Source organism: Mesorhizobium sp. B2-1-3 (genome assembly GCF_006442495.1).
Lineage (GTDB): Bacteria > Pseudomonadota > Alphaproteobacteria > Rhizobiales > Rhizobiaceae > Mesorhizobium.
On sequence record NZ_VFWL01000024.1, the window covers coordinates 1 to 55,853 of the forward strand.

The 55,853-nt window shown below is 63.7% G+C and carries 57 protein-coding genes (1 of these 57 running past the window's edge); 19 read left to right on the top strand and 38 right to left on the bottom strand.

Annotated features, from left to right (window positions below):
• On the top strand, positions 1–252 hold a 252-nt coding region (locus FJ973_RS31505; protein WP_348642405.1), incomplete at its 5' end, for a TOBE-like domain-containing protein.
• 270 nt (positions 253–522) lie between these two features.
• Here the strand turns inward: FJ973_RS31505 and FJ973_RS27975 are convergent.
• The 10 genes from FJ973_RS27975 to FJ973_RS28020 form a co-directional block, all read right to left on the bottom strand.
• Complete coding sequence (locus FJ973_RS27975) at positions 523–1,758, bottom strand: UxaA family hydrolase (protein ID WP_140498422.1); 1,236 nt, start codon at positions 1,756–1,758, stop codon at positions 523–525.
• Positions 1,755–2,051: a UxaA family hydrolase gene (locus FJ973_RS27980; RefSeq protein WP_140498421.1), complete on the bottom strand. Its 297-nt coding sequence runs from the start codon at positions 2,049–2,051 to the stop codon at positions 1,755–1,757. Before FJ973_RS27980 ends, FJ973_RS27975 begins: the two co-directional genes overlap by 4 nt.
• A 7-nt stretch (positions 2,052–2,058) precedes the next feature.
• Positions 2,059–2,748, bottom strand: coding sequence for an RraA family protein (locus FJ973_RS27985; protein WP_140498420.1), 690 nt, complete (start codon positions 2,746–2,748; stop codon positions 2,059–2,061).
• A 28-nt stretch (positions 2,749–2,776) separates the two neighbouring features.
• Positions 2,777–3,538, bottom strand: a complete 762-nt coding sequence (locus FJ973_RS27990; RefSeq protein WP_140498419.1) for an SDR family oxidoreductase — start codon at positions 3,536–3,538, stop codon at positions 2,777–2,779.
• The gene (locus tag FJ973_RS27995; RefSeq protein ID WP_140498418.1) at positions 3,535–4,569 is read right to left on the bottom strand and encodes a zinc-binding alcohol dehydrogenase family protein; all 1,035 of its coding nucleotides are present in this window, start codon (positions 4,567–4,569) and stop codon (positions 3,535–3,537) included. Before FJ973_RS27995 ends, FJ973_RS27990 begins: the two co-directional genes overlap by 4 nt.
• A 5-nt stretch (positions 4,570–4,574) precedes the next feature.
• Positions 4,575–5,684, bottom strand: a complete 1,110-nt coding sequence (locus FJ973_RS28000) for an enolase C-terminal domain-like protein (RefSeq protein WP_140558634.1) — start codon at positions 5,682–5,684, stop codon at positions 4,575–4,577.
• Positions 5,685–5,753: 69 nt separating this feature from the next.
• The gene (locus FJ973_RS28005) at positions 5,754–6,530 is read right to left on the bottom strand and encodes a transporter substrate-binding domain-containing protein (RefSeq protein WP_181170970.1); all 777 of its coding nucleotides are present in this window, start codon (positions 6,528–6,530) and stop codon (positions 5,754–5,756) included.
• 34 nt (positions 6,531–6,564) lie between these two features.
• A complete protein-coding gene (locus tag FJ973_RS28010; RefSeq protein WP_140558637.1) occupies positions 6,565–7,218 on the bottom strand; it encodes an amino acid ABC transporter permease in 654 nt (217 codons plus the stop codon).
• Positions 7,219–7,220: 2 nt separating this feature from the next.
• Positions 7,221–7,892, bottom strand: a complete 672-nt coding sequence (locus FJ973_RS28015) for an amino acid ABC transporter permease (protein ID WP_140558639.1) — start codon at positions 7,890–7,892, stop codon at positions 7,221–7,223.
• Between the two features lie 15 nt (positions 7,893–7,907).
• Positions 7,908–8,591, bottom strand: a complete 684-nt coding sequence (locus FJ973_RS28020) for a GntR family transcriptional regulator (RefSeq protein ID WP_140514984.1) — start codon at positions 8,589–8,591, stop codon at positions 7,908–7,910.
• A gap of 119 nt (positions 8,592–8,710) precedes the next feature.
• On the opposite strand from FJ973_RS28020, the gene FJ973_RS28025 reads away from it, so the two are divergent.
• Together FJ973_RS28025 and FJ973_RS28030 are read left to right on the top strand one after the other, a co-directional pair.
• Entirely contained in the window at positions 8,711–9,457 is a 747-nt protein-coding gene (locus FJ973_RS28025) for an amino acid ABC transporter ATP-binding protein (RefSeq protein WP_140498412.1), read from the top strand.
• Between the two features lie 27 nt (positions 9,458–9,484).
• The gene (locus FJ973_RS28030) at positions 9,485–10,603 is read left to right on the top strand and encodes a mandelate racemase/muconate lactonizing enzyme family protein (protein WP_140498411.1); all 1,119 of its coding nucleotides are present in this window, start codon (positions 9,485–9,487) and stop codon (positions 10,601–10,603) included.
• A 38-nt stretch (positions 10,604–10,641) separates the two neighbouring features.
• Here FJ973_RS28030 and FJ973_RS28035 read toward each other — a convergent pair whose 3' ends face one another.
• From FJ973_RS28035 to FJ973_RS28095, 13 genes are all read right to left on the bottom strand, one after another.
• Positions 10,642–11,535, bottom strand: coding sequence for a carbohydrate ABC transporter permease (locus FJ973_RS28035; RefSeq protein ID WP_140498410.1), 894 nt, complete (start codon positions 11,533–11,535; stop codon positions 10,642–10,644).
• Position 11,536: 1 nt separating this feature from the next.
• Positions 11,537–12,475, bottom strand: coding sequence for a sugar ABC transporter permease (locus FJ973_RS28040; RefSeq protein ID WP_140498409.1), 939 nt, complete (start codon positions 12,473–12,475; stop codon positions 11,537–11,539).
• Positions 12,476–12,581: 106 nt separating this feature from the next.
• The gene (locus FJ973_RS28045) at positions 12,582–13,907 is read right to left on the bottom strand and encodes an ABC transporter substrate-binding protein (RefSeq protein ID WP_140498408.1); all 1,326 of its coding nucleotides are present in this window, start codon (positions 13,905–13,907) and stop codon (positions 12,582–12,584) included.
• 38 nt (positions 13,908–13,945) lie between these two features.
• On the bottom strand, positions 13,946–15,028 hold the full coding sequence (gene ugpC / locus FJ973_RS28050; protein WP_140514990.1) for a sn-glycerol-3-phosphate ABC transporter ATP-binding protein UgpC: 1,083 nt from the start codon (positions 15,026–15,028) through the stop codon (positions 13,946–13,948).
• A 230-nt stretch (positions 15,029–15,258) separates the two neighbouring features.
• On the bottom strand, positions 15,259–16,236 hold the full coding sequence (locus FJ973_RS28055) for a branched-chain amino acid ABC transporter permease (protein ID WP_140558641.1): 978 nt from the start codon (positions 16,234–16,236) through the stop codon (positions 15,259–15,261).
• Position 16,237: 1 nt separating this feature from the next.
• Entirely contained in the window at positions 16,238–17,125 is an 888-nt protein-coding gene (locus FJ973_RS28060; RefSeq protein WP_140498405.1) for a branched-chain amino acid ABC transporter permease, read from the bottom strand.
• A 7-nt stretch (positions 17,126–17,132) separates the two neighbouring features.
• Positions 17,133–17,837 carry an ABC transporter ATP-binding protein gene (locus FJ973_RS28065; protein ID WP_140552372.1) on the bottom strand — a complete coding sequence of 235 codons (705 nt, stop codon included), beginning with the start codon at positions 17,835–17,837 and terminating at the stop codon, positions 17,133–17,135.
• Positions 17,830–18,630, bottom strand: coding sequence for an ABC transporter ATP-binding protein (locus tag FJ973_RS28070; protein WP_181170971.1), 801 nt, complete (start codon positions 18,628–18,630; stop codon positions 17,830–17,832). The genes FJ973_RS28065 and FJ973_RS28070 overlap by 8 nt, the downstream gene beginning before the upstream one ends.
• Complete coding sequence (locus tag FJ973_RS28075) at positions 18,627–19,835, bottom strand: ABC transporter substrate-binding protein (protein ID WP_140514995.1); 1,209 nt, start codon at positions 19,833–19,835, stop codon at positions 18,627–18,629. The genes FJ973_RS28070 and FJ973_RS28075 overlap by 4 nt, the downstream gene beginning before the upstream one ends.
• A gap of 238 nt (positions 19,836–20,073) precedes the next feature.
• A complete protein-coding gene (locus FJ973_RS28080) occupies positions 20,074–21,183 on the bottom strand; it encodes an ABC transporter ATP-binding protein (protein ID WP_140558642.1) in 1,110 nt (369 codons plus the stop codon).
• A 13-nt stretch (positions 21,184–21,196) separates the two neighbouring features.
• Positions 21,197–23,407, bottom strand: coding sequence for an iron ABC transporter permease (locus FJ973_RS28085; protein ID WP_224646887.1), 2,211 nt, complete (start codon positions 23,405–23,407; stop codon positions 21,197–21,199).
• A gap of 78 nt (positions 23,408–23,485) precedes the next feature.
• Entirely contained in the window at positions 23,486–24,532 is a 1,047-nt protein-coding gene (locus FJ973_RS28090) for an ABC transporter substrate-binding protein (protein WP_140498400.1), read from the bottom strand.
• A 34-nt stretch (positions 24,533–24,566) separates the two neighbouring features.
• A complete protein-coding gene (locus tag FJ973_RS28095) occupies positions 24,567–25,403 on the bottom strand; it encodes an inositol monophosphatase family protein (RefSeq protein WP_140558682.1) in 837 nt (278 codons plus the stop codon).
• 199 nt (positions 25,404–25,602) lie between these two features.
• Here FJ973_RS28095 and FJ973_RS28100 point away from each other — a divergent pair, with 199 nt between their 5' ends.
• On the top strand, positions 25,603–26,628 hold the full coding sequence (locus FJ973_RS28100; RefSeq protein WP_140558644.1) for a substrate-binding domain-containing protein: 1,026 nt from the start codon (positions 25,603–25,605) through the stop codon (positions 26,626–26,628).
• Positions 26,629–26,670: 42 nt separating this feature from the next.
• Here the strand turns inward: FJ973_RS28100 and FJ973_RS28105 are convergent, their stop codons facing one another.
• Together FJ973_RS28105 and FJ973_RS28110 are read right to left on the bottom strand one after the other, a co-directional pair.
• Entirely contained in the window at positions 26,671–28,002 is a 1,332-nt protein-coding gene (locus FJ973_RS28105) for an aspartate aminotransferase family protein (RefSeq protein ID WP_140558646.1), read from the bottom strand.
• A complete protein-coding gene (locus FJ973_RS28110; RefSeq protein ID WP_140558647.1) occupies positions 27,999–28,883 on the bottom strand; it encodes a MurR/RpiR family transcriptional regulator in 885 nt (294 codons plus the stop codon). Before FJ973_RS28110 ends, FJ973_RS28105 begins: the two co-directional genes overlap by 4 nt.
• 107 nt (positions 28,884–28,990) lie before the next feature.
• Between FJ973_RS28110 and FJ973_RS28115 the strand changes: the two genes are divergently transcribed.
• The 5 genes from FJ973_RS28115 to FJ973_RS31510 all read left to right on the top strand — a co-directional run bounded on the left by FJ973_RS28115 (position 28,991) and on the right by FJ973_RS31510 (position 33,691).
• On the top strand, positions 28,991–30,220 hold the full coding sequence (locus tag FJ973_RS28115) for an ABC transporter substrate-binding protein (RefSeq protein WP_140524814.1): 1,230 nt from the start codon (positions 28,991–28,993) through the stop codon (positions 30,218–30,220).
• A 77-nt stretch (positions 30,221–30,297) separates the two neighbouring features.
• A complete protein-coding gene (locus FJ973_RS28120; RefSeq protein ID WP_140524813.1) occupies positions 30,298–31,197 on the top strand; it encodes a branched-chain amino acid ABC transporter permease in 900 nt (299 codons plus the stop codon).
• Between the two features lie 10 nt (positions 31,198–31,207).
• Positions 31,208–32,188 carry a branched-chain amino acid ABC transporter permease gene (locus tag FJ973_RS28125; protein WP_140558649.1) on the top strand — a complete coding sequence of 327 codons (981 nt, stop codon included), beginning with the start codon at positions 31,208–31,210 and terminating at the stop codon, positions 32,186–32,188.
• A complete protein-coding gene (locus FJ973_RS28130) occupies positions 32,178–32,933 on the top strand; it encodes an ATP-binding cassette domain-containing protein (protein WP_140515007.1) in 756 nt (251 codons plus the stop codon). The genes FJ973_RS28125 and FJ973_RS28130 overlap by 11 nt, the downstream gene beginning before the upstream one ends.
• Positions 32,933–33,691 (top strand): ABC transporter ATP-binding protein, encoded by a 759-nt coding sequence (locus FJ973_RS31510; RefSeq protein WP_246675961.1) that lies wholly within the window; start codon positions 32,933–32,935, stop codon positions 33,689–33,691. Before FJ973_RS28130 ends, FJ973_RS31510 begins: the two co-directional genes overlap by 1 nt.
• A 9-nt stretch (positions 33,692–33,700) precedes the next feature.
• Here FJ973_RS31510 and FJ973_RS28140 read toward each other — a convergent pair whose 3' ends face one another.
• Positions 33,701–35,116: an amidase gene (locus tag FJ973_RS28140; RefSeq protein WP_140558651.1), complete on the bottom strand. Its 1,416-nt coding sequence runs from the start codon at positions 35,114–35,116 to the stop codon at positions 33,701–33,703.
• 80 nt (positions 35,117–35,196) lie between these two features.
• Here FJ973_RS28140 and FJ973_RS28145 point away from each other — a divergent pair, with 80 nt between their 5' ends.
• From FJ973_RS28145 to FJ973_RS28160, 4 genes are all read left to right on the top strand, one after another.
• On the top strand, positions 35,197–36,030 hold the full coding sequence (locus FJ973_RS28145; RefSeq protein WP_210240118.1) for a 3-keto-5-aminohexanoate cleavage protein: 834 nt from the start codon (positions 35,197–35,199) through the stop codon (positions 36,028–36,030).
• A 212-nt stretch (positions 36,031–36,242) separates the two neighbouring features.
• Entirely contained in the window at positions 36,243–36,863 is a 621-nt protein-coding gene (locus FJ973_RS28150; protein WP_140558654.1) for a (2Fe-2S)-binding protein, read from the top strand.
• 1 nt (position 36,864) lies between these two features.
• The gene (locus FJ973_RS28155) at positions 36,865–37,884 is read left to right on the top strand and encodes a xanthine dehydrogenase family protein subunit M (RefSeq protein ID WP_140498388.1); all 1,020 of its coding nucleotides are present in this window, start codon (positions 36,865–36,867) and stop codon (positions 37,882–37,884) included.
• A gap of 2 nt (positions 37,885–37,886) precedes the next feature.
• Complete coding sequence (locus tag FJ973_RS28160; RefSeq protein ID WP_140558655.1) at positions 37,887–40,166, top strand: xanthine dehydrogenase family protein molybdopterin-binding subunit; 2,280 nt, start codon at positions 37,887–37,889, stop codon at positions 40,164–40,166.
• A gap of 214 nt (positions 40,167–40,380) precedes the next feature.
• Here FJ973_RS28160 and FJ973_RS28165 read toward each other — a convergent pair whose 3' ends face one another.
• Both FJ973_RS28165 and FJ973_RS28170 read right to left on the bottom strand, forming a co-directional pair.
• A complete protein-coding gene (locus tag FJ973_RS28165; RefSeq protein ID WP_224619155.1) occupies positions 40,381–40,662 on the bottom strand; it encodes a hypothetical protein in 282 nt (93 codons plus the stop codon).
• Positions 40,663–40,755: 93 nt separating this feature from the next.
• Positions 40,756–40,971 (bottom strand): hypothetical protein, encoded by a 216-nt coding sequence (locus FJ973_RS28170; RefSeq protein ID WP_140498386.1) that lies wholly within the window; start codon positions 40,969–40,971, stop codon positions 40,756–40,758.
• A gap of 63 nt (positions 40,972–41,034) precedes the next feature.
• Between FJ973_RS28170 and FJ973_RS28175 the strand changes: the two genes are divergently transcribed.
• From FJ973_RS28175 to FJ973_RS28185, 3 genes are all read left to right on the top strand, one after another.
• Complete coding sequence (locus tag FJ973_RS28175; RefSeq protein WP_140558657.1) at positions 41,035–42,054, top strand: isopenicillin N synthase family oxygenase; 1,020 nt, start codon at positions 41,035–41,037, stop codon at positions 42,052–42,054.
• 326 nt (positions 42,055–42,380) lie between these two features.
• Positions 42,381–43,070, top strand: a complete 690-nt coding sequence (locus tag FJ973_RS28180) for an SDR family NAD(P)-dependent oxidoreductase (RefSeq protein WP_140498384.1) — start codon at positions 42,381–42,383, stop codon at positions 43,068–43,070.
• 409 nt (positions 43,071–43,479) lie between these two features.
• The gene (locus FJ973_RS28185; RefSeq protein WP_140498383.1) at positions 43,480–43,731 is read left to right on the top strand and encodes a DUF768 domain-containing protein; all 252 of its coding nucleotides are present in this window, start codon (positions 43,480–43,482) and stop codon (positions 43,729–43,731) included.
• Positions 43,732–43,783: 52 nt separating this feature from the next.
• On the opposite strand, the gene FJ973_RS28190 is transcribed toward FJ973_RS28185, so the two are convergent.
• The 3 genes from FJ973_RS28190 to FJ973_RS28200 form a co-directional block, all read right to left on the bottom strand.
• Positions 43,784–44,902 carry a P1 family peptidase gene (locus tag FJ973_RS28190; RefSeq protein WP_140558658.1) on the bottom strand — a complete coding sequence of 373 codons (1,119 nt, stop codon included), beginning with the start codon at positions 44,900–44,902 and terminating at the stop codon, positions 43,784–43,786.
• An 8-nt stretch (positions 44,903–44,910) separates the two neighbouring features.
• Entirely contained in the window at positions 44,911–46,542 is a 1,632-nt protein-coding gene (xseA, locus tag FJ973_RS28195) for an exodeoxyribonuclease VII large subunit (protein ID WP_140558660.1), read from the bottom strand.
• A gap of 76 nt (positions 46,543–46,618) precedes the next feature.
• Positions 46,619–47,575 (bottom strand): LysR substrate-binding domain-containing protein, encoded by a 957-nt coding sequence (locus FJ973_RS28200; RefSeq protein ID WP_140558662.1) that lies wholly within the window; start codon positions 47,573–47,575, stop codon positions 46,619–46,621.
• 177 nt (positions 47,576–47,752) lie between these two features.
• Here FJ973_RS28200 and FJ973_RS28205 point away from each other — a divergent pair, with 177 nt between their 5' ends.
• Positions 47,753–48,043 (top strand): DUF1127 domain-containing protein, encoded by a 291-nt coding sequence (locus tag FJ973_RS28205; protein WP_140498379.1) that lies wholly within the window; start codon positions 47,753–47,755, stop codon positions 48,041–48,043.
• Positions 48,044–48,212: 169 nt separating this feature from the next.
• Here FJ973_RS28205 and FJ973_RS28210 read toward each other — a convergent pair whose 3' ends face one another.
• From FJ973_RS28210 to FJ973_RS28225, 4 genes are all read right to left on the bottom strand, one after another.
• Positions 48,213–49,259, bottom strand: a complete 1,047-nt coding sequence (locus FJ973_RS28210; RefSeq protein WP_140558664.1) for a DUF937 domain-containing protein — start codon at positions 49,257–49,259, stop codon at positions 48,213–48,215.
• Positions 49,260–49,358: 99 nt separating this feature from the next.
• A complete protein-coding gene (locus FJ973_RS28215) occupies positions 49,359–50,732 on the bottom strand; it encodes a glutamate--cysteine ligase (protein ID WP_140558666.1) in 1,374 nt (457 codons plus the stop codon).
• 243 nt (positions 50,733–50,975) lie between these two features.
• Positions 50,976–51,710, bottom strand: coding sequence for a 16S rRNA (uracil(1498)-N(3))-methyltransferase (locus FJ973_RS28220; protein ID WP_140558668.1), 735 nt, complete (start codon positions 51,708–51,710; stop codon positions 50,976–50,978).
• A gap of 31 nt (positions 51,711–51,741) precedes the next feature.
• Positions 51,742–52,404 (bottom strand): hypothetical protein, encoded by a 663-nt coding sequence (locus FJ973_RS28225; RefSeq protein WP_140515026.1) that lies wholly within the window; start codon positions 52,402–52,404, stop codon positions 51,742–51,744.
• Positions 52,405–52,492: 88 nt separating this feature from the next.
• Here FJ973_RS28225 and FJ973_RS28230 point away from each other — a divergent pair, with 88 nt between their 5' ends.
• Both FJ973_RS28230 and FJ973_RS28235 read left to right on the top strand, forming a co-directional pair.
• The gene (locus tag FJ973_RS28230) at positions 52,493–53,191 is read left to right on the top strand and encodes a type 1 glutamine amidotransferase (protein WP_140515250.1); all 699 of its coding nucleotides are present in this window, start codon (positions 52,493–52,495) and stop codon (positions 53,189–53,191) included.
• A 281-nt stretch (positions 53,192–53,472) separates the two neighbouring features.
• The gene (locus FJ973_RS28235) at positions 53,473–53,613 is read left to right on the top strand and encodes a hypothetical protein (protein ID WP_181165325.1); all 141 of its coding nucleotides are present in this window, start codon (positions 53,473–53,475) and stop codon (positions 53,611–53,613) included.
• A gap of 40 nt (positions 53,614–53,653) precedes the next feature.
• Here FJ973_RS28235 and FJ973_RS28240 read toward each other — a convergent pair whose 3' ends face one another.
• The 3 genes in view from FJ973_RS28240 to FJ973_RS28250 are tightly spaced (at most 39 nt apart) and all read right to left on the bottom strand, a layout consistent with a single transcriptional unit that may run on beyond the window.
• Positions 53,654–54,421, bottom strand: coding sequence for a metallophosphoesterase family protein (locus FJ973_RS28240; protein WP_140498373.1), 768 nt, complete (start codon positions 54,419–54,421; stop codon positions 53,654–53,656).
• 39 nt (positions 54,422–54,460) lie between these two features.
• The gene (locus FJ973_RS28245) at positions 54,461–55,597 is read right to left on the bottom strand and encodes an alpha-hydroxy acid oxidase (RefSeq protein ID WP_140515028.1); all 1,137 of its coding nucleotides are present in this window, start codon (positions 55,595–55,597) and stop codon (positions 54,461–54,463) included.
• A 25-nt stretch (positions 55,598–55,622) separates the two neighbouring features.
• Positions 55,623–55,853: the 3' portion of an FCD domain-containing protein gene (locus FJ973_RS28250; RefSeq protein WP_140515030.1), read on the bottom strand. The gene runs 573 nt beyond the window's last position; the window shows 231 of its 804 coding nt (coding positions 574–804); its start codon lies off the right edge, out of view — the gene reads right to left on this strand; its stop codon occupies positions 55,623–55,625.

Here is a 55,853-nt window from a genome sequence, read left to right on the forward strand (position 1 = left end):
GTCGCCGGCACCCGCCGGGTGGAACTCGAGATCGGCGGCGAACGCCAGCGCGTCGAGATCGAGCTGCCCGTCGACCATCCCGCGGCCCAGAAGAGCCGGGTAGCGTTCCGCCCGGGCCGCTGGAAGCTGTTTTTTTCCGACCAGGCAGGCAGCTCATTCGCGCCGGCGGAACAGAACCCTCGCCAAAACGAGAAGACGCTTCCCCCAGATATCAGGAAGCGGCGTATGGCTGACGCAGGCCCGCTGATTTGAATTGTCCGTATGGAGGTGAGGCGGTTGCGAGCCGCCAGCCCAATGCTGGTTTGCCCAAGCAACCTCGGTTCGATCTAGCGACATGCAAAACAAGACCTAAGCGGCTCGCATGAATCCGTTTCGGCGTGCCGCGCTTCAAACAAAACGAGTGAGCTTGTCGCCAGATTGTTCGGCCCGCCACGCATTGCTCTTACTCAGGGTCAAGGGGATCGCGCAGCTTCAGCACAGACGCAAGCTACGCTCGCAAGCATGCGGCAAACGCCGGCAGCTTCAGCTTCGGTGACCAGCCTTTGGCTGTGCGCCCGGCAGACATGCGGGACCGATCGGTTCGAAAGTCTTGTAGGTCAGGATGAATTCGCGGTGCCCGAGTTGTTCGGATTTCGTCGCATGGCCATTGGCGACAGCAAGAACCAGATTGAAGATTTCGTCGCCGACATCCGACAAGGTGGCGGCCCCTTCGAGGATACGTCCGGCATCGACGTCCATGTCGCCCGACAGGCGACGGTATGTTTCGGGATTGGCGCAGATCTTTATGACCGGTGCGACCGCCGACCCCGAGACCGAACCGCGGCCGGTGACGAAGAGCGTGAGGTGACAACCGGAAGCGATGAGCTCCACGATCTCGGCATTGTCCGAGATGTTGGGGAAGCCAAAACGCACGTCCCCGTCCGGCACGACATCCATCAGGTAGAGTCCGCCGCCAGGGGGAATGTCGCCCGGCTTGATGAGGCCCGAAATCGGCGACGAGCCCGATTTGGCATAGGCACCCATCGATTTCTCCTCGATGGTGGATAGGCCGCCATCGGCATTGCCCGGAGCGAAACTGCCATAGCCTAGCGTCGCGTAGTATTGCGCTGCCTTTGCCACGGAGGCGCGCAGCTCGACGCCGAGTTCAGGCGTCACGGCACGGCTCGCCATGATCTCTTCGCAGCCGATCAGCTCGCCGGTCTCCTCGAAAATACAGGCTGCTCCCGCACGGACCAGCCGATCGAAGGCAAGGCCGGCGGCGGGGTTGCCGGTCATGCCGCTGGTGCCGTCCGACCCGCCGCAGATCGTGCCGACAATAAGTTCACTCGCATCCATTGGCACTCTCGCGACCGCGCCCAGCTCTTGCAGGCGTTGCCCGACCCATTCGATGCCGTCGGAAATCGTCGACAAAGTACCGCCGTTTTCCTGGATCGTCAGCGTGGCCACCGGCCGTCCGCTTGCCTCGACGGTGCGGGCGAGCGAGAATTTGTTGAAGCTTTCGCATCCCAGTGACAGCAGCAGTACCGCGGCGACATTGGGATGCGTACACAGACGCTCCATCATCCGCTGCGCATAGGGATTGGGAAAGCAGCCTGGAAAGCCGATCAGATGCACGTCCCTGCCGCGGAAATGGGAGACAATTTCGCGACCGACATGATGCGCGCACTCTACCAGATAGGCCACGATCACAATGTTGCGGATGCCCTTGCGACCGTCCGGCCTGAGATAGCCGAGGATGGTGGACTGTTCGCCGGTCATGATCCGGTCTCCGCTATTACGTGCGTTTTGGTGTAGTCGCTCTTCAGATTGTGAATATGGACGTGCTCGCCGGGTCCGATCGACCGCGTCGCCGAGCCGATCGGGACGCCGTATTTGATGACCTTCATCCCCGGGGCGATCGGCAGCCGCGCCAGCTTGTGGCCGAGCTCCACGGCCTTGATCAGAATGCGCGACTCGCCGCCAACGATGATGGTCTCACCGGCTTCGATGCGCCGGCAGGCGACCAGCACATTGTCGTGATCGCAGAGCAGGAGCAGACGAGGATCGTCCATCGTCGGCTCACATGACGCCGAAGGTACGGAAGGCTTCGCAGGCGCTCATGCCGTCGCGGATCGCGGTTGCGACCTTGTTCTCTGTGCTGACCTTCTCGATCGCGCGCTCGATCGCTTCCTTTTCCGCCTCGCGCGGGATCACAAGCACGCCCTCGCGGTCGCCGAAGATCAGGTCGCCGGGCGTTACCAGGATGCCTTCGATCTCGATTGGGCAGCCATAGTCGATCACCTTGCCTCGCGGGCCCTGGTCCTGGGCATAGATGCCGCGCGAGAAGACCGAAAAGCCGAGCTTTTCGATTTCCCAGGAGTCGCGGATATAGCCGTTGAGGACGGCGCCGGCAGCCTTCAGCTTCTGGGCCCTGGTGGACATCAGCCCGCCCCACAGCGCGTAGCGGAAGGAGGAGCCGCTGGCGATGTAGACATCGTTCTCCGTCAGGCTGTCCAGCGCTTCCATCATGAGGCCGAACGGTTTGTTCGCGAGCGGACCGTGCGCATCCGGCGAACCGCCGGAAAACACGTCCGCCTCCAGCACCGGCATCGCGCGGCCGATGACTTTCATCTCCGGCTGCAACGGCACGATCCCGGCCGGCAGGAACTGCCGGCGGTGGCCCATTACATCGAGCACGTCGCCGACGACGGCCGTGAAGAGTTCCTTGCGGATGACTTCGAAGATCGCCTTGTCAGTATCGGTCGTCATCTGTTTTCTCCCTCGAAAAACTATGGTGTCAGAAGCCGTGCAGCGCGCCGCCGTCGACCACCAGTATATGGCCGGTCACATAGGCTGAGGCGCGTGAGGCGAGATAGGTCATGGCCCAGCCGATATCGGCGCCCTCGCCGAAACGACCCATGGGAATGCGGCTGTTGATCTTGCGCGCCCTTTCCGGATCGGCTGCGGTGGCCTGGCGTAGAAGCGCGGTGTCGATCCAGCCTGGTGCCACACCGTTGACGCGTATCCCGCTGGGCGCAAGTTCGGCCGCGAGCGCCCTCACCATGCCGACATAGGCGGCTTTCGCCGCCGAATAGCCGATCACGTTGGGAATGCCGAGGAAAGAGCTCATCGAGGCGGTGAAAAGAATGCTGCCCCTTGCTTCCGTCACCTGCGGCAGGAAGGCGCGCGAGAGGGCGAAGGCGCCGCCGACATGGACGTTCAGCACCGAATTGAAAGCCTCGACGCTCATCTCGCCGAGCGGCTTCTTGACCGTGTTGCCGGCATTGTTGACGAGGATCGAGACGCGTCCGGATTTTTTTGCCACCTCGCTGGCGAAACCCGTGGCACCGGCAGTGTCGGTCACGTCGAAGACATGGCTCGTGGCGGAAGGCCCCAGCGTCTCGCAGGCGGCAGCGAGCTTCGCGGCGTTGGTGCCGACGATCGTCACCTTGGCGCCGGCTTCGACGAAACAGGTGGCGATCGCAAGGCCGAGACCGCTTCCGCCGCCGGTCACCAGCGCATGCTGCCCCTCCAGCCCGAAGATATCCTTGATGCTCATGCGTCTTCCTTCGCTTCGATCCGGACGACGATCTTGGTGAAGCCTCCGGGGTTCTTGTCCCAGGCTTGCATGGCCGCACCGGCTTCCTCGATTGGCACGACGCGTGAGACGATGCGGTCGCCGGCGTCCCGATGTTGCTTCAGATAGCCGATAACATCGTGGAAATCGGCGATCTCGGAGCCGCGCGACCCGCGGATATCCATCTCCTTGAGCAGGAAGAACTTGGTGTCGTAAGCGATCTTGTTCTTGGCGTAGCCGACATAGACGACCCGGCCGCAGGACGCCACGAGATCGATCGCCTGCCGAAAGGTCGCATCCGCGCCGACCGCCTCGATGACGACCTGCGGACCGTCCCCACTGGTCAGTTCCAGGACATGCGCCAGGACATCTTCGCGCGACGCATCGATGGTGTCAGTGGCGCCGAGCACCTTGGCAACGGCGAGTTTGTCGGCGCTAAGGTCCACTGCGATCACGCGTGAGCCCCGCCTGACAGCGCCGAGCAAGGCGCCGAGCCCAATGACGCCGCAGCCAAGGATGACGACGGTTTCTCCAGCCGAAAGCTCGGAGCGGCGGACGGCATGGAAGCCGACGGCAAGCGGCTCGATCAGCGCGAGGTCCCGCTGGCGCATGCCCTCGACCGGAATGATCTTGCCCGCGGGAACGACGATGATCGAGGCCATCGCGCCCTCGCGCTGGACGCCCATCGTCCGGTTGTCCTTGCAGGCGTTCGGCCTGCCAAGGCGGCACGCATGGCACCTGCCGCAATTGAAATAGGGAAGAATAGTCACGGACTGGCCGACCGCAAGCGCGCTGACGCCGTCGCCGAGCGCCGAGATGGTGCCGGAGATTTCATGGCCCAGGACGCGCGGGTAGGAGATCAGCGGATTGAGGCCGCGAAACGACGTCAGGTCGGAACCGCAATACCCCACATACTCCATCCGCACCGCGACTTCGCCCGGGCCCGGTTTTGGTTCGGGCAATTCGACCAGCGAGATCTTGCCGGGTTCCTCGAGGCAGACAGCTTTCATCATGGCGCTCAGGCCTCACAGATCGTGCTGTTGTCGATGGCATCCCAGTCGATCTCGACCCCGAGGCCGGGGGCTGACGGCGGCGCGGCGTAGCCGTCCTTGATCGGCAGCGGCTGCTTGAGGCCGAAGGCGAAGTTCTCCATTGGATAGAGCACTTCGAAGAAGTCGCAGTTCTTGATCGCCGCGGCGCAATGCAGGTTGACGATCTCCATCGGGTGGAAGATGGCGGTATGGATCTCGCAATTGACGCCGAAGGCTTCGGCGAGGCGGGCCGTCTTCATGACGCCCGTGACGCCGCCCGTCCAGGAAACGTCTGCCCGGACGCGATCGACGACACGCGTCGAGATGCATTCGGCGATGCTGTAAGGGTGCTTCGCAAGGACTTCTGTCCCGACGAGCGGGATTTCGAGCGTGCGTGCGAGCTCCCGCAGCGAATGAACGTCCTCGTCGTATAAAGGCTCTTCCAGCCAGTAGAAGTCGAGCCTTTCCAGCTCGCGGCCGAAGCGGATCGACTGCTCGAGATTGAACATCGAGACCGGATCCGACATCAGCGTGAAATCCGGCCCGACGGCGGCGCGGACCTGGCGATGGACGTCGATATCGTAGTCGAGATCGAGACCGGGTGTATGGAGCTTGTAGGCCCGCAACCCTTCGGCCCTGGCGCGCAGCGCCTCTTTCACATAGTCCTGCGGCCCCGACAGGATCATCGAGCTGCCATAGACCGGCACGCGTTCGCGGAAGGCGCCGAGATATTTGTAGAGAGGCTGCCCGGCGGCGGTGGCCGACAGCAGCCAGAGGCAGGTGTCGAATGGTCCGTAGGCATAGATCGGCAAGTGGCCCCACCAGCGGTCGGCCACCCGGAAATCGTGCCATGCCTTTTCCCGGTCGAGCGGGTCACGGCCGATGAAGAACGGACGCAGCGTGTCGGCAATCAGCCTGCCGGCGCCCGCCGCCGAACGACCGGCGAACCCGAAGGCGGTTGCCTCGAGCCCGGTATCCGTCGCCATGGTGACGGTGAGAAATTCGAACTTCGCGAAATCCCCGGTTCGAAACGCGCTGGCGGCAAAATCGCCTGGTTTGCGCTGGCAGCAGCGCACCTTCACATCCGTGATTTTCATGGAAAAACCTTCGATAAACCGATCGCAGCGGCATGTGTGGATCCGGGGGAGTCCCGGATCCAGTCATTCTCAGAAGCGGGGCAGGTCGACTTGGACACCCATCCATTTTTTCTGCAGGGCCTGCAGCTCACCTGTAGACTGGAGCATGAAGAGCTCCGTGTTCAGCCAGTGCAGGAAGTCCGGGTCGTTGCGGCGCAGGCCTATGCCCATCGGCGCCTGCGCCACGACGAACTGCTTCTTGAGGTTGGGATCGTGCTCCTCGACGGCGCGGGCAAGCGCGCCGCTGGTCACGATGCCTTCGACTTGGCCTGCGAACAGCGCCTGGGATGTCGACGCGTCATCGTCATAGCGCTGGATCTGTGCGCCTTCGACGGCCTTTTTGGTCATGACGATGTCGTTCGTGCTGGCCCGCGTCACGCCGATCTTCCTGCCGGCCAGATCCTCGATCTTGGTGATCGGCTGGTCGGCGGGACCGACATAGACCTGCTGGTCGACATAGTACGTGTTGGTGAACGCGATGGCCTTGGCGCGCTCGGCCGTGATCGAGAACGAATAGATCACGATGTCGAGCTTGCCCGAAGTCAGGTTCGGGATGCGGTTGGCTGCCGTCGTGTCGACGATGTTGACCTTGACGCCGAGATCGCGGGCGATTGCCTTTGCTACGGACACGTCATAGCCGGCGGGCTGCATGCTGCTGTCCATCAGGCCATAAGGCGGCGTTCCAAGGCCCACGCCGACATTGATGGTGCCGCGCTGTACGATGGCGTCCAGCGTGCTCTCGGCCTTCGCGGGCAATATCATCGCCAGCATGGCGGCGAGCCCGACAGCAAGTCTCTTCAATAGCATGATACTTTCCTCCCTGGTGTGATGAACCGGATCTTCAGTTGGCTGCCTGGTGCAGGCGGCACTCCAGGCGGCGGCTGGCATGGGACAGTATGGAGCAGATGCCGAAGTAGATGGCCGCGACCGTCAGATAGACGGGCAGCGGCTGGAACGTGGCGCTGGAGACGATCTGTCCTGCTCTCGTCAGTTCGATGAAGCCGACGACCGAAGCAAGCGCGGTGTTCTTGACGACCTGAACGGAGAAGCCGACCGTCGGAGGAATGGCGACGCGAAGCGCCTGCGGGATGATGACGTCGGTCATCGTGTGCCGCCAGCCAAGCGCCAGCACGAACGACGCTTCCCATTGCCCCTTGTTGATCGACTGGATCGACCCGCGCCAGATCTCGCCGAGGAACGCGCTGCTGTAGAGCGTAAATCCAAGGCCGGCCGCGTAGATCGCCGGAAGGTCATAGCCGAGATTGGCGACGCCGAAATAGGCGATGAAGAGAATGACGAGCAGGGGCGTTCCCTGGATGACATAGATGTAGGCCTGTGCGATCCAGCGCAGCCAGGCGAAACGGGAGAGGCGCATGAGGGCGATAATCGATCCGCCGATGGCGCCGCCTGCAAGCGCAATTCCCGAGAGGGCGATCGTCCACGTCCCACATTGCAGCAGAAACCCGACATGATGGAGGTTGAATGTCTGGAACATCGTCATCGCCCTGCAAAGCGGAAGGAGAAGAGGGCGCGGTCAATCAGCGCGAAGACGCCTTTGAATGCAGCCGTCAGGACAAGGTAGATGGCCGCGACCACGAGATAGGCTTCCAGGCTTCTGAAGGTCAGGCCCTGCACGTCATTGGCGACGCCGGTCAGTTCCGGGACGGAGATGACGGAAACGACGCTGGAGGCCAGCATGATCAGGATGAACTGGCTGGTCAGTGCCGGGAAGATCGCTGAAATCGCCGGCAGCAGAACGACATAGCGGAAGGTGAGATACGGTGACATGCCAAGCGTGTGCGCCGCCTCCCGCTGTCCCTTGCCGATCGTCTGGATACCGGCACGGACGATCTCGGTGATATAGGCGCCCGCGTAGAGCGTCAGGGAGAGGATGGCCGCCGTCACTTCGGAAATGCGGATGCCGATCGAGGGCAGGCCGAAATAGACGATATAGATCTGCACCAGAAACGGCGTGTTGCGGATGATCTCCACATAGGCGGCCGCGATTGAGGAGAGGACTTTCGAGCTCGAAAGTCTCATCAGGGCGCCGACGATGCCGACGCACATGCCCAGAACCAGCGCGGCGGCCGACAGGCCGACGGTCAGCATGGCGGCGTGCACGAACAGGTCGCCGCGCGCGAATGTCCCGGAAAAATCTAGGTACTCCACACTCGTCCCCGGTCTTTAAACAAGGTTCGGTTCGATCGCTCGCGCAAGGACTTTCACCTGGCGCAAGGTGTTCTGCCGGCTTCTCTCGAGATGTCGCTGCAGCGCCGCGAGGATCTGGCTCTTCTTGCCGGCGATGATGGCATCGAGAATATTTTGGTGCTCCTCGACCGAGCGGCTGTAATCGCCTGGAATCGAGACGAAGACCGTATGCGTCTGGCCGACAATGCGGGAGTGGACCTCGGAGATCATCGGTATCCCCGCGGCGCCGACGAGCGAACTGTGGAAGGCCCGGTCATGGGAGAGCGCCTTCGCCAGATCGTCGAGCGACGACCCTTTGGCGAAGCGCCTGTGGTTTCCGAGGCTGTCCTGGAGCTTCGCCCGCAGCGCCTCATCGAGCCGTCCTGCGTCGAAGGCTGCTTCCACGGCCCCTTTCTCGAGCAGTGTTCTGGCCGCGTATAATTCCTCGACGGCTTCCTCGTTGAAGCTGCGGACCACCATGCCGCGCCGCGAGGAATTGACGAGAAGCCCGTCCGCCTCCAGCCGCAGGCAGGCTTCCTTGACAGGCGTGGGACTGATGCCCAGTTCCGCCGCCAATTCGTTTGGCAACAGGCGTTGCCCGCCTGCCAGCCTGCCGCCGACGATCCGCGACCGCAGCTCCTGGTAAGCCTGCTCGGCCAATGTTGTCTTGATCATGCTCATGGCCCAAGCATCGGTCAGGTTCCGGTTCGGTGCAACAGAAAAATTAAAAATAGAAAATTTTTTATTTTCTGATTTCGATCTTTCGGGTTACAAGTCAACCTCGCAACAAGGAGGAATTCATGGACGCCAACGGCAGCGCCTTTGTGAAACTGCGCGACGCGGTGAAGATGTTCGGCGGGTTTCAGGCGCTCGATCACGTCAGCCTTGAGGTGGCGAAGGGCGAAAAGATTGTCGTCTGCGGGCCGTCGGGCTCAGGCAAGTCGACCTTGATCCGCTGCATCAACGGCTTGGAAGACCTGCAGCAAGGCTCGGTGGAAATCGACGGCAAACCGCTGGTCGAGAAGTCCCACGGACGTATGGTTCCGCGCCGGGACATCGGCATGGTGTTCCAGCAGTTCAACCTCTTCCCGCATCTCAAGGTGATCGAGAACTGTACGCTGGCGCCCGTCCGCGTGCTCGGAAAATCCCGCAAGGACGCTTCGGAGAGAGCGCTGGAGATGTTGCACAAGGTACGGATCGCAGATCAGGCGGACAAGTATCCGTCCCAGCTTTCCGGCGGCCAGCAGCAGCGCGTCGCGATCGCCCGCGCGCTCTGCATGCAGCCCAAGATCATGCTCTTCGATGAACCGACCTCGGCTCTCGATCCGGAAATGGTCAAGGAAGTGCTAGACACCATGGTCTCGCTGGCATCCGAAGGCATGACGATGATCTGCGTGACGCACGAAATGGGTTTCGCCAGCCAGGTGGCCGATCGGGTCGTCTTCATGGACAAGGGCCGGATACTCGAGGAGGCCACGCCGAAGGAGTTCTTCGCAGCCCCGAAGCATCAGCGTGCACGCGAATTCCTCTCGCAGCTCCTTCATTGACAAATTCATATCCGCCAAGGGTCATAGATGAAAATCGCCTCCGTCCGCCCGTTTATTCTCCATCTTCCACTCACCTCGGACTCCATTTCGGACTCGACCCACAGCATCACCCATTGGGGTGTCGTGGGTACGAAGATCGTCACCACGGACGGGCTGGAAGGTTATGGCTTCACCGGCACGCATGCCCATCTGGCCGCCGACCGGCTGATAACGTCCTGCATCGGCGAGTGTTACGCGCCGCTTCTGGTAGGCGAAGACGCCTCGGATCATCAGCGTCTATGGACCAGGCTTGCGCGCCATCCTTCGCTTCAATGGGTCGGTCGGGCCGGCATCACGCATCTGGCGCTGGCCGCAATCGATATCGCGTTGTGGGATATGAAGGCGAAACGGGCGGGCCTGCCGCTGTGGAGTTATCTCGGCGGCGCGCGCACCGATGCCCTGGAGGCCTACAATACCGATATCGGCTGGATTTCGTTCGATCTGGACACGTTGCTGCGCGGCTCCGCGAAAGCCGTCGAGGAGGATGGATTCACACGCATCAAGATCAAGGTCGGCCATGACGACCCAAATGTCGACGTCGAGCGCCTGGCGGCTGTGCGCAAACGTGTCGGACCAAGGATCCGGATCGCAATCGACGGCAACGGCAAGTGGGATCTTCCGACCTGCCAGCGGTTCTGCGCGCTGGCGCGCGACCTCGATATCTACTGGTTCGAGGAGCCGCTCTGGTATGACGATGTCGCCAGCCACGCCACGCTCGCGCGCAATACATCGATCCCGATCGCGCTCGGCGAGCAGCTCTACACGATCGACGCGTTCCGCTCCTTTGTCGATGCAGGAGCCGTCGCCTACGTCCAGCCGGACGTCACGCGGCTCGGAGGAATAACCGAATACATCCAGGTCGCGGACCTGGCACTGGCGCATCGGCTTCCCGTCGTTCCGCATGCAGGGGAGATGAGCCAGGTGCATGTGCATCTGAGCTACTGGCATCCTGCATCGACGATCCTCGAATACATCCCCTGGATCAAGGATCACTTCGAGGAGCCGATCCGCGTCGAAGGCGGCATCTACAAACGGCCCGAACGGGCCGGTGCGAGCACGACCGTCCTGGCCGAAAGCTTTGCCCGCTACGGCAAAAGCCTGGGCTAGGGCATTCCAGGAAAAGCGCCCGCGGCATCGGGGCGGCGCTATTCCTTCACCGCGCCGGTCATCGAGGAGACATAGTGCTCGACGAAGAACGAATAAAGCACGACGACCGGCAGGGATCCGATCAGCGCGCCCGCCATCAGGGCACCCCACTCATAGACGTCGGAGCGGACGAGTTCGGTGAGCACCCCGACCGGCACGGTCTTGTTTTCGGACGACTGGATGAACGTCAAGGCATAGATGAACTCGTTCCATGACAGGGTGAATGCGAATATGCCCGCCGAGATCAGGCCTGGCACCGACAGGGGCAGCACGATCTTGCTCAGGATCTGCCAGCGGCTTGCCCCGTCTATGAGCGCGCATTCTTCCAGTTCAAAGGGGATGGAGCGGAAGTAACCCATCAGCAGCCAGGTGCAGAAGGGGATCAGGAAGGTCGGGTAGGTGAGGATGAGCGCGAAGGGTGTGTCGTAAAGCCCGAGGTTGAACACCATCACCGACAAGGGGATGAACAGTATCGAGGGCGGCACGAGATAGGCGAGGAACACCGCGAGGCCGACCTGCCGTGCCCCGGAGAACCGCAGCCGCTCGATCGCATAGGCCGCGAAAACCGACGCCACCAGCGACAGGAAAGTGGCGGCGGTCGAAATGATGATCGTGTTGAGCAGCCAGCCCGGATAGGACGTCTCGAAGAGAAGATAGCGGATGTGCTCCAATGTCGGATGCACGACCCAGAGCGGGTTGAAATTGGCATAGTCGGTCATTTCGACATTGGGCTTAACCGCTGTGATCGTCATCCAGTAGAACGGGAATAAGAGCACGATGACGAACACGAGCAGGGGGAGATAGACCGTCACCACACGGCGCGGCACGCTCTGCAAATAGCCCATGCCGCCTTCATCGAGCTGCGGCTGTTTTGTCTTCCTGGTCGCAGCCATGTCAGTCTCCGCCCCCCTGCTGCCATTTACGGCGTTGCAAGCCGAAATAACTGAACAGGATTGCGGCAAGGAGGAATGGGATCATGGCGACCGCGATCGCAGCGCCCTCGCCGAGCTGGCCGCCCGAAATGCCGCGCTGGAACGACAGCGTCGCCATCAGATGGGTGGCATTTACCGGTCCGCCGCGGGTCAGCACATAGATCAGCTGGAAATCCGTGAAGGTGAACAGCACCGAGAACGTCATCGTGATCGCGATGATAGGGGTGAGCAGCGGCAGCGTCACATGGCGAAACAATTGCCAGCGGCTGGCGCCGTCGAGCGTGGCGGCCTCGTAAAGCGATTGGGGGATTGTCTGCAAGCCGGCAAGCAGCGTGATGGCTACGAAAGGGATGCCGCGCCAGACATTGGCCGCGATCACCGAAGCACGCGCGTTCTCCGGATCGCCGAGGAAATTGATGCGATGGTCGATCAGGCCCATCTGCTGGAGCGCCCAGGACAGGATCGAGAACTGCGAATCGTAAATCCACCAGAAGGCGATTGCCGAGAGCACCGTCGGCACCACCCACGGCAGCAGGACAATCGCGCGGAAGAACGATTTGAAGGGAAGGTTCTGATTGAGGATAAGCGCCAGCCAAAGGCCGAGCGCGAATTTCAGGATCGAGGCGCTGACGGTGTAGAGCAGGGTATTGAAGACGGAGAGCCAGAAAACGGCGTCGCTCCACAGATATTCATAGTTCTCGATGCCGATGAAGATGCCGGGACGGCCGATGCGGGCATCGGTGAAGCCGAGCCAGACGCCGAGCCCAAGCGGATAGGTCAGGAAGACAAGCAGCAATGCCGCCGCCGGCAGCATGAAGCCGAAGCCAAGCGCGTTCCTGCTCTCGGCCAGGCGCGACAGCATCGAGGAACGCGGCTGAGCGGCGACGGACGGCACGGCCATGGGGCGGGCTCCCTGCAAGGGTCTCGTTGATCGGCCTGGCGGCCGCCCTGCGCTTCCGGAGGGTCGGATAGCGCGGGGCAGAGCCGCCAGGCTCAGCTGGCATGGATCAAACGCGATAATACCGGTTTGCGCGCTTTTCCGCCTCTTCCATTGCCTCCTGGGGCGTGGCCTGTCCCGTGACGGCCTTGGCGAACATGTCGACCAGGACATAGTCGGCCATGGTCGCCGCCGAGGCATAGCCGAGCGGCCCGGCATAGCCGTTGGGCCGCAGCGTCGCCGAAGCCTTGGCGTAAGCGGCATTGTTCGGATCGGCTGTCCACACCGGATTGTTGTCGAACGCCTTGAGCGTCTGGCAGCAGTAGCCCGCCGAGGAGGTGATCCAGTCCGGCATTTGCGGGTCCTCGAACATGAATTGCAGATAGGCTTTGGCCGCGTTGGGGTAGGGCGTGTAGTCGAAGATGACGGCTGTGGTCACCTGGAATAGTTCGACGGATTTGCCGACAGGACCGATCGGCAGGTTGGTGGTGCGTATGTCTTTGGCCATTTCCGCCAGCTTCGGATCATTGTCCTTGTTGATCTTGGCCGTGTTGTAGGCGGAAATGCCATTGGCGATCACACTGAGTTCGCCGGCCAGGAAGGCGCGATTGTTGTTGACGTCGAGCCAGCTTTCGGTGCCTGGAATAAAAGTCTTGTAGAGTTCCTGCGCGTATTCGATCGCCTTGAGGGTCTCGGGGCTGTTGATCGTCACCTTGCCGCTCTCGTCGACCATCTGGCCGCCATGGCTCCACAGCAGCCAGTGCGCGTAGTTGTTGCCGTCGCCGACACCATGGCCGTGCGTGAAGCCGGCCGGATGCCCCTTCGCCTGCAGGGCCTTGCAAAGTTCGAGGAAGCCTTTCGTGTCCTTGGGGAACTCCGAAAAGCCGGCCTCTTTCACCCAGCTTTCCCGATAGACGATGGCATTTCCGATGGTGGCGAGCGGCAGGCCGATGAATTTGCCTTCCCGGGTCGCATATTGCTTTGGTCCGTCGTGCCAGCCGCCATATTTCGAGCCCAGATACTCGCCCAGTTCCGTCACGTCGTGCAGCTTGTCGGGATACTGATGCGGGTCGTCGAACCAGACGAACATCAGATCCGGACCTGAACCGACATTGGCGGCGACCGCTGCCTTGGGGCGAATGTCTTCCCAGCTTTCCTTGTCGACACGTACCTCCACGCCCGTCGCTTCGGTGAACCGCTTGGTGTTTTTCAGCCACTGGTCCTCGTCGCCCTGCACGAAAGGCGACCAGCGCAGCAGCCTGAGCTTCGCACCGTCCTCCGGCTTGTACTTCAGCCCCTCCTGGGCGAATGCCGGGGAGCCGGCGAAGCGGCTTCCCAAAACGCCGGCAGCAGCGCCGGCCGTCGTGCGGATCACGTCACGTCTGGTGAATTTCATGCTCGTTCCTCCTGTTTGTTTCTCTTGCCCTTTGGTCTCTACAGCTTGCTGCGCGTTTGAAGCCGCTGCCCGGTTTCGCCGTGGAAGAGATGAATGAGCCCGGGTTCGGCGGTGAGCCGGATGGTTTCGCCCGGCGTGAAGGAATGACGTTCCCGAAAGTTGGCCACGATCTCTTCACCGCCGGCTGTCCGGCCGATGAGCTGTACCTCCGACCCGGTCGGCTCGATCACCGCGATGGTGACCGCAATGCCCTGATCGGACAGCCGCAAATGCTCGGGCCGTATGCCCAGCACCACCGGCTCGCCGCCTTTGACGGACGATGCTGCGTCCAACGGCACGGAAATTCCGCCCGCGCCCCGAAAGGACGGCGACCCGTTCGTCGCGATTTCGCCCCGCAGCAAATTCATGGCGGGCGAGCCGATGAAACTGGCGACGAAGAGATTGTCCGGCCTGTCGTAGAGTTCCAGCGGCGGCCCGATCTGCTCGACGATGCCGTCATGCATGACCACGATCTTGTCCGCCATGGTCATGGCTTCGATCTGGTCGTGGGTAACATAGACCGTCGTGGTTTTCAGGCGCTGGTGCAGTTCCTTGATCTCGGCGCGCATCTGCACCCTGAGCTTGGCGTCAAGATTGGACAGCGGCTCGTCGAACAAGAAAACCGCCGGATCGCGCACGATCGCCCGCCCCATGGCAACTCGCTGGCGCTGTCCGCCGGAAAGCTGGCGGGGATAGCGCGCCAACAGCGGCACGAGCCCCAGAATCTCCGCAGCGCGCTGGACGCCGGCGCCGCTCTCAGCCTTCGAAACGCCCTTCAGCATGAGCGAAAACGCCATGTTCTCGGCGACGGTCATATGCGGGTACAGCGCATAGTTCTGGAAGACCATGGCGACGTCGCGTTCCTTCGGCGCAACGTTGTTGACGACACGCTCGCCAATCGCGATCTGGCCCCGCGAAATCTTTTCCAGGCCCGCGATCATCCTGAGCAGGGTTGATTTTCCGCAACCCGACGGCCCGACCAGCGTGACGAATTCGCCGTCGTCGATGTTCACGCTGACGCCGTGCAGAACCTCGACGGTCCCGAATGATTTGTAAACCTCGCTAATCGCGACAGACGCCATCGATCCTCCTCCCGAACGATTCCCGCGACGTCTCTTCGAAGGAACCGCTGACCTCTCCCGGCGACGGCCCTCCAACCTTCATGTGGTCACGCGATACGGAGACGGTAGCGCTACCAAACCTGCCTGTAAAGCAGGCGCTTCGATAAACATCCAGGCTGCATTCCCGGTTGCTCACTGGACTGCCCACCACATGGCTGGAGACAGCAGGGAGATCGGCCACGGGATGAATATCAACCACTTGCACCGTCCGCCGGCCTGGGCAGCCGCGCATGGAATTCGCCGACGATGCCGCGCCGGAAGACGAGCACGCAGATCATGAATATCAGGCCGGTGGCGATGGTCACCGGAAAGCCGGAGGTGGCGAGTGTGTTTTCAAGGCCGACGACGAAGCCGGCGCCGACGACCGGCCCGACCATGGTACCGATGCCGCCAAGCAGCGACATCAGGATCACCTCGCCCGACATCTGCCATGTCACGTCGGTGAGCGTCGCGAACTGGAACACGATTGCCTTGACCGCGCCGGCAAGCCCGGCTAGCGCGGCCGACATCACGAAAGCGGCGAGTTTATACCTGGCGACGGAATAGCCGAGCGAAATGGCGCGGTTCTCGTTCTCGCGGATCGAGCGCAGGATCATGCCGAAGGGCGAGTTGACGATCCGCCAGATGGCGAAGACGCCGATCAGGAAGATGGCCAGCACGACATAGTACATGTTGACCGTGGCGTTCAAATCGATGATGCCGAAGAGGTTGCCGCGCGGAACGCCCTGGATGCCATCCTCGCCTTGCGTGAACGGTGCCTGCACGCAGAAGAAGAAGAACATCTGCGCCAGCGCCAGCGTGATCATGGCGAAATAGATGCCTTGCCGGCGGATGGCGAAGAAGCCCATGACGAGACCGAGCAGCGCCGCCCCGGCGGTACCCAGCAGAATGCCTGCCTCCGGCGGCCAGCCCCATACCTTGACGGCATGCGCGCAGAAATAGGCTGCGCCGCCGAAGAAGGTCGCGTGGCCGAAGGACAACAGGCCGGTGTAGCCGAGCAACAGGTTGAAGGCGCAGGCAAACAGCGCAAAGCACAGCATCTTCATGAGGAAGAACGGGTAGACGAAGAACGGCGCGGCGATGAGCGCCAACACCGCCAGCGCCACCAGGGCCCGTTCCAGCCGCACGGAGGCCGCGGCGCGCTTTTCGTGAAGCGTCAGCTCGCTCATCTCACGCGTCCCTTCCGAACAGGCCGGCCGGCCGCAGCAGAAGCACGATCGCCATGATGACGAAGACGACAAGGTTCGACGCCTCGGGATAGAACACCTTGGTCAGGCCCTCGGCAAGGCCGAGCATGTAGCCGGTGACGATGGCGCCCAGGATCGAGCCCATGCCGCCGACCACGACGACGGCGAAGACGACGATGATCAGATCCGACCCCATCAGCGGACTGACCTGGTAGACGGGAGCCGCCAGGATCCCGGCAAGACCGGCAAGTGCCGCACCCAGTCCGTAGGTGAGTGTCAAAAGCAGTGGCACGTTGACGCCGAAAGCCTGGACCAGTTCTGGATTTTCGGTCGCGGCGCGCAGATAGGAACCAAGCCTGGTCTTCTCGATCAAAAGCCATGTGCCCAGGCAGACGAGAAGCGATGCCAGCACCACCCAGCCGCGATAGTTGGGCAGGAACATGAAGCCGAGATTGGTGCCGCCCGCAAGCAGCGCCGGCACGGCATAGGGATTTCCCGAGACGCCATAATAATAGCGAAAGACGCCCTCGATGACCAAGGCCAGGCCGAAGGTGAAGAGCAGGCCGTAGAGAGGGTCGAGCTGGTAGAGCCGCGAGAGCGCTGCACGCTCGACCACAATGCCGAACAGCCCGACGGCGAGCGGCACCAGGATCAGCGCCGGCCAATAGCCGATGCCGAGATGGACAAGCAGCAGATAACCGATGAAGGCGCCCAGCATGTAGAGCGCGCCGTGGGCGAAATTGATGATGCGCAGCAGGCCGAAGATGACGGCGAGGCCAAGGCTCAGCATCGCATAGAAGGAACCGTTGATCAGCCCGACCAGCAACTGCCCGAGAAAGGCCTGGATGGGGATGCCGAAGATCATCGTCATGGCGCGATCATACTCCGAGCACCTCGTGAAGTTGAGCGTCGTGGGCGGCCAGTTCGCCGACCGGAAACCCGCTCAGCACCTTGCCGTGCTCCATCAGGTAGAAGCGGTCGGCAATGCGGGCGGCGAAACGGAAATTCTGCTCCACGAGCAGGATCGTCATGCCGCGCTTTTTCAACGTCGCAAGCAATTCGCCGATGCGCTGGACGATGACCGGCGCCAGGCCTTCGGTCGGCTCGTCGAGGAGCAGCATCCGGACACCCGTCCTCAGGATGCGGGCGATCGCCAGCATCTGCTGCTCGCCGCCGGATAGCCTGGTGCCCGGGCTGTTGCGGCGCTCCTTCAGGTTGGGAAAGAGCTCGAAGATCTCCTCGACGCTCATGCCGCCCTTGGCCACCACCGGCGGCAGGATCAGGTTCTCGTCGACTGTCAGCGTGGCGAAAATGCCGCGCTCCTCGGGAACGAAACCGATGCCTTGGTGGGCGACACGGTGCAAGGGCAGGCCGATCAAGTCGTTGCCGTTGAAGACGACACTGCCGGTGCGCTTGCGGATCAGCCCCATGATGGCGCGCAGCGTCGTGGTCTTGCCGACGCCGTTGCGGCCAAGCAGCGTCACGGTTTCGCCGCGGAACACATCGAGGTCGACGCCGTGCAGCGCGTGGCCCTCGCCGTACCAGGCATGGAGATCGCGCACGGCAAGCAGCGGCTCACTCATGCTCGGTTCCCATATAGGCTATCCGGACGCGTTCATCCTGGCTGACCGTCGGATAGTCGCCCGCGGCGAGCACCTTGCCGCGCTGCATCACGGTGATCCAGTCGCAAAGATCGGCAACGACGGTCAGATTGTGCTCCACCATGAGCACGGCCCGATCGCGGGCCAAGGCGCGGATGATCCCGGAGATCATGCTGACATCCTCGTGCCCCATGCCGGCCATCGGCTCGTCGAGCAGCAGCACCTTTGGATCGAGCGCCAGCGTGGTGGCGATCTCGAGCACGCGCTTGCGGCCATAGGAGAGATCGCCGGCGAGCCGGTGCGCCGCGTCGTCGAGGCCGACCGTGCCGAGAAGCTCGCGCGCCCGCGGCGTCAGTTGGTCGAGCGCCGAAAGCGGGCGCCAGAACTGGAAGCCCAGCCCGCATGGCCGCTGCAGCGCAACGCGCACATTGTCGAGCACGCTCAGATGCGGAAAGATCGCCGATATCTGGAACGAGCGCACGAGGCCCATCCGCGCCACTCTGGCCGGCGGTGTCCGGGTAATGTCGGTGCCGAGCAGTTCAATCGTGCCGCTGGTCGGCTGCAGGAACTTGGTCAAAAGATTGAAGATCGTGGTCTTGCCGGCGCCGTTGGGTCCGATCAAGGCGTGAATCCTGCCGTGATGAACGTCGAGATCGACATCCTTCACCGCAACGAACCCGGCGAAGTCGCGCCTGAGGCCGCGGGCGGAAAGCACCACCCGCGGCACGGCTCCATCGCCGTCAGGCCTGACGGCCGCGGCGGTTGCCGTCGTCACTTGCTGACGAGCGGGCAGCCGCTATCCGTGGCCTTCATGAAGGCCTGGTCGCCCGGAATGGTTGCAAGATAGGTGTAGTAGTCCCAATCCTTCTTGCTCTCCTCAGGCTTCTTGACCTGATAGAGGTACATGTCGTGCACCATGGAGCCGTCGGCCTGCACCTTGCCGTTGGCGGTAAAGACGTCATTGACCGGCATCGAATGCATTTCCTTGGCCACCGCTTCGGTTTCGTCGGTGCCGGCCTTGTCGATGGCCTTGAGATACTGCGACACCGCCGAATACGTCCCGGCCTGGATCATGTTCGGCATCCTGCCGGTGCGTTTGAAGAAGCGGTTGGCGAACTCGCGGCTCTTGTCGTCGCGATCCCAGTAAAAGCCTTCGGTCAGCACGACGCCCTGGGCCGCCTGCAAGCCAAGGCCATGCACTTCGGCCAGCGTGAACAGAAGTGCCGCGAGCCGCTGGCCGCCAGCGACGATGCCGAATTCGGCCGCCTGCTTGATCGAGTTGGAAGTGTCGAGACCGGCATTGGCAAGGCCAACGATCTTGGCGCCGGAGGATTGCGCCTGCAGCAGGAAGGATGAGTAGTCGGTCGAGCCGAGCGGATAGCGCACTTCACCAAGCACCTTGCCGCCGCGATCCTTGACGAGCTTGGCGGTCTGCTCCTCGAGCGAATAGCCGAAGGCGTAGTCGACGGTGATGAAATACCAGCTGTCGCCGCCTTGCTGCACCAGGGCACCGCCTGTGCCGACGGCCTGGGAATGGGTGTCGTAGGCCCAATGGAAACCATAGGGCGAGCACTGCTTGCCGGTCAGGTCGGTCGCAGCCGCGCCGGTGACGATGTCGATCTTCTTCTTTTCCTTGGAAAGTCCCTGCACGGCGAGCGCCACCGAGGAGGTGGTCAGTTCCATTATGGCATCGACCTGCTCGGTGTCGTACCACTGGCGCGCTATGTTGGAGGCGATGTCCGGCTTGTTCTGGTGGTCGGCACTGATGACCTCGATAGGCGCATTCTGGACCTTGCCGCCGAAATCCTCGACAGCCATCTTGGCCGCCTCGACGGACCATTTGCCGCCGAAATCGGCATAGACACCCGACTGGTCGTTGAGGATGCCGATCTTGACCTTGCCGTCGGAAATTTCGGCTGCCGCCGCTGGCATCGCGGTCCCCACAAGCAGCGCGGCTGAGATGAGATAGGATGCTTTCACTGGTATTTCCTCCCTTGTGGCCACTGTCGAAAACGCCCATTGCGGCCCTGCGACGGCTTCGAGTGCACCGTCTGGTCCCGCGTGAAGAATACGTCCTGTGCTCGCCACAGTTCCAAAGTGCCCGGACACATGGTCACAAGCGCACATTCGGAATGCACAGAGATTCGTAACATCGACATGGAACGTCGAGAACCACTATTTTCGTATCAGGCGCACCGGTAGCGGTGTGCGCTGCTGGCTAGGACTTGTCGCGCGCTATCAGCACGATCTTTGCCGGATCGAAATCGACCGCGACGACGCTGCCTTCCGGCAGGGCGGGTGTGACGACCGGCGACGTCGCAAACAGCTCGACCGCCGGATCGTTTATCGCGACGCGGTATTCCATGTGGTCGCCGAGATAAGAACTCTTGACCACGCGCCCTCTCATCCCGCCGGCTGCCGGCTGGCCGGCGACGAGGCGCACGGCATTCGGCCGGACGGCCAGCACCGCCGGCCCCGCCGCGATGCCGCGATGCCGCATGTCGAGCCGCAGCGGCCCGACCTTCACCTCCGCATTCGTTTTGTTGCTGGCGAGAACCTCGACGTCGAGCAGGTTGGCGTCGCCCATGAAGTCGGCGATGAAAGGGTTCGTGGGTTCGTTGTAGAGGTCGCGCGGGGTCCCGTCCTGGGCGACGCGGGCCGCGTTCATGACGATGATGCGATCGGACACGGCGAGCGCCTCCTCCTGGTCATGCGTCACATAGACCACGGTCAGCGCGAGATCCTGCTGCAGACCGCGGATTTCATCGCGCACGCGCCGGCGCAGCTTGGCATCGAGATTGGACAGCGGCTCGTCGAACAAAAGCACCTTCGGCTCCAGCACGATGGCGCGCGCCACGGCCACGCGCTGCTGCTGGCCGCCCGAAAGTTCGCTCGGCTGGCGCTTCTCGTAGCCGGACAGGCCGACCTGTGCCAGCTTCTCGGCGGCGCGCCCTGCGGCCTCAACCTTGCCGAGCCCCGTCGCCCGCAGGCCGTAGCTGACATTTTCCATGACGTTCATGTGCGGGAACAGCGCATAGGACTGGAAGACCATGCTGACGTCGCGCTCTGCGGCTGACAGCAAGGTAACGTCCTTGCCGTCGATGGCGATGCGCCCGTGGCTTGCGTGCTCCAGCCCGGCAATCAGCCTGAGCGTCGTCGTCTTGCCGCAGCCGGAGGGTCCCAGCAGCGTCACCAGGCTGGCCGGTGCGATGTCGAAGCTGACATTGTCGACGGCAGTGACGGCGCCGTATTTCTTGGTGACGCCCTCGAAACGCACTGCCGGTCTGTCCACCACGCCGGGGGCAGCGTTCTTCGCCGTTTGATCCATACGCTTCTCCCGATCAGATTGGTGCCACGACGGCTTGCGCTTCGGCCCGGCGCCGGCCAAGCCGGCGTTCCCCGACCAGCAGCTGGATGCCGATCAGAATGATCATCATGACGACGATAAGCACCGCCGAATAGACGATGGCGATGCCGTATTCGCCGACATCGGCTCGCCCGACAATATAGACGGTGGCGAGATTGAAGCGGCCGGTCGCCAGGAAGATGACGGCGCTGACCGCTGTGACCGCACGCACGAAACTGTAGATCATCGCGGTCACGATAGCCGGCTTCAGGATCGGCAGGATCACCCGCCGCAAGGTGGCGAAGGAACGCGCCCCCAGTGTCAGCGATGCCTCGTCCAGGCTCTTGTCTATCTGCCCCAGATTGGCGAGGCCGGCGCGGATCGCCACCGGCATGTTGCGGAAGATGAACGAGATGACGATGATCAGTCCGGTGCCGGTCAGTTGCACCGGCGGCACGTTGAAGGCGAGGATATAGCTGACGCCGACGACCGTGCCGGGAATAGCAAAGCTCATCATGGCGAGGAATTCGAACATCGTGCGCCCGGCGAAATGCTGCCGGTCGAGCAGATAGGCGGTCAGGATGCCGAGCGCGGCGGTGAACGGCATCGCCACCAGCGCAAGGCCGATGGTCATCAGCAGCGACGGCCAGGCCGACCCGCTCAGGAACCAGCCATTGACGCCTTTCTCGACGGAGAAAGCGGTGAGGAAATATTCGAGCGTCGGCGTGTTGTCGCGGCCGATCGATTGCACGAAGCCGCCGCCCAGGATGATGCCATAGACCACGACGGTCAGAAGCAGCCAGGGAACGACGGCGGCGTAGCAGCCGATGCGCAAGCCCTTGGGCAGCGTGGCCGGCACACCGCCATCGCCCTTGCCCGCGACGGTGACGTAGCTGCGGCTGCCGATCCAGCGGCGCTGGATGACGAAAGCGGCGAGCGTGAATCCCAGAAGCACGATCGCCAGCACCGCCGCACGGCCTTGATCATGCGCAGCGCCCACCACCGCAAAGAAGATGTCCGTCGACAGCACGTTGAAGTTGCCGCCCAGCACCAGCGGGTTGGCAAAGTCGGCCATGCTCTCGATGAACGAGATCAGGAAGGCGCTGGCCAGCCCCGGGCGGATCAGCGGCCAGGTGATTGTGCTGAAAGTGCGCCAACGGCTGGCGCGCAAGGTCTGCGAGGCCTCCTCCATGCTCGGGCTGACGCCCTGCAGCACGCCGGCCAGGACCAGGAAAGCGATCGGCGTGAAGGCCAGCACTTGCGCGATGGTGATGCCGGCCATGCCGTAGATCCAGCGGCTGCGCGGAATACCGAGATGTTCGGACAAAAGATTGGTGACGATGCCGGCCCGGCCGAACAACAGGATCAGCGCCAGGCCGATGACGAAAGGGGGCGTGATGATCGGCAGGATGGAGAGGCCGCGCAGCAGCCATTTGGCAGGCAGCCTGGTGCGCAACGCAATCAGCGCCAGCGCCAGGCCTAGCGCCGTGCAGAAGAATCCGACCAGCACCGCGATCGCCACCGTATTCCACGCCACGCCGCAGGAACCGTCGCCGTAGAGGCAGCGCAGGCTCCAGATGTTGGCACTGAACAGCTTTTCGGCAAACAGAGCCGGCACGATATTGCCGTCATTGTCCTCGATGGCGGAAGCGAGGATCGACAACAGCGGATAAGCCACGAACAGGATCAGCGAAGCGATCACGATCAGCAGCGAGCCGACGACAAAACGGTCGCCCTTGCACCAGCCACGCGCGGCCAGCGCCTCGGCGATGAACATCAGCATCGCCAGCGCGTACAGCACCGCACCCCAGCCGAGCCCCGGCTGCACCGGTCCCGGCGTACTGGCCAGATGCCCGAGCCAGGCAAATCCCCAACCCGAATGGATGATGGAAAAACCCTCGACCGCCAGCCAGGCGAGGCCGGCTGCGCCCGCCACCGCCAGGGCGGGGAGGTTCCGGCGCGCGACGAGCCAGCTTGCCAGAAGAAGTGGCAGGATTAAGGGAAGCAGCCACAGCCGGCCGTTCAGCGACAGCAGGATGGCTGGTGCCGCCTCCGCCGGACGCGCCAGCCAGTCAAAGGAAAGCAAGCCGCCTTCGACTTTGTACCATGGCAGCACAATGAAGCTCGCCCATGCCAGCGCCAGCCATCCGGCGGCACTGCGCCCCGGGAGGTCATTGGCCATGGGATAGGGCGAAGCCCGTGCCATTCGACATCTTCCTTCGGTATGGTCGGGGTTGCGCCGGCTGCCCCGCAGGCAGCCGGCGGATCGGCCGTACGGACCAGATCAGCCGCCGTTGCGGACCTCATCGGTGAACTTCTTCAACAGCCGCTTGCGCTCCGCTGACGATCCGTATTTGGCGAAGTCGTAGTCGATCAGCTTGATCTTGCTGAGGTCCGGCGCCTCGGGCGGCACCGGGGTGCCGGTGTTCGACGGGATCTGGTAGCTGCCGTTCGGAGCCGCCAGTTTCTGCGCGTCTGGCGTCAGCGCCCAGTCGTAGAATTTCCGCGCCTCGTCGATGTGCTTGGCCCCGGCAACAATGCTCATCGACCCGATCTCGAAACCGGTGCCTTCACAGGGCGAGACCACCTTGACGGCCGGGTTCTGCTTGGCGGCGTTGATGACGTCGTGCTGGAAGGAAATGCCGACCAGCGTCTCGCCCTTGCCCACGGCGAGCGCGGGTGCGGCGCCCGCCTTGGTGTATTCGGCGATGTTCTTGTTGAGCTGCTTGAGATAGTCGAAAGCCTTGTCCTCGCCCATCAGTTGCACGATTGTCGCCAGCATCGTCCAGGCGGTACCCGAGGAATTGGGGTCGGCCATCTCGATCTCGCCCTGGAAATCGGGCTTGACCAGATCCGCCCAGCAGGCCGGCGCCGTCAGGCCGCGCTGTTTCAGGTCTTCCTCGTTGTAGCCGTAGCCAAGCGCGCCGAGATAGATGCCGACGGTGCGGTTCTTGGCGCGTTCAGCCTGCCTCAAAGCCCAGTCGCGCAGGTTCGCCAGCTGCGGCGACTTGTATTCCTGGGTGAGACCTTCTTCCGCCGCCTGAAGATGCGGGTCGCCGGTGCCGCCCCACCAGATGTCGGCTTGCGGATTGTCCTTCTCGGCCCGCAGGCGCGCATAGATCTCGCCGGCGCTCATGCGGGTCATGTCGACGCTGACGCCGGTTTCCTTCTGGTAGGTCGTGGCCATGGCCCGGCACCAGGCTTCGTCGACGCCGCAATACATCACGAGGTTGCGATCCGCCGCATGGGCGCCGCCGGCCAGACCGAAAATGGCCAGCACCGCAAGGCCAAGCCACGTCCTGCCTTGTCTGCGATCAAATGGACCTTTCATCGATATTCCTCCCTTTCATGCTCTCTGGAATTGGTTATTCGTCGTCGAGCGGCACTCCGATCACCTGGGACAATCTCGCCGCCACACCCGGCGCCGCAGCAAGCACCGGATTGCCCTTCGCCATGCCGTCGCCGTCGAGAAAGCGGTTGACGCGCCCGCCGGCTTCCTCGACCAGCAGCAATCCGGCCAGGCAGTCCCATGCATTGATATGAAGCTCGGCATAGGCATCCGAGCGGCCGTCGGCCACATAGGCAAGGCCCAGCGCCCCCGAACCGGAGCGGCGCACATTGGCGCCCAGCGACCAGACCAGGGCCACCTTGTCCAGATAGTCGCGGTTGGGAATCCGCGGCGACCAGCCGAACTCCACGGAGGCGCGGTCGAAGGCCTGGGTGCGCGAAACATGGATCGCCGCGCCGTTGCGCGTCGCACCGTGCCCGCGGCGGGCAAAATAGACCTCCCCGATCGCCGGATTGGCGATCCCGCCGATCTCGCTGCGGCCGTTCTGAACGAAGGCGATCGAAACGCAGAAATGCGGAATGCCGCGCATGAAATTCGCCGTACCGTCGATCGGGTCGACGACCCACATGCGATCAGAGCCGCCGCTGCCGCCGGTTTCCTCGCCCAAAAACCCGTCCTCGGGAAAGGCCGCGGCCAACGTCGTACGGATGTGATGCTCGACCTTGCCGTCAGTCTCGGTCAGGAAATCCTGCGGCCCCTTCATCTCCACAGGCTGCGCGCCGTCGATTTGGCTGTAGCCCTGCATCGCCATGTTTCCCGACGACAAGAGCAGTTGCCGGCAAACATCGGCACGCCTGTCGAGTTCGGCTTCGGACATCCGGCTCGCGTTAGGCTGCACCGCCACGCTGTTCATGCTGTCCGTCCAGGCAATGGCAGTTCCGATGCGGTCCGCGAAGAAATGGGCAAGGTAGCCTCCGGCGCCGGCTTCATGCACGGCTGTGCAAAGCTGTTTCATTTACGCATGTGTGTCAAGGGCAGCGGTTACACCTGTGACTGGCTTGCGCTATGCTGCACGTGCGTGCAAAGAATCGAGAAACGCAGCGAGAGTGTGCATGACGACGCCAAGAGGCCGTATTGGCTTTTCCAGTGCCCAGCAGGTCGCGGAGCTTGCCGGCGTTTCGCGCTCGGCGGTATCACGCACGTTCACGCCCGGCGCCAGCGTTTCGGAAGAAACCCGCGAGCGGGTGCTGCTGGCGGCCGAGCAGCTCGGCTATCACGTCAACCACCTGGCGCGCGGCCTGATGCGGGCATCGACGGGCATCGTCTGCCTTGTCGTCGCCGATGGCGACACGCCCTACCAAGCCCGTATCCTGCGGGCGCTGACACAGCATTTGAGGGATGCCGGCAAAGTGGCCATGGTATTCAACACGTCGGGCCCCAGCCACCATGTCGACCAGGCGCTGCGCAACACGCTGAACTACCGTGCCGATGCGACGATCGTGCTGTCCGGCACGCCGCCGCAGGAGCTGATCCGAACCTGCCTCGAGAACGGGCAGCGCCTGATCCTGATAAATCGCGACGACCGGTTCGACGGGCCGCATAACATCGGCGTGGACAACGCCGCCGCCGCCGAGGCGGCACTTTACGCCTTTCTTCGTGCCGGTTGCACCAGGCCTGCCCTGGTGACATCGGCAGCCGGCACGCCCAGTCTGGTGGCGCGCGAGACGGCGTTTCTTGCCGCAGCGCGCAAGGAAGGACTGGAGGTGATCCAGTGGCGCGAGGGCCGCACGGGTTATGCGACCGGGGCAGAAGGCGCAAGGCGCCTGCTTTCGGGCCGGCAGCGACCGGATGCGGCATTCTGCGTGACCGACCTGATCGCCTGCGGTTTTCTGGACGCGGCGCGCCACGAGTTCGGCGTCGACGTCCCGCGCGATCTCTGCGTCGCCGGCTTCGACGACATCGAGCAGGCTGACTGGGCTTCCTACCGGCTGACGACCTTTGCGCCGCCGATTGAGGAGATCGCCACGCACGCCGTGCGACTGGCCGCCGGTTCGCGCGAGGAAGCAGGCGCCGGCAGTCGCCTGACCTGCCACGCGCCGATGGTCTGGCGCGGCACTGTGAGGCCAGGTCGGGGCTGATGCCGATCGGACTATAGTCCCGGTCGGTGAGCGTCTCGTGTGCTAGATCGCAATGCTGCCGATCGCGGCATCGACGGCGTCGCCCAAACGGTCGACGATGATATCGACCGTGCCGTCGTCGACGATGAATGGCGGTGCAAGCAGGACGTGATCGCCAGCCCGCCCATCGACGGTGCCGCCCATCGGATAAACCATCAACCCCCGCTGCATCGCTTCCGATTTTATCCGGGCATGGACCTTCAGGCGCGAATCGAACGGGGCCTTGGCCGAGCGATCCGCGACGAGCTCGATGCCCTGGAAAAGGCCGCGCCCGCGAATGTCCCCGACATGGTGATGGTTGCCGAAGCGCTCACGCAGCCGCCGTTCGAGCGTGGTGCCTCGCGCCGCGACATTGGCAAGCAGACCATCACGCTCGATAACCCGCTGGACGGCGAGGCCGGCCCCACAGGCGAGCGGATGGCCGATATAGGTGTGACCGTGCTGGAAGTCGCTGCCTTGCGAAAAGGCATCGAATATCCGCTCGGACGCCAGCACCGCGCCGAGCGGGGCGTAGCCGCCGCCGAGTCCTTTGGCGACCACCATGATGTCGGGAGCGACGCCCTCCTGCTCGCAGGCATGCAGTGTTCCGGTGCGACCCATGCCGCACATGACTTCGTCGAGGATGAGCAGCACGCCGTGGCGATCGCAAATCTCGCGGATGCGCCTGAAATAACCGGGTGCGGGTGGCACGGCGCCGAGAGTCGCTCCAACCACGGTCTCTGCGACAAAAGCAATGACCGTTTCCGGCCCGAGTTCCTGCAGCTTCGTTTCAAGCGCATCGGCGGCCCGCAGGCCGTAGGCCTCGCTGCCTTCATCCGGCCGCTGATGCCGATAGGCATAGCATGGTTCGATATGATGGTTTTCGATCAGCATGGGCTCGAACGGCGCCTTGCGCCAGGCGTTGCCTCCCACCGAAAGCGCGCCCAGCGTATTGCCGTGATAGCTCTGCTGACGGGCCACGAAGCGGCGGCGCTGCGGCTCGCCGCGCTCGACGAAATATTGCCGCGCCATCTTCAGGGCGGTCTCGATGCCTTCCGATCCGCCGGAGACGAAATAGACGTGATGAAGATCGCCCGGCGCGTGAGCGGCAAGTTCGTCCGCCAGTTCCTCCGCCGGCCGGGTGGTGAAGAAACTGCTATGCGCATAGGCGAGCCGGTCGAGTTCGGCATGCATCGCGGCAAGAACAGCCGGATGCTGATGGCCAAGGCATGAGACGGCCGCGCCGCCCGAGGCGTCGATATAGCGGCGTCCCTTGCTGTCGATGACGGTGACGCCATCGCCGCCGACGGCAACGGGATAATCGTGGTGGATCTGGCGATGGAGGATATGCGTCATGACCGTTGCCTGGTTTCGTAGATATGGGTGGAAAGGGTGTCGAACTGACGTTCGACGTCGCGCATGGCGGCCAGCGCGCGATCGCCGGCGGCGGCCGCCAGGATCGCGGCCAGCGTTTCGGCGATGGCAAAGGCCGGCGCCATGGTGTGGAAAAAGGACGGGCTCTCGGTTGGCACGATGATGACGGCGCCCGCCCGGTTGACGAGAGGCGAGACGACGCTGTCGGTAATCGCCACGATTTCGAGCCCACGGCTGCGTGCATAATCGACGAGTTCGACGGCGGCGCGCGTATAGGGCTTGACGCTGATCGCCAAAAGCACGTCGCCCGCTCCCGATTCCCACAAAGGATCAGGTCCGGTTCCGCCGACGCCGTCAAGCAGACGCACCGCGCCGCCGGCGAGGCCATAGACGTAGGCGAAATGGCAGGCGACGGGGTAGCTCGACCGATAGCCCAGCGCATAGATGCGCTTGGCGCCTGCCAGCACCGAGGCTGCCCGGGTCACCGCCTCCAGCGTCGCCGGATCGCAAAGCTTCGCCATATGGCGCTCGAGCGTTTCGGCCAGCTCGAAGGCCAGCGCGCCGTCTCCTCCGCGCTTGCGCCGCGCCATCAATGCTTCGGCCTTGCCCAAGAACTCCTTCTCGCCGCGGCGAAGTTGCTCGGCGTAGAGGTCGCGCAGGCTATCGTAGCCGTCGAAGCCCATGCGCTGGGCAAGCCGCGTCATCGATGCCGGGGTCACCCCGGCGCGCTGCGCCTGGACGCGCATCGACAGGAGGGCAACGTCACGCGGATTGTCGAGCACCCATTGCGCCGCCGCGCGAAGCTGGCGCGGCATCGTCTCGAAACTCTCGAGCAGGCGCGAGCGGAAGGCGGGTTCCAACATGGCGCGAATTTACGCCGGCCGTTGACGAGCTGCAATGAATATTTCAATCTGCCAGAAATGAGCGTAGTGTTTCATTCAATCAGAAAACAAGAACAGGGGAAATTCGCATGAAACAGACCATATCCAGTCATTTGGGAGCGCTGGCGGCACTCGCGCTGGCTTCCTTGCCGTTCGCAGCCGCACCGGCTCTGGCCGAGGATCCAATCGCGCTAGGCTGGGTGGGGCCGCTGTCGCCGCCCGGCAACTATTCCGGCGGCCAGGAAATGCAATGGGCGGTGCAGCTCGGAGTTGACGAGGTCAACAAGGCCGGCGGCGTGCTCGGCCGTCAGCTGAAGGTGAGCTACGAGGACACCAAAGGGCAGCCGGCCGACGGCAGCGCGGCGGCGGTTCGGCTCATCACCAAGGACAACGTCGCCGCAATCTTCGGCGAATTCCATTCCTCGGTCGCCCTCGCCGAAATCGAGGAGGCGCACAAATACGGCGTCGCCTGGGTCGGTACAGACGTATGGGCGGATGCCATCACGGCCAAGCAGTATCCGGAAGTCTATCGTCTCGCTCCGGCCAACTCGCTCGTTTACGTTAAGGCAGCCGACTGGACGGTCGAGCAAGGTTTCAAGAACATCGCCATCATCGCCGAAAACACGGACTTCGGCCAGGGCGGGGCCAAGGTCATCGCCGATGAGCTGAAGGCCAAGAACGTCCCCTATACGCTGGCAACGATCGATCTGAACCAGCAGGATTTCACGCCCGCGCTGCTGCGCCTGATGAACCAGAGCCCGAAGCCTGATGCGATCCAGATGGTGATCGCCGGACAGGCACAGTATCAGCTGGTCAAGCAGGCCTGCCAGCTCGGCCTCGCACCGACTGCCGAAACGGCCCTCATCGGCTCCTCGGGTCTGCTGCAGAAGGAAGTGTGGGAAGTCGACGGCGAATGCGCCAACAATCTTCTCATCGTCAACGTCGCGCAGCCCAAGTCGCAATGGAACGACAAGGCCAAAGCATTCGTGAAGGCGTTCACCGAACGCTACAATAGGGCACCGACCGGCGTGGCCATGGAGGCCTATGACACGTTCGGTGTCGTCGTCGAAGCGATCAAGAAGGCAGGCTCGGCTGACCGCGCGGCGATCGTGAAGGCACTGGAAGAGATCAAATATGAAGGGGTGAACGCCACCTACACCTTCCCGACCACCAAATCTCCCGACTGGGCTTTCCATCAGTTCGTCGACGTGCCGTTCACGATCATCCAATACACGGCCGTGAACCAGGCGCCGGAGGATGCTGCGATCGTCTATCCGAAGAAGTGGGCCACCACCGACAAGGTCATGCCCGGCAAATGAACGGCACGCCGGCGGCTCCATGGCCGCCGGCGGCCGCTTCACTGGACAGGCGGCCGACAACGAGGTGATGTGAACCCATGAGCTATTTCCTCCTCCTGGCCGTCAACGGCCTGGTCATCGGCCTCATTTTCGCGCTGACGGCGGCGGGGCTCACTTTGGTCTTCTCGGTGTTGAAGGTCGTCAATTTCGGCCATGGATCGCTCTATATGCTGGGCGGCTATGCGTCCTACTACATCATCGCCTGGTTCCATGCGCCGCCGCTTGTCGGTGTCGCCGGCGCGATGGTGGCCCTGTTCATCTTCGGCGTGCTCTTCGAGAGGCTCGTCATAGCGCCGATGTATACCGACAAGGTCGAGCGCAAGGACGAATACGCCATTATCGTCACCTTCGGCCTCACCATTCTGATCACCAATCTCGGCCTTGTCGTCTTCGGTCCCTTCGCCAAGGCGCCGCCGTCCTTCATGACGGGAGCGCTGATCCTCGGTCCGTTGATCCTGCCTTACGACCGGCTGATCGCTGCGGTCGCTGCCGTCGTCCTGCTTGTCGGTCTGACGCTTTTCCTGAAGCGCACCTCGCTTGGCCAGGCACTCGATGCGGTGAGCCAGAGCCGCGAGTCCGCCGCGGTCATCGGTATCGATCCACGCCGCATGTACACCATCGCTTTCGGCATCGGCTCGGCGCTTGCCGGCGGGGCAGGGGCGTTGATCGCGCCGATCTTCGCCCTGTCGCCGTCGATGGGTGAGTTGCCGGCCGTGCAGGCCTTCATCATCATCGTGCTCGGCGGCATGGGTTCCGTCGGCGGAAGCATTACCGGCGGCATCCTGCTCGGCCTGGTGCAAGGGCTGGGTGTCGGCTATCTGCCGGACCCCAATCGCGCGCTTGCCTATACGCAGGCGTTCGGAGCGCTGCTGCTCGTCATTGCATTGCTCTTCAGGCCGACCGGCCTGTTCGGCCGCTCGCATCTGCGGCTGGAATAGGGTCACGGCAATGGTCCATCCAACATTCTCGCAATCGGCCCAGGCGATTCTGCTCGTGGTGGCGTTGTTGGTGCCGCTCGGCGTCGGACCATACTGGACCCACGTCGGCGCCATCGCCTGGTACTATGCGCTGCTTGCTGCGAGCTGGGCGCTGCTTGCCGGTTTCGCCGGTCAGTTCTCCTTCGCCCATGTGGCTTTTGCCGCGCTGGGCGGATACGCCTCGGCCTTGTTCGTTGGCCAGATCGGCATGCCCCTGCCGCTTGCCATTCTTTCCGCCATCGCTCTTGCCGTCGTGGCCGGCGCCCTGATCGGCGCGCTGGTCCTGAGGCTTTCCGGGCCTTATCTGGCCCTCTTCACGCTCGCCATTTCGGAAATCTTCCGCCTCGTTCTGGTCGCGGAGGAGGACATCACACGCGGCATGCTGGGCTTGCCGGTGCCCGGCCTCTTTTCCGGTCGATCGGACCTGCCTTATTACTATCTCGGCCTTGCGCTCGTCGTCCTGGCGGTATTGGGAATGAATGCCTTGTTGGCGACCCGCGTCGGTCTTTTTCTACGTGCCATCCGGGAAGACGAGGGCGCCGCGCGCGCCAGCGGGGTGGATACCACGCGCTACAAGATCCTCGTCTTCGTGGTAACCAGCGTGATCGCGGCGATAGCCGGCATTTATTACGGCCATTTCATCGGCATCCTGACGCCCAACATGGCTATCCTGCCGGAGATGGGTCTGGTTATCGCGATGGCGGTGATCGGTGGCATCGAAAGCTTGCCCGGCGCCGTGGTCGGCGCAGTCGTCGTCTTCCTGCTTTCCGAGACGCTGCGGTCCTACGGCGAATGGCGTTTCGTGCTGATGGGTCTGGCGCTTATCCTGGTGCAACGCTTCGCGCAGAACGGCCTGTATCCGATGGTCGAAAACTGGGCTCGCTTCCGCGCGCGGCCACGGGAACAAGCGCCTGTTCCAACTGCTACCACCGAGGAACCCCATGCCGGTTGAGAAGGACACCGCTTTTTTCTCGGTCAGTGGTCTTGCCAAGCATTTCGGCGGCATCCATGCCGTCGAAGGCTTATCCTTTGCCCTGGCCCGCGGCGAAATTGTCGGGTTGATCGGTCCCAACGGCTCGGGAAAGACGACCACCATCAACATGGTGACGGGCGCGCTCAAACCCGACGGCGGTGCCATCCTCGTCGAGGGTACCGACATGGCGCGCTCGCCGGCTAATCTTTTCGCGCGCCGCGGTGTTGCCCGTACTTTTCAGGTTCCCCGCCTGTTCCGCCGCATGACCGTGCTGGAAAACCTCATCGTGCCGGCACTTTCCGACCCGGCTGAACGGCGCGCCGCGGCAGAGGAGCGCGCCCGTGGGGTTCTTGCTTTCCTGAGGCTCGACCATCTCGCCGACAGTTATGCAAGAGCGCTTTCCGGCGGCCAGCAGAAGCTGCTGGAACTCGGCCGGGCGCTGATGCTCAAACCGAGATTGCTGCTTCTGGACGAGCCCTTCGCCGGCGTCCACCCGCGCCTGCTGGAGGAGATCATCGAGCACATAAGGAGCCTCAATCGCGACGGTCACACCATCGTCGTTGTCGATCACAACCTCGAGGCTATCCAGTCGGTCGTAACGCGCGTCATGGTGATGGCGCGAGGGCGCAAGATCGCCGACGGCGCGGTCGCCGAGGTGCTGCGCAATCCTGAGGTCGTGCACGCCTATACGGGATCCCGCGCAACGCATCGGGAAGCACGATGATGGAAACCGCTTCCCTGCCATCGACCCCGCCGCTGATCGCCTGCGAGAACCTTGTCGCCGGCTATACGCGCGACATCGACATATTGCGCGACGTTTCGGTCAGAGCCTGGTCTGGCAGCATTTCCTGTGTGGTCGGCCCGAACGGCACGGGCAAGTCGACGCTTCTCAAGGCGTTGTTCGGCTTTCTGAAACCGAGTGCTGGCCGGGTGCTTCTGCGAGACGTGGACATCACCGGAAACCCGCCCTTCCGGATGCTGGGCCTTGGCCTGGCCTACCTGCCGCAGCGGCCGAGCCTCTTTCCTCATCTCTCGGTCGAATCGAACCTGAAACTCGGTCTCTGGCATGCCAGGCCGAAGAAGACGGTGCTGACCGAGAAACTGGAACATGTCTATGAGCGGTTTCCCGTCGTTCGGGAGAAACGCACGCAGCCTGCCGGCCAGCTCTCGGGAGGCCAGCAGCGACAGGTCGAGATCGCACGCAGCCTGATGGCCGATCCGTCGGTCTACCTGATCGACGAACCGACCGCCGGCGTCGATCCGCAGACCAGCGAGGCGATCTACGACATCGTCCGCGATCTTGCCCGCGAACTCGGCAAGGCCGTGCTGCTGGTCGACCAGGATATTCGCGCCGCGCTTGCCATCACCGACTACGTCTATGTGGTCAAGAACGGCACGGTTTTTTCCGAAGGCGCGCGCGCGGATTTCGGTGCCGACACCGACGCTCTTGTCGCACGTTGGCTGTATGCGAGCGGTGAATGAACGGGCAGCTTACGGCGTGGCGTAGCCCGGCGGCTGTTCGAACAGGCTGTCGCGCCGAATCTCGAGCGCCCGCCCGATCCTCAGCGCCAGCGGATCCTGGAAGCGGCGAACCGCGATCTGCAATCCTGCGGGCAGACCATTGACGAGACCGATGGGGACGCTGAGCGCTGCCATGTCGAGGAGGTTCACCATGCGGGTAAACGTCCCAAGCGGCGTCGTTGTCTCATCGATGTCGGCCAATGGCGGCGCGGTAATCGGCGCCGTTGGCGTCAGGAACGCATCGGCGCCTTCGAGATCGCGATGAAACTCGATCTGCGCGGCTCGGCGCCTTGCAATCAACTCGTGATAAGCGGCGAGGCCGATTTCCCTGCCCTTGAGAACCCGCATGCGGATCGCCGTGCCGACGCCGCTGTCCGCGGGTTCCACGTAACGGCCGAGATGATGCCAGGCTTCGACGGCCATGATGTCGCCGGCCAAGGCCTTGTAGGTGTCGTAAGATTGCGGCATCGGCATCCGATCGACATTGGCACCGAGCGCCTCCAGTTCAGCGACGGTGGAGTCGAAGCGGACCAGGATGCCGGGGTCTACGCCGGCAAGGTCCACGGCCGAGGGGATGCGCAGGCGAAGGCCCGATATGCTCCGCTCGAGCCCGTCGAGCGGCGAGGTCGGCGCCACGCCAAAGGTGGCCGGATCGCCGGGATCGGGACCCTCGAGCGCGGCCAGCAGAAGGGCTGCATCCTCCACCGACCGGGTCATGGGACCGATGCTGTCGAAGGACATGGCAAGCGGCAGCAAGCCGCCGCGCCCGATAAGGCCGAAGGACGTCTTCAGGCCCACGATTCCGCACATGGCGGACGGATTGCGGATGGAGCCCGTAGTGTCGGTGCCGAGCGCGACCGGCACCAGTCCGGCGGCGACGGCCACGCCCGAACCGCTCGACGATCCGCCCGGCGCGCGCGGGATGGCGCTGTCACGCGGGTTCAGGGGCGTGCCGGCGACCGGGTTGGTCCCCCAACTGCCAAAAGCAAATTCCACGGTGTGCACCTTGCCCAGCAGGATCATCCCGGCCGCGACAAGGCGTTCGATTGCCGTTGCCGTGGCGGTTGCGAGTTCGCCCGCAAGCGCTTTCGAGCCTGCCAGGGTCGGATAGCCTTCGACGTCAAGCAGGTCCTTGGCCGCGAAAGGGATACCGTCCAGCGGCCCTTTCGAGACGCCGCGACGGCGACGCTCGTCGGCTTCGCCGGCGGCCTGGAGCGCAGCCTCAGGAAACAGCCGGACGAACGCATGCAGCGAATTGTCATGAACGTCGACACGATCCAGCGCGCGCCGGACGATCTCGGTCGAGGATGTGTTGCCATCGGCGAGCGCGCGGCTGAGTTCGGCGGCGGTGGCGAAGGCGGAAATCCCTTGGGCGGTGGCGTTCATGCTGTCCTACCTATGCGAGTCGGTGAAATGAAGCATGGAAAACCACGTTGCGGGAGAGCCAATTGGGCCCGGAGATGAAATTGAAGCCGTTGCTGATCATGGTTGCGCCGAACGGAGCGCGCAGAACGAAGGCCGATCATCCGGCTCTGCCGATGACCGCCGACGAACTTGCCGAAACGGCGAGGCAGTGTCTCGCTGCCGGCGCCGCCGCCATCCATGTGCATGTCCGCGATGCTTCAGGCCGGCACACGCTTGACGCCGCGCTTTACCGGGATGCCATCGCGGCGATCCGGGAGCGGACGCAGGGCGTCATGGCGATCCAGATCACGACCGAAGCGGTCGGGCTCTATTCGCCACGCGAACAGATGGATCTTGTTCGGGCGCTTCATCCGGTTTCCGTCTCGATAGGCTTGCGTGAGATAATCAGCGATGGCGAGGCGGAGCCGGCCCGCTTCTTCGCGTGGGCCGGTCGGGAAGGCATCGCGGTCCAGCACATTCTCTATGATCGGGCCGATCTCGACCGTTTCATCGATCTGCGGCGGCGAGGCATTCTGGCGGAGCCCACAAGCCCCCGGCTGCTGTTCGTCCTTGGACGCTATGCCGCCGATCAGGAAAGCCGGCCCGAAGACCTCGATGTCTTCCTTGAAGGGCTCGATGCGCATGGTCTTGAAGGCGCCGTATGGTCGGTCTGCGCCTTCGGACGGGGCGAGACCTTGGCGCTGACGGCGGCGATCGCGGCGGGAGGGCACGTGCGGGTCGGCTTCGAGAACTCTCTCTGGCACGCCGATGGCAGCCTCGCCCGCGACAATGCCGAACGGGTCGCGGCAATCGTCGAAGCCGCTGGCCGCACGGGGCGCCCGATTGCTTCTGCCGCGCAGGCGCTTGATATTCTCGGAATTGCCCGCCAGCAGTGAGGGCCCGCGCGCCTTGTTAGGGGATCGGCCGCGCGCCTGCAAATTCGCCAGGGGAGGACGGGCACGGTCTCGAACGGACCGTCATATCCTTGCATCCAAATCGGGCGGCTTGCCTTGCGAGCCGTCTTCCTTGTGCGTTTTATCGCGGATGGCCCGGAACAATGGCCCCGATGAGGGGTTTGGTCGCGACATAGCGAGCGACGGAGCCAGCGATGTCCGAGCATGTTCCCTCAAACTCCTCCAGTCTCAGCAGACGAAGCTTTATGACCGCGACCGTCTCCGCGGCTGCGGTGACTCCGCTTCTGGCCTCGACAGCCAGGTCCGAGGAGCCTCCGGCTGCTGCCGCCAAGCCAAACGAGCCTGTCATGACAACACTGACCATCAACAAGCAGCCATACAATCTGGCGCTCGACAGCCGAACCAGCCTGCTCGACGCCTTGCGCGACCATGTCGGCCTGACGGGCACGAAGAAAGGTTGCGATCATGGCCAATGCGGTGCCTGTACGGTGCTGGTCGATGGCCATCGCGTGCTCTCCTGCCTCAGCTTCGCGGTGATGAACGAGGGCAAGGCGGTAACCACCGTCGAAGGGTTGGCGTCGACGGATGGCGGCCTGCATCCGATGCAGCAGGCCTTCATCGATCACGATGCGTTCCAGTGCGGCTATTGCACGCCCGGCCAGATCATGTCCGCGATCGGCTGCGTCCACGAAGGACATGCCGGTTCAGAGGACGACATTCGCGAATATATGAGCGGCAACCTTTGCCGATGCGCGGCATACCCGAACATCGTCGCGGCAATCGTCCAGGCCCGCGACCAGATCAGGAGGGCCTGAGATGCATCCTTTCGTCTATGAGAGGCCCGCCAGCCTCTCCGCGGCGGTCGCCGTCGCCTCGCGCTCGGCCACCAGGCATCCGCCGACGCAAGCCCCCGCGCAGTTCATTGCCGGTGGCACCAATCTCGCCGACTATATGAAACTCGGCGTCGCCCGGCCGGAACGCTTGCTCGATCTGAACGGTCTCTCCGAACCGGCATTGCGGCGGATCGAGACCGATGGTGAGGGTCTGCGCCTTGGCGCTCTTGTGCGGATGGGCGACGCGGCCGAGAATGCCGAGATCAAGCGTCGGTATCCGGTGATCGCGGAGAGCCTGCAACTGGCGGCAAGCGGCCAGCTGCGCAACATGGCAAGTCTTGCCGGCAACATCCTGCAGCGCACCCGCTGCGAATATTTCCGCGAAACCTCATGGCCATGCAACAAGCGCGAGCCAGGCTCGGGCTGCGCCGCGATGGACGGGTTCAACCGCCAGCATGCCGTGCTGGGGACCAGTGAGAACTGCATCGCGACCTATCACGGTGACTTTGCCCAGGCCCTGATCGCGCTTGACGCCACGGTTCATGTCCAAGGCCACAACGGGCGGCGAAAGATTCCGTTTGCCAGCCTGCATCGCCTGCCCGAGGACAGCCCTCACATCGAGACCGACCTGGCACCCGACGAGATCGTCACCGCCATAGAGGTGCCCGCCGGCGCATGGACCAGGCGTTCGCGCTATCTCAAGATCCGCGATCGGCAATCCTATGCGTTTGCCCTTGCATCGGCCGCGGTCGCCCTCGACCTCGACGGCGAGACCGTGAACGAGGCGCGCATCGCGCTTGGCGGCGTGGCGACCGTACCCTGGCGGGCAAGAGCGGCGGAGGAGATCCTGCGCGGCAAGGTGCTCGACGAGGCAGCGGCGGCCGAGGCCGCCGAAGCCGCGTTCGCCGAGGCCCAGCCGCGTCGGCACAACGCATTCAAGATAGAACTCGGCAAGCGAACCTTGATCAGGGGGCTGCTCGAAACCCGTGACATGAAGGTGTGATCATGAACGTCGCCGCTCCACAGCCGAAGGAAAACATGGGACAGCCGCTGCCGCGTATCGATGCGCGGCTGAAAGTGACCGGCCAGGCCGAATACGCGGCGGATCTCCCGGCCGCCAACATTGCGCACGCCGTGCTCGCGACGAGCAGCATCGCCAAGGGCAAGGTCGCCAGGCTTTACCTGGATGACGCGCGCTCGGTGCCCGGCGTCCTCGACATCGTCACCTATGGCGACCTCGACAAGGTCGAGACGCCGAAATTCGGAAATACCGGCGCGAGTTCTATCGGGCCGCTGCATGACAAGGCGATCTTCCATGACGGTCAGATCATTGCGCTGGTGGTCGCCGAGACCTTCGAAGCAGCCGAGGAGGCGGCGCAAAGGATCCGCGCGGACTATGCCGAGGAAAAGCCGACCGCCAGTTTCGACATGCCGGGGACAAAGACCATCGACGCCGCCGGCAAAAGCCCGTTGTTCAAGGAGGACGTCAAGGCCGGCGATTTCGATGCCGCCTATGAATCGGCCCCGATGAAGATCGATGCGCGGTATTCGACGCCGACCCAGCATCACAACCCGATAGAGCTGTTCTCGACCACCGCTGTTTGGCAAGGCGACCAACTCACCGTTTACGAGCCCTCCCAGAACGTGACCGGCTGGAAAGTCGAGTTGGCGCGGCAATTGAGGCTCGACCCAGCGAATGTGCGCATCGTCTGCCCCAACGTAGGCGGCGCATTCGGCTCGAAGGGGCCGATGACGGCGCGAACGGCCATCGTGGCTGTGGCCGCCAGGCGGCTTGGCCGGCCGGTGCGCTGTGTGGTCAGCCGCATGCAGGCGTTCGGCACCCAGACCTATCGGGCCGAAACCCGGCACCGCATCCGCATCGGCGCCGGCAAGGACGGCCGCATCACTGCTTTCGGCCATGAGGGCTGGGAGGTGACCTCGAGACCCGATTCCTATGTCGTCGGCGGGACTTCGGCCACCGGTCGCATGTATGCTTATGGCTCGGTGCTGACGCATGTCTCGCTGGTGCAGGCGGATCGCAACACGCCCGGTTATATGCGCTCGCCGCCCGAGACGCCCTACGTCTATGCCCTCGAGAGCGCCATGGACGAAATGGCCGTCGCACTCGGCATGGACCCGATCGAATTTCGCCGGATCAACGAGCCCCAGAAGGAGCCGATCGGCGGCAAGCCGTTCTCCAGCCGGTCGCTAATGAAATGCTACGATCAGGCCGCTGATGCCTTCGGCTGGACGAGACGGGATGCGAAAGTCGGCTCGATGCGCGACGGCGACTGGCTCGTCGGCATGGGCTGTGCGACGGCAGTCTACCCGACCGCTGCCGCGCCATGCGCGGCCCGCGTGCGCCTGACCGCCGAAGGAGACGTGCGCGTGCAGTGCGGCTCGCATGAAATCGGCACAGGTGTGCGAACCGTTGCCGGCCAGATGGCGGCGGAACGTCTCGGTGTCGACATCGGCAAGGTCGCCGTCGAGATGGGCGACAGTGCCTTGCCGCCGGCGCCGGTATCGGGAGGTTCGATTTCCACTGCCAGCGTCTGTTCGGCCGTGCTCAAGGCGTGTGATGCTGTGCGCACGAAATTGTTCGCCGCAGCGGTCGCGGAGGGTGGCCCTCTTGCAGGCTCGCACAATGAGGAACTGGACCTCCACGGGGGACGGATCCTCACCAAGGGCGGGGCGTCGGCAAGCACCGCCGATATATTCAAGGCCATGCAGGTAGGCGCCATCGAGGAATATGCCGAATTCGCGCCGAAGGGCTCGACCCCCGAAGCGCTCAAGAAGCTCTATGCCGGCCAGTCGGAATTCCACGGCGGCGAGTCCGACGCGGATTCGGTGAAATATGCGTTCGGGGCCGAATTCGTGGAGGTGCACATCAACAGCTACACGCGCGAAATCCGTGTGCCGCGCATCGTCGGGGCGTTCGCGGCCGGCCGCATCATGAACACGCGCACCGCGCGCAGCCAGCTGATGGGAGGCATGATCTGGGGCATTGGCCAGGCCCTGCATGAGGCGACCGAGATCGATACCCGCTATGCCCGCTATGTGAACCGCGACCTGCAGGATTATCTGGTCCCGGTGAATGCCGATGTCAGGGACCTTGACGTCATACTGGTTCCGGAGATCGACCATGAGGTCAATCCGGCTGGTGTGAAGGGCCTGGGCGAACTCGGCAATGTCGGCACCGCCGCTGCCGTCGCCAGCGCTGTCTACCACGCGACCGGCAAGCGGATCCGCGACTTGCCGATCAGAATTGACGATCTGATCGTTTGAGGACCGAGACAAAGAGGATTGCTCCGCCGCAACAAGCGTGGGTTTGTCCTCGCCCAGTTTCACTGCCTTGCGGATCGGGATGCTGATGCGTCAGGAACCGACTGTTTCATGCCAGGGTGATCTGGAACAGCCGGAACCCTTCTCGCCCCATCGAACGGAACTGACCGTAGGAGCGCTCAGCCTTGGCCGCGCAGGATGCTGACGACGAGCAGCGTCAGCGCCGTATTCCACAGCGCCGGCTCGGCCCGGTATTTGCACCGGCAGCCACCACGCCCTGCGCCTGGTCGATGGCGTGTCCCAGCAGGCGCGGAATGAAAAGCTGCAGCGTCGCGGCGATGAAGGTCGAGACGATGGTGATGGCGACCTGCCAAGGGTGGCGCAGCGTCATGCGCATGATACGTAGCAAGGTGCCAGGGCCCTTGCCCCAGGAGGCTTGCGCCACATGGGCAAACGATTTGCCGCGCCCCGCCGCGCTGCCGATTGCTTGCGTGTTCAAGGACCTATCCAAACCGATCCGGACTTTAGCCCGGACGAATGAAACAGATTCAAATTCAAGTGCCACGATGTTACGCGCCTCCCGCGCGGCCGTTCAAGGGCCAATGACAGCTTCGCGCTGTGCCTGAAATGACACGCCGCTGTTTCGCGCAATGATCGCGCTCATCGTCAGGCTGCCCGCCCAAATAGAAAAATTGTTCGTCCCGGCGGCATCGAAAAGCCGATCGTTCCTTTCCCGGCGCACTGAACTCCGTGAGATTTGGGGCATCGATGGCGGCTTCGGCCGCTGGAAAAGGAGCAGCACATCCACGGGCCCGGGTTTCCGGGCGAAGTTTTCAAGCAGCACCCGGAAAGAACCCGAAAAGGAGCTGACATGCCCAGAATAGTGCCCGTGCTCGATCTGAGCCGTCTCGAACAAGGCGCATCGGAGCGCCGGACGTTTCTGGCGGATCTGCGCTCCGCCTCGCGCGATATCGGTTTTTTCTATTTGGCGGGCCACGGCATCCCATGGGCCGACATCAGCGAGACGCTCGCCGCTTCGCGGCGTTTCTTTGCCTTGCCGGAAGCCGACAAGCTGTCGATAGAGATGGTCAATTCCTCGCAGTTCCGCGGTTATACCCGCGCTGGCGGCGAACTGACCAAGGGCAAGGCCGACTGGCGCGAGCAGCTCGACATCGGCGTCGAGCGCCCGCCCATCGCGCAAGGCCCGGGAATTCCTGCCTGGACGCGGCTGCAGGGGCCGAACCAGTGGCCGTCGGCGTTGCCGGCGCTGAAGCCGGCGCTGCTGGCCTGGCAGGCGAAGGCGACGGCCGTGGCCATTCGTCTGCTCAAGGCCTTCGCGCTGTCGCTCGACCAGGCCGAGGACGCTTTCGATCCGATCTATGGCGGCGAACCCAATCATCGCATGAAGATCGTGCGCTACCCCGGCCGCGAAGCGACCGGCGGCGACCAGGGCGTCGGCGCGCATAAGGATGGCGGCTTCCTGACGCTGCTGCTCCAGGACGACAACAAGGGCCTGCAGGTAGACTATGACGGAAGCTGGGTGGACGTGGATCCGATTCCCGGAACGCTCGTCGTCAACATCGGCGAGCTGCTGGAGCTCGCCTCGAACGGCTATTTGAGAGCCACCGTGCATCGCGTCGTGACGCCGCCCGCCGGCGTCGAACGCATCTCGGTGCCGTTCTTCTTCAGCGCCAAGCTCGATGCCACGATACCGCTGCTCGAGCTTCCCGAGGAACTGGCGGCGCAGGCGCGCGGGCCGGCCAGCGATCCCGACAATCCGCTGTTTCGCGATGTCGGAACCAATGTGCTGAAGAGCAGGCTGCGCTCCCATCCCGACGTTGCGCGGCGTCATTATGCCGATCTGTTTGAGCCCGAGACCCGGGCAGGCTGAGCCATTCGGCAGGTAGAAATTTTTGTAGGGCGGCAAAATTTTAGAATTCTATTCGTCGCCAGCACGCGAAAATGGGCTCAAGATAAAATTATCGTTCGAGGTTTCCTCCCATTCCTCCGAACGGTGTTCCCCTCTGAAGGTTATGACCTTCTTTCTGGCCGGGCCGTCTTCGCGCCCGGCCATTTTTCTTTGCCGGGAACAGTTTTTGCGGCCTGGGAAGCGCGCCACGACGACACCCCATTTTCTTGGAAATGCTTTCTCTTGCGTTCCACTTGGGAAGGCGCAACCCTGTCCAATCCAGTCACCACCGCGAAAGAGAGATGCTCATGACATCCAATGTCGCCGTCATTGCCGGAGCGGGATCCGGATTGAGCGCCTCGCTTGCGCGCCTTCTCGCAAGGGAAGGTTTTCGTGTCGTGCTGGCCGCCCGCAACGTCGAGAAGCTCGACCCGTTGCTGGCGCAGACCGGCGCCCAAGCCGTGGCAACTGATGTCTCCGATGCCGCGTCGGTGCAGCGCCTGTTCGAGGTCGCTGACAAGGCCGGCCCGCTGTCGCTCGTGGTCTTCAATGCCAGCGGACGCGCCCGTGGCCCGATAGCCGAACTCGATCCAGAGGCTGTCAGGCAGGCCTTGCTGGTGGGGGCCTATGGCGGCTTCCTGGTTGGCCAGCAAGCAGCCAACCGGCTGCTTTTGCAAGGCTCGGGCTCGATCTTCTTCACCGGCGCGACGGCAAGCGTCAAGGGATTCGCCGGCTCGGCCGGTTTCGCGATGCCCAAATTCGGCTTGCGTGGACTGGCGCAATCCATGGCTCGCGAACTGGCCCCCAAGAACATCCATGTCGCGCATTTCGTCATCGATGGTGCCATTGCCTCGACCGTGCCGGGAGAGGCTCCCGACCCGCAGGATCGACGGCTATCGCCGGACGCGATCGCCGAGGCCTATCTCGGCATCCATCGCCAGAACCGCAGCGCCTGGACCTGGGAACTCGAGCTCAGGCCCTGGGTCGAGACCTTCTGATCGGCACGGTGACCTATGCGGCTTTCGCGGGGCTTCCATGCAAGGCGGCGGAGAGAGTCGACATTGCATGGGGATGTCACTATATAGCGGCGGCTTCGATGGCTTGTGCCTGGAAACGGCAACGTCATCGGGCAGCTGTTGTGACAGCCATTGAGATGCAAACGGACCTGAAAACCGTAAGAAGCAAGTAGAAGCAGCCTCTCGAGGCGGGACAGGATTCCCGCCAAACGATACCCGCCCCCCAGAAACAGAAAATGTTCTTCAATCCTCTATTTCCTTTGGCTCTGTGGACCTTGGACGACATCGGCTTGCCGTCCGGTGGCGACTCGGCTGGAATGGGGACATGCATCCTTCACCGGATGCCGACGTTTATGATTACCAACCGGCTTCGCCGCCAGGGAAAAGCAATATGAGTGAGCACGCCATCGAATTCTTGCAGGGATGGATTGGCGAAAAAGTCCATTGCCAGTCCCACGCCAGGATCGAGAAGCAGGCCGAGACGCTGGCCAGGGAATGCGCTGCCAAGGCGGCCGAGGTCGGCATACCGCTGGAGGATATCCAGGAAGAAGTCGGCGATATCCAGGAACTCATCGCCTCCCGGCTCGAGGAAGCGGCCGAGGCCGACGAGCACCAGCAGGCCGCGAGCAAGGCTGCGGAATAATTCAGGAGCAATCCTGTATGAATACGCGGACCATTCGGTCCGCGTATTTGTCTCAGCCGAATTTCTCCTTCAGCCACGCCTTCGGCAGCGCCGGCACGAAATTGCCGTCGCGGCCGGTCATGTCCTCGTTGGCGACCATCGCATTGAGGACGGCTTCCTCGACGCCCTGGACCACGGCATCGAAGAACGGATCGATGTCGCTGTCGGGGATGAACTCGGCGCGAGCGATCCGGCCCGGCGGCGCCAGGGCCGCGTCGGGATTGGCGGTAGAGAAGGCGAGGAAGATGTCGCCGGAACTGTGATAGCCGAAGCCGCCGGTCATGGCGACGCCGAGCGGCACACGGCGGGCCAGCCGCTTCATCTGATGCGGCAGGAACGGTGCGTCGGTGGCAATAACGGCGATGATCGAGCCTTTTTCGGCACGTGGCGTGCCTTCGCGGATCGCGGGTTCGACGAGCTCCGGCCCGGCGCGCAGGCCTCGAAGCGTGAAATTGCGCCGCTTGCCGAAATTCGCCTGCACGAAGGCGCCGACAGTATAGGCACGCCCTTGCCATTCGGTGATGCGCGACGCGGTGCCCGAACCGGCCTTGAAGCCGAAGGCGATCATGCCGGTGCCGCCGCCGACGCTGCCTTCCTCGATCGGTCCGCTGGCGGCACCGTCGAGCGCCTCGGCAACATGCCCTGATGTCACGTGGTGGCCGTTGATGTCGTTGAGGAAGCCGTCATAGGTTTCAGCTGCCACCGGCAGTCCCCAGCCGCTGTCGAGTGCGGCTGGCAGCACCTTGCTCATCCAGCGCAGCGTACCGTCGCGCGAAACGCCGCAGGAATGCGTGTTGGTGACGGTGATGGGGAAGTTGAAGGCGCCGGTCTCCTCGACGATATGCGAGCCGGTCAGTTCGCCATTGCCGTTCTGGCTGAAGATGCCGGCGAAGACCGGTGTGGCAAGGTCGGCCCGCGGCCTGGGCAGGATCGCGGTCACGCCGGTGCGCACCGGTCCCTGGCCTACGACGAGCGGGCCGTCGCCTGAAATCAGCGTGGAATAGCCGACCGACACTCCAGCCACGTCGGTGATCGCGTTGAACGGGCCGGGCGTGCCGTCGAAGCCGATGCCGAAGCTTCGCGCGCGCGGCTTGCCGGAGGGCGTTTTGTGATGATGCGGATTGTCTGTCATGTCACGGTTCAGAATAGGGAGCCCTGGCTGCCGGGCTCCTTGGCCTTGATCGCGGTTTTGGCGGCCGGTCGTGGCCGCGCCGAGCCGCTGGTCGCGACCGCATCCGCCGTCCCGTCGGCGAACTCCAGGGACAGCGCCATCCCCGCCGACAATTCCGCCGCACGCTTGACGACGGCGCCGTCGGCATCCTTCACTAGGGCGAAGCCGCGTGCCAGCACGGCCTTGTGCGACAGCGTCGCCAGCAAGCGGTCGGCCTGGGCGACGCGACTGCGCAGCCGCTCCAGCCTCAGCGATGCCGCATGCGTGCTGCGCCGCGTCAGCGCGGTCAGGAAATCCCTTTGGGTCCGCTGCCGCCGCGCCGTGGGCTCTATGGTGATGCGGCCCTGCAGCGCCGCCAATTGCTGCCGGTGCCGCTGTAGCGACGCCCGGGCGCATTTCGGCAATTGATCGGCGGCGCGATTGAGCTCCGCGCGCCGGGCTCTCGTCAGCGTGCGCAACGCGCCCTGTGCCCGCAGGAGATTGCGCTCGTTGGTCCGCCGCGCCTCGGCGATTCGCTGCGACAGCATTGCCGGCGTCAGTTTCAGGGCGAGGAAGCGTCCCCGCTTGCGTTCGGTCGAAACCATGAGGCCGCGCCCGAGCCGGCTCGCCGCCTCGTCGAGGCGACGACGTGGCAGCGCCAGCAACTGATCGGGCGAGGGCAGCGCACGCGCCGCCGCGCGCACGGACTGGCGCTTGCGCTCGAAATTGCGCGAAACCGCAGCCTTGAGCCGCGCGCCGAGACTGGCGAGCGTCGCTTCGAGGTCGGCCTTCACCGGGACGGCGATTTCGGCCGCCCCTGTTGGCGTCGGCGCTCTCACATCCGCGACGAGGTCGATCAGCGTCCAGTCGGTTTCGTGGCCGACGGCCGAAATCACCGGAATGGCGGAGGCGGCGACGGCGCGGGCCAGCACCTCGTCGTTGAAGCCCCACAAGTCCTCGAGGCTGCCGCCGCCGCGCGCCACGATCAGCAGGTCCGGGCGCTCGATGGTGCCATCCCTTGCCAGCGCGTTGAAACCGGCGACGGCGGCGGTCACCTCGGCGCCCGCGGTTTCGCCTTGCACCCGCACCGGCCAGACGAGCACATGCAGCGGAAAACGATCCTTGATCCGGTGGATGATGTCGCGGATGACGGCACCCGTCGGCGAGGTGACGACGCCGATGACGCGCGGCATGAAGGGCAGCAACCGCTTGCGGCCCCCCTCGAACAGTCCTTCGGCCTGCAGCCGGCGCTTGCGCTCCTCCAGCAGCGCCATCAAGGCTCCGGCGCCCGCCGGTTCCAGATTGTCGATGACAATCTGGTAGTTGGATTTGCCGGGATAGGTGGTGAGCCTGCCGGTGGCGATCACCTCCATTCCTTCTTCGGGGCGGAATTTCAGCCGGCCCATCGTGCCCTTCCACACCACGGCGTCGAGCCGCGCGCGGTCGTCCTTCAGCGTGAAATAGGCATGGCCGGAGGAGTGCGGCCCGCGATAACCCGAGATTTCACCGCGCACCCGCACATTGCCGAAGGCATCCTCGACCGTGCGCTTCAGGGCGCCTGATATTTCGCTCACCGTATATTCGGTGGCGTTGCTGCGTGATTCGGATGCTGCTTCGCTCATCGGCCGATTGGGGGGTGGTTGCGCGCCGGCGTCAAGCTGGCTGTTTTCAGGTCGGCGTTCAGGTGCGTCTGATCGCTTACCAGCCCGGCAGGATCTGGTTCGGCTTGGTTCGCCGCATCTTGCTGAAGGCGAGTGCCGCGAAATCGAACGTTCCCGCCTCTTCGCCAAGCGGCACCGAGATGTTGTCCAGGCTTTCGGAAATGTGCCGGGCCAGTGCATCGACGATCTCCGGCCGCGAGGTTTGGCCGCGCATGATGCCGATACGGCAGTCGGGCAGGGCGCCGAAGCCGTCGGCCTCGCCCAGCACCCGCATGCCGGGCCTGAGCGCGCATTCCGGCAGCACTGAGATCGCCAGGCCCGACAACACCGCGGCGGTGATGACCGTTGCGGAAAAGCTGGTGAACAGGATACGATAGTCGTGGTTCTGCTGGTCAAGCACGTCGACGGCGGCGCGTCGCCAGATACAGTTTGGCCGGCCAAAGGCCATAGGCAGCGTCTCCTGCTCGTGCGTGGCGTGGTTGGCCGAGGTGACCCACAGCAGCGGTTCGCGCCGCACCACCTCGGACTGGCCCCGCACGTCGTTATGCGTCACCAACGCCAGGTCGAGATTGCCGCGCTTGATGTGTTCGACCAGCCCCGGCGTCGGTTCGCAGACGACGGTCAGTTCGACGCGTGGATTGGAACGTGTGAAGCGCGCCATGATCTCGGGCAGGAAACGGTCGGCGTAGTCGTCCGGCGTACCGATCCGGATCGTGCCTTCGAGCCGCCGGTCGTCGAAGGCGGCCAGCGTTTCGCGGTTGAGATAGAGCAGCCGTCTTGCGTAGGAAAGCAGCTTGTCGCCTTCCTCCGTCAGTCTGTTGCTGCGCCCCTCCTTTTCGAACAGCGGCTTGCCGATCCGCTCCTCCAGCCGGCGCATCTGCATCGACACCGCCGACTGGGTGCGGTGCACCTCTTCGGCCGCCCGGGTGAAACTGCCAGTGTCGGCGATCGAGATGAAGGTCTGCAACTGATCGAGATCGAGCGGCGCTTTCATCGGCATGATCCATCACTGGTGTTGATGCTTAAGATTAGAAACATTCGTTGGATTAATCAATCGAGCAATGGCAAATTACTGATGTCCACATGAAGGCATGTGAATCGAAGCCGGAACGGCCGCTGTCGCCAGCGCCGATCGCCTGGTTTTGCCCGTTCGAGTCTGAAGGAGACCGACATGGTTACGTTTGATTTCGCCACCGAGACCTCGCGCATCACCACGCGTCCGGCCGTTGCGACGCGCGCGATCAATGCGGTCTCCAATGTCTATCAGGCCTGGAAAAACCGCCGTGCCTTCTATCGCCTCGGCGAGATGTCGGACGCCGAGCTTGCCGATATCGGCCTGACGCGCGCCGACCTGCACGTCGCCATCGACGTGCCGTTTGGCCGCGATCCGACGGCGATGCTGCGCGAAATCGCCAGCGATCGCGTCGAAACCATCGAGGACATCGCCCGCAGGGTGGCCTGATCGGTTGAGTTTCGGTCCCGCTGAACCTTTTCCTCAGTCAGCGCGACAAAGGTTATGCAGGCTTCCCACTCCCTGCCGGTCCCCCGCCGGCCTGCCTGCACGCTGCCCGGTCCTCCCAAGGACCGGGCTTTCTTTTTGCGCTAGGCAAAAGCCAAAACCTGGGCGACGGCTACCGCCGATCCATGCCGCGCTTGAACTGGTCGAAAATCGACTCCATGCCTTTCTGGTAGTCGTCGCGCTGCTGCGCTCCGGTCTCGAACATCTTGCCAAACAGATCGTCGAACGGGTTCGTCGGCCTGCCGCTCGGATTGGCCTGCGGCTGCGGCGCCTGGGGCTGCCGCCGAGCTTGGGGCTGCGGCGCCGGCTGCTCGCCGCCTGATACACCGCCACCCTGCCGCAGCATCTCCTCGAAGATCTTGCCTAGCGGACTGTCGCCATAGGGGCTCTGGGTCTGCTGCGGCTGAGGCTGGTCTTGCGGCGGCTGCGCGCCACCGCCGAACATGTCGTGCAGCACCTTGCCGAGCGGATTGTCGCCAAAGGGGTTCTGTGTCTGCTGCGGTTGCGGCTGGGATCGGCTTTGCGGCTGTGGCGCGCCGCCGCCGAACATGTCCTGCAGCACCTTGCCAAGCGGGTTGTCCATCGGGTCTTGCGATGGCGGGCTCGGCTGCGGCGCCGGCGCCTGGGCGCCGCCCAGGCCGCCTCCCTGGCGCATCATCTGCTCGATGATCTCGCCCAGCGGATTGCTGCCGGCGGCGCCGAAGCCGCTGGCCGCCTGCATCTGCCCCCCGGCCAACTGATTGGTGGTCTGCTTGAACAGCCCGCCCATCATCATCGAGGCCAGGGCCGGCAGCATCTGTTGCAGCACCTGCTGGCTGATACCGGTCGCTTGCGCCGCCTGGCCGGCAACCGCGCGCGACAGATCCTTCGAGCCGAACAGATGCCCCAGAATGCCGTTGCCCTCATTGATGCCTTGCGGCGAGAAGGCCCGGGTCGCGTCCTCGAAATACTTGGCGTGCTGACCGCTCGCCATCGCCGTCATGAAGGCGCCGAGCCCATAGGGATCGGCGGTGTTGCGCCTCAGTCCTTGCGAAAAGGCAGGCAGCAACGCCTCCACCGCAGATTGCGTCTGCTGCATCGAGAGCCCGTATTGTTGGGCAAGCGCCTGCATGCCGCTGCCGTTCTGGGCTTGTGCCAGCATGTCGAACAAGGAAGGCATTGGTCTCTCCTCCGGAAATCCCCGCCGGAGAAGCCTAATTCGTTTCCACCGCCGATTGAAGCGGCTTTTGCAGGAGCTCGGCCGCCTCGAAGCCGAGGGTTAATAGGCGTATTCCATGAACACCGGCTCGATCGAGCCGCCCCAGCGTGTGTGGTAGGCCGACAGCATCTCCTCGGCGCTGGTGGTGCCGCGCGCCACGACTTCGTCGAGCGTGTTGAGGAACGAGGTCTCGTCATAGCCGTCGCGGTTCTTCTTGCCGCGGTTCTTCAGCCCCATGCGCGAGATGGTGAGCACGTCGCGAGCGATGTCGCGCAACGTGGCGTTGCGGAACGGCGCCGAAATGCCTTGTTCGGGCACGGCGTTGCGCATCGCCAGCACTTCCCCGTAGGTCCAGCTCGAGGTCAGCGCCTCCGCCGCATCGAGCGCTGCCTCGTCATAAAGCAGCCCGACCCAGAAGGCCGGAAGGGCGCAGATGCGCCGCCACGGCCCGCCATCGGCGCCGCGCATCTCGAGAAAGCGCTTCAGCCGCACGTCGGGGAAGAGCGTCGACAGATGGTTAGCCCAGTCGCCCATCGTCGGCAATCCGTCCGGGATTTCATTGCGGACGGCCCCGGCCATGAACTGACGGAAGGTGACGTGCGTCATGTCGTGGTACTGGCCGTCGCGGATGACGAAATACATCGGCACGTCGAGTGCCCATTCGACATAGTCGGCAAAACCGAAATCGGGCGAGAAGCAGAATTCGAGCAGGCCCGAGCGTTGGTTGTCGGTGTCGCGCCAGATGTCGCCGCGCCAGCTCTGCAAGCCGTTCGGCCGGCTTTCCGTGAAGGGCGAATTGGCGAACAGCGCCGTCGACAGCGGCTGCAGCTTCAGCGACACCTGCATCTTGCGCCGCATGTCCACCTCGCTCTCGAAGTCGAGATTAACCTGGATCGTGCAGGTGCGGTACATCATGTCGAGGCCCTTGGTGCCGACCTTGGGCATGTAGCGCGTCATGATCTCGTAGCGCGACTTCGGCATTTTCGGCGTCTCGGCCAGCGACCATTTCGGGCTGCCGCCAAGGCCAAGGAAGCGGATGCCCATCGGCTCGGCGATCTCGCGCACCTGCGCCAGGTGGGCATTGCCCTCGCGGCAGGTCTGGTGGATCGTCTCCAGCGGCGCGCCGGAGAGTTCGAATTGGCCGCCGGGCTCCAGCGAAATCGCGCCCTGGCCGGTCGGCTCGACCAGGCCGATGATGCGGCCGTCATCGATGATGGGGTCCCAGCCGAGCTTTGACTGCATGCCTTCGAGGATGGCGCGTATGCCGCGCTCGCCGCCATAGGGCACGGGCCCGTTGCCGTCGACGTAGAACGGGAATTTCTCGTGCTCGGTGCCGATGCGCCACTTCTCCCGCGGCTTGTTGCCCTCGGCCAGATGCGCGACGAGTTCGTCCATGCCTTCGATCGGCCGGAAATCGGTTGTGTCGCGCGCCATCATCAAGCCCCTGCGGCGCTATGATCCCGAAATCGACCTCGATTTTCGGGATATGCGCCAAAATCAAAGTACTACAGCGGCCTTTGCGCGTCGACGCGCGGCACTGCAGGGCGGCCGGAAGACCGCCGGCGCTAGATGGACGAAATGTCAGTAGCCGATCAAGCGAAAAATCCTGAGCCAGAGGTCAACAGGAATTGAACGATGCGGCTCTTCCCATCTCCACAAGAGGGGAGGAAGAAACCCTCACCAATCGCCGATTGTGGTCTGCATCACCGCCAGTGCGGCCACGGCGGCCGTATCGGCGCGCAGGATGCGCGGGCCGAGCGGAATGGCAGTGACGAAAGGCAGAGCGCGCAACAGCTTGCGCTCCTCATCGGAAAATCCGCCTTCCGGCCCGACCAGCAGGCCGAGCTTCCTTTCGCTTACCGCTTGCAGCGCGGGCAGGGGATTGTTGGTCGAAGCGTCCTCGTCGCAGAAGACCAGCCGCCGCTCCTTGTCCCAGGCGGTCAGCAGGCGTTCGAACTTTTCCGCTTCCCGCACCTGCGGCACCGCAAGTATGCCGCACTGCTCGGCCGCCTCGACGACGTTGGCGCGCAAGCGGTCGATGGAGGGTTTGGCCACTTGCGTGTGCTGGGTGATGACCGGCTGCAGCACGCCGGCGCCCATCTCGACAGCCTTCTGCACGAGATAGTCGAGCCGGCCCTGCTTCAGCGGTGCGAAGCAGTAGACGAGATCTGGCAGCGGCGGCTGCGGCCGTTGCCGCGCCAGCACCCTCAGCTTCACCGCCTTCTTGGACTTGGCCGCGATGGCCGCCGACCATTCGCCGTCGCGGCCGTTGAACAACAGGATCTCGGCGCCCTCGCCAAGCCGCAGCACGTGCAGGAGATAATGGCTCTGCTGGTGGCCGGCGTCGAACTCGATCTCCGGCCCGAGATCGTCGGGCACGAACAGGCGTTGCATCTTGTAATTGGCGCGCATGGCCGAGGAATGGGCGAGCCGGCGGTTGGCGTCAAGCCTTGGCGGAAGGATGCCAGACGGGTTCGTAGCCTCGCCTCAACACCCCGATCGTGGTCGGCGGCGTCAGCAGCCGTAGCGGCCGATGAGCGAGGTCGTTGAAATCCTGCGCTCCGCAATATCCTGCGAACGACCAGCGCAGCGCCTTGCCGCGACGCAAGGCGTAGGCATTGCCTCCACCCTCGACCATCGTGCCGTCGGGCAGGCCTGCAAGCTCGTCAGCCGCCACCACCGGCGGCTTGCCGCCCGCGGCCAGCCGCTCCTTGTGCAGCCGCTTGTCGACCTGCGGCGCGCGCGGCTCCGTTATGCCGAAGGCTTCGCCGAAGCGACCCACAAAATCCCTGGCCCGTTCGCGCCGGCAGAAGAAGCAGGGCCGATGGCCCGCCGCCAGCGCCGTCACCTCGTCGAGGAAGAACAGTTCCGTCCAGCCCGCCTTGGGTCCCGATAGATCATCACGTCGCCGGTTGCGGCCCATCGGCTCGCGCCGCACGTCGCCGAAGTCGCAGACGCAGATGATCCAGGCGTGAAGCGCCCAGCGTTTTTTCAACAGCGTCCTGGTCTCGGGATCGTGGATGATGCCGCGATTGCCCATGAACAGGCCGCGCTCGGGCACGGCGTGGATAGCGCCGAACGGATCGACCCGGTTTTGCAGTGGCATAGTTTTCTCCGCGCGCCCGCATCTTGGCTGAAATGCCGGCGCCATGATATCGCTCGTCGCATCGTTTTCACGTCAGCAGGGTTTTGCGATGCGGGTGCTGGTGGTCCAGAACTACGACAACACCGGCCTCGGCCAGGTCGGCGCGGCACTTGCGGAAGCCGGTGCCGATCTCGACATCCGCCTTCCTTACAAGGGCGATCCGCTGCCGGATGATGCGAACGGCCACGACGCCATGGTGGTGCTCGGCGGCGGCCAGAACGCGCTGGCCGATGAGGAATATCCCTATTTTCCGGCGCTGCTCGAACTGACCCGCGATTTCGCCGGCAAGAACCGCGCGGTGCTCGGCATCTGCCTCGGCAGCCAGCTGGTTGCCCGCGCCTTCGGCGGCGAGAACCGCATCGGCGGCGCCAACGAATTCGGCTGGCGCGGCGTTTCGCTGACGCCGGACGCCAAGGCCGATCCGGTGCTGGCCGAGCTTCCGGAAAAGTTCCCGATCTTCCAATGGCACGACGACACCTTCGTGCTGCCTGAAAACGCCGTGCGGCTCGCCGGCAATGATGTCGCCGAGAACCAGGCGTTCCGCGTCGGCCGCGCCGTCTACGGCTTCCAGTTCCACTTCGAGGCCGATCGGCCGCTGGTGAAGGACTGGAGCACCTCTTTCGCGCCGATCATTGCAGCGCGCCACCCCGACTGGGCCGGCAAGCTCGATGGCGAAATGGCCCGTAACGGACCGGATGCCGATGCTGCCGGCCTTGCCATCGCCCGCGCATGGGTGGCGACGATCTGAGCATCATCTCTGCGGACCAGGGCGTGGCATAATTGGCACGCGGCGGTGAATCCGCCTGGGGAAAACCGGTTTCGTCCTTGGCTTGTGTACGCCCGCCATCCTAGAAGGCGCGCGCTCTGCATCACCGGTGCAACCGCGATGGACCTTTGTGTGGCCCGTGCGACACACCGCCGATACAGAACGTGCCTAGAAGCGCGAAATCGTCGAAACTTTGAGACGTATTTTCGGTTTCAACGCATTGGTAACCGCCTCGTGCACAGATGCAGGAAGCTCAACAAGAGATGACGTCCGTGAAAGCAGCGCTTCTGTCCTTTGCCATGATGTCCGCCATCGTGATTTGCGGTCTCGGCATCTATGCGGCCGATGCCGCCAACAACCACAACGCCGTCGACGGCTACGGCGTCACCGCTTCGCTGCGCTGAATAGCCGGACCGTTCGCGTCGTTTCCGCGACGCGCGCCACTCAAGCTTCCCTTATTGTCATTGTCAGAATGCGTTTGTCGGCGTCCTCGACAACGAGCGCGCTCAGCATGCCTGATTGCCAGGCGAGCGTATCGACATTGACGCGGTTGGCCATGACCTCCGCCTCGGGAACGGGCGTGTGGCCGTGCACCACGATCTTCGGGAAAAGGCCGGCGTGATCGTGGAAAACGTCGCGGATCCAGATCAGATCCTGCGGATTCTGGTTCTCCAGGGCAACGCCTGGCCGGATGCCGGCATGGCAGAAGAAGAAGTCGCCGAAGCTGATTGAGAAGGGTAGCGAACGCAGGAAATCGATATGGTGTTGCGGTACTGCTTCGAGCAGAGCCTGATGCCCCCGTCTCATCGTCTCCATCCTGCCGAACCAGCCGGCGTCGGCCGCGAGGGGCACACCGTAGGATAGCGCCGTCTGGACCCCGCCATAGCGCATGAAAAGCCCGTCCGGGTCAGGGGTATCGAGAAAATCGAGAAAGCCGAGATCGTGATTGCCGGCAAGCATCAGGTTTCGCGGATCGCGTTTGCGCGCCTCGATCAGGAAATCGACGACGTCCTTGGAGTCCGGCCCACGGTCGACATAGTCGCCGAGGTGGATGACGCGCCAGTCGCGAGCCGGCTTCCATTCGAGCTCGCTCTCGATTCGCTGATGCATGGCGGCCAGCAAATCGAGCCGGCCATGGACATCGCCGATTGCGTAGAGCCGCATGCCGTCCGGTCCGCGCGCGTCCAGGAAATGAATGTCGGGTTCTGCCAACGTATCGCTGTCTCCGTGATCAGGCCGTCGCCGACCTGGCTAGCGCCGGATCTGGTCCTTGCCCATGTCGGTCACAAGACGTTTTCCGCACAGCGCCAGTGTGATGTCCATCTCCTTACGTATGATTTCCAGCGCCTTGGTAACGCCTTCCTTGCCGAGCGCGCCCAGGCCGTAGAGAAACGGCCGGCCGATATAGGTGCCCCTGGCGCCGAGGCACAGTGCCTTCAGCACGTCCTGGCCGGAGCGGATGCCGCCATCCATGTGCACCTCGATCCTGTCGCCGACCGCGTCCGCGATTTCCTCCAGCGCCATGATCGACGAGGATGCGCCGTCCAACTGACGCCCGCCATGGTTGGAAACCACGATCGCATCGGCGCCCGTTTCAGCGGCCATCAACGCGTCTTCCTTGTCGAGAATGCCTTTCAGGATCAGCTTGCCGCCCCAGCGTTCCTTGATCCAGGCGACATCCTTCCACGACAGATGCGGGTCGAACTGCTCCGTCGTCCATGACGCCAGCGAAGCCACGTCGCCGACGCCCTTGGCGTGGCCGACGATGTTGCGGAACGTGCGGCGCTTCGTGCCGGCCATGCGCATCCACCAGCGCGGACGGACCGCGATGTTGGCGATGTTGGCCAGCGTCATCTTGGGCGGCGCCGAAAGTCCGTTGCGGACATCCTTGTGCCGTTGGCCGAGGATCTGCAGGTCGAGCGTCAGCACCAACGCCGAGCATTTCGCCGCTTTTGCCCGGTCGATCAGGTCGAGCACGAAGTCCTTATCGCGCAGCACGTAAAGCTGGAACCAGAACGGCTTCTTCGTCACCGACGCGACATCCTCGATCGAGCAGATGCTCATCGTCGACAGCGTGAACGGCACGCCGAATTCCTCGGCCGCCTGCGCCGCCAGCATCTCGCCGTCGGCATGCTGCATGCCGGTCAGGCCGGTTGGGGCCAGCGCCACCGGCATGGCCACCTTCTCGCCGATCATGGTCGATTCCAGTGAGCGGTTGCTCATGTCGACCAGCACGCGCTGGCGGAACTTGATCTTCTGGAAGTCCTCCTCGTTGGCCCGGTAGGTGCTCTCGGTCCATGCGCCGGAATCGGCATACTCGAAGAACATCCTGGGCACGCGCCGTCGCGCCAGGTCCTTGAGGTCGGCAATGGTGAGAATGTCGCTCATCGTGTCCCCGCTTGATCGATATCGTTCAGGAGCGTTTGCGCGCCGGTTCGGCATCGCCGGCTTCAGAGCGTTGCCTGAGCCTGAGCCGCGATACGCGCTGCCAGTCGCCGCTGCGCTCGGCTTGCGCCATCGACCGCTCGACATAGATCATGTGGTCCATCGCCGCCTGCCGCGCGCCGGCCGGGTCGCCGGCCTTGACCGCGATGTGGATCGCCCGGTGCTGGGCCAGCAGCGCATCGCGCGCGCCGGGCACCGT

Coding starts and splice junctions, on each gene's coding strand:
- FJ973_RS27975 (WP_140498422.1), bottom strand. CDS start 1,758: ATGACCGGCGAACAGTCCACCATCCTCGGCTATCTCAGGCCGGACGGT.
- FJ973_RS27980 (WP_140498421.1), bottom strand. CDS start 2,051: ATGGACGATCCTCGTCTGCTCCTGCTCTGCGATCACGACAATGTGCTG.
- FJ973_RS27985 (WP_140498420.1), bottom strand. CDS start 2,748: ATGACGACCGATACTGACAAGGCGATCTTCGAAGTCATCCGCAAGGAA.
- FJ973_RS27990 (WP_140498419.1), bottom strand. CDS start 3,538: ATGAGCATCAAGGATATCTTCGGGCTGGAGGGGCAGCATGCGCTGGTG.
- FJ973_RS27995 (WP_140498418.1), bottom strand. CDS start 4,569: ATGATGAAAGCTGTCTGCCTCGAGGAACCCGGCAAGATCTCGCTGGTC.
- FJ973_RS28000 (WP_140558634.1), bottom strand. CDS start 5,684: ATGAAAATCACGGATGTGAAGGTGCGCTGCTGCCAGCGCAAACCAGGC.
- FJ973_RS28005 (WP_181170970.1), bottom strand. CDS start 6,530: ATGCTATTGAAGAGACTTGCTGTCGGGCTCGCCGCCATGCTGGCGATG.
- FJ973_RS28010 (WP_140558637.1), bottom strand. CDS start 7,218: ATGTTCCAGACATTCAACCTCCATCATGTCGGGTTTCTGCTGCAATGT.
- FJ973_RS28020 (WP_140514984.1), bottom strand. CDS start 8,591: ATGAGCATGATCAAGACAACATTGGCCGAGCAGGCTTACCAGGAGCTG.
- FJ973_RS28025 (WP_140498412.1), top strand. CDS start 8,711: ATGGACGCCAACGGCAGCGCCTTTGTGAAACTGCGCGACGCGGTGAAG.
- FJ973_RS28030 (WP_140498411.1), top strand. CDS start 9,485: ATGAAAATCGCCTCCGTCCGCCCGTTTATTCTCCATCTTCCACTCACC.
- FJ973_RS28035 (WP_140498410.1), bottom strand. CDS start 11,535: ATGGCTGCGACCAGGAAGACAAAACAGCCGCAGCTCGATGAAGGCGGC.
- FJ973_RS28040 (WP_140498409.1), bottom strand. CDS start 12,475: ATGGCCGTGCCGTCCGTCGCCGCTCAGCCGCGTTCCTCGATGCTGTCG.
- FJ973_RS28045 (WP_140498408.1), bottom strand. CDS start 13,907: ATGAAATTCACCAGACGTGACGTGATCCGCACGACGGCCGGCGCTGCT.
- ugpC (WP_140514990.1), bottom strand. CDS start 15,028: ATGGCGTCTGTCGCGATTAGCGAGGTTTACAAATCATTCGGGACCGTC.
- FJ973_RS28055 (WP_140558641.1), bottom strand. CDS start 16,236: ATGAGCGAGCTGACGCTTCACGAAAAGCGCGCCGCGGCCTCCGTGCGG.
- FJ973_RS28060 (WP_140498405.1), bottom strand. CDS start 17,125: ATGACGATGATCTTCGGCATCCCCATCCAGGCCTTTCTCGGGCAGTTG.
- FJ973_RS28065 (WP_140552372.1), bottom strand. CDS start 17,837: ATGAGTGAGCCGCTGCTTGCCGTGCGCGATCTCCATGCCTGGTACGGC.
- FJ973_RS28080 (WP_140558642.1), bottom strand. CDS start 21,183: ATGGATCAAACGGCGAAGAACGCTGCCCCCGGCGTGGTGGACAGACCG.
- FJ973_RS28085 (WP_224646887.1), bottom strand. CDS start 23,407: ATGGCACGGGCTTCGCCCTATCCCATGGCCAATGACCTCCCGGGGCGC.
- FJ973_RS28090 (WP_140498400.1), bottom strand. CDS start 24,532: ATGAAAGGTCCATTTGATCGCAGACAAGGCAGGACGTGGCTTGGCCTT.
- FJ973_RS28095 (WP_140558682.1), bottom strand. CDS start 25,403: ATGAACAGCGTGGCGGTGCAGCCTAACGCGAGCCGGATGTCCGAAGCC.
- FJ973_RS28100 (WP_140558644.1), top strand. CDS start 25,603: ATGACGACGCCAAGAGGCCGTATTGGCTTTTCCAGTGCCCAGCAGGTC.
- FJ973_RS28105 (WP_140558646.1), bottom strand. CDS start 28,002: ATGACGCATATCCTCCATCGCCAGATCCACCACGATTATCCCGTTGCC.
- FJ973_RS28110 (WP_140558647.1), bottom strand. CDS start 28,883: ATGTTGGAACCCGCCTTCCGCTCGCGCCTGCTCGAGAGTTTCGAGACG.
- FJ973_RS28115 (WP_140524814.1), top strand. CDS start 28,991: ATGAAACAGACCATATCCAGTCATTTGGGAGCGCTGGCGGCACTCGCG.
- FJ973_RS28120 (WP_140524813.1), top strand. CDS start 30,298: ATGAGCTATTTCCTCCTCCTGGCCGTCAACGGCCTGGTCATCGGCCTC.
- FJ973_RS28125 (WP_140558649.1), top strand. CDS start 31,208: ATGGTCCATCCAACATTCTCGCAATCGGCCCAGGCGATTCTGCTCGTG.
- FJ973_RS28130 (WP_140515007.1), top strand. CDS start 32,178: ATGCCGGTTGAGAAGGACACCGCTTTTTTCTCGGTCAGTGGTCTTGCC.
- FJ973_RS31510 (WP_246675961.1), top strand. CDS start 32,933: ATGGAAACCGCTTCCCTGCCATCGACCCCGCCGCTGATCGCCTGCGAG.
- FJ973_RS28140 (WP_140558651.1), bottom strand. CDS start 35,116: ATGAACGCCACCGCCCAAGGGATTTCCGCCTTCGCCACCGCCGCCGAA.
- FJ973_RS28150 (WP_140558654.1), top strand. CDS start 36,243: ATGTCCGAGCATGTTCCCTCAAACTCCTCCAGTCTCAGCAGACGAAGC.
- FJ973_RS28155 (WP_140498388.1), top strand. CDS start 36,865: ATGCATCCTTTCGTCTATGAGAGGCCCGCCAGCCTCTCCGCGGCGGTC.
- FJ973_RS28160 (WP_140558655.1), top strand. CDS start 37,887: ATGAACGTCGCCGCTCCACAGCCGAAGGAAAACATGGGACAGCCGCTG.
- FJ973_RS28175 (WP_140558657.1), top strand. CDS start 41,035: ATGCCCAGAATAGTGCCCGTGCTCGATCTGAGCCGTCTCGAACAAGGC.
- FJ973_RS28180 (WP_140498384.1), top strand. CDS start 42,381: ATGACATCCAATGTCGCCGTCATTGCCGGAGCGGGATCCGGATTGAGC.
- FJ973_RS28185 (WP_140498383.1), top strand. CDS start 43,480: ATGAGTGAGCACGCCATCGAATTCTTGCAGGGATGGATTGGCGAAAAA.
- FJ973_RS28190 (WP_140558658.1), bottom strand. CDS start 44,902: ATGACAGACAATCCGCATCATCACAAAACGCCCTCCGGCAAGCCGCGC.
- xseA (WP_140558660.1), bottom strand. CDS start 46,542: ATGAGCGAAGCAGCATCCGAATCACGCAGCAACGCCACCGAATATACG.
- FJ973_RS28200 (WP_140558662.1), bottom strand. CDS start 47,575: ATGAAAGCGCCGCTCGATCTCGATCAGTTGCAGACCTTCATCTCGATC.
- FJ973_RS28205 (WP_140498379.1), top strand. CDS start 47,753: ATGGTTACGTTTGATTTCGCCACCGAGACCTCGCGCATCACCACGCGT.
- FJ973_RS28210 (WP_140558664.1), bottom strand. CDS start 49,259: ATGCCTTCCTTGTTCGACATGCTGGCACAAGCCCAGAACGGCAGCGGC.
- FJ973_RS28215 (WP_140558666.1), bottom strand. CDS start 50,732: ATGGCGCGCGACACAACCGATTTCCGGCCGATCGAAGGCATGGACGAA.
- FJ973_RS28220 (WP_140558668.1), bottom strand. CDS start 51,710: ATGCGCGCCAATTACAAGATGCAACGCCTGTTCGTGCCCGACGATCTC.
- FJ973_RS28225 (WP_140515026.1), bottom strand. CDS start 52,404: ATGCCACTGCAAAACCGGGTCGATCCGTTCGGCGCTATCCACGCCGTG.
- FJ973_RS28230 (WP_140515250.1), top strand. CDS start 52,493: ATGCGGGTGCTGGTGGTCCAGAACTACGACAACACCGGCCTCGGCCAG.
- FJ973_RS28235 (WP_181165325.1), top strand. CDS start 53,473: ATGACGTCCGTGAAAGCAGCGCTTCTGTCCTTTGCCATGATGTCCGCC.
- FJ973_RS28245 (WP_140515028.1), bottom strand. CDS start 55,597: ATGAGCGACATTCTCACCATTGCCGACCTCAAGGACCTGGCGCGACGG.